The organism is Qipengyuania flava, from assembly GCF_019448255.1.
GTDB classification, from domain to species: Bacteria; Pseudomonadota; Alphaproteobacteria; order Sphingomonadales; family Sphingomonadaceae; genus Qipengyuania; species Qipengyuania flava_A.
Genome location: NZ_CP080410.1, coordinates 1,790,230 through 1,845,846, shown reverse-complemented (window position 1 = coordinate 1,845,846; position 55,617 = coordinate 1,790,230). Strand labels below are relative to the sequence as shown.

Sequence of the window (55,617 nt, the reverse complement as noted above, 5' to 3'; positions counted from 1 at the left end):
ACCATTGCCGGGTCGGCCGGATGCTCGGGCGTGCGGACATGGAAGCGCCCTGCACGGATCGGGTCGACCCCCTTCTGGCTTTCGGTCACCCAGTCGGTGTCGGGTAGCTTGATCACCTCGAATTCGGGCGCTTTGCCTGCGAAGAGCGCAGCGACGCGTTTGACGTCGGCGGCCTTCGGCTTGCGGTCGAGATAGACTTCGAAGGTCCAGTCATCGGGCTGGTCGTCGGCCACTTCCATGCCGGTCACCACCCATTCGACCGGCCAGTCGATCGCTTCTTCGTGTGCGACAAGCGCGGCCTTGGCGACGTCCTTCGTGACCTCGGCATAGATCTTCCAGCTGTCAGCCACCGGCGGCCTCCTTGGCGAGGCGCTTGTCGAGGCGGGCTTCGACGGCATCCGCATATTGCGTGCAGGTCATTCCCCCCACCAGCGAGCCGGTCGCCGCGCGCTTGACCATGCCGCTGGCCGAAGGGTGCGGGGTGAGGAGTATGTCGCAGTCGATCTTGCGCAAGCGCGAGAGGCCATGGCGATAGTGCGCGAGATATTCCGGATGGTCGGAGAAGCGGTAGCTGTCGCTGCTCACCGGCGAGAGGCTGTCGGCATAGACGATGGTCTTGCAGTCGCCCGCCGTGTCGCAATCGGTCCATTGCCAGCTGAGCGCTCCGGGTGAATGGCCGGGGGTGGCGATTGCGGTGAGCTCCGCCGTTTCCGAGCGGACGGTCTGGCCGTCATGAACGATGACATCGACCTTGGCCGGTTTCATGGGCTCATGCATGCCGAATTGCGGATCTTCTGGATGGTCTTCGCCTGAGGAGAACACAGCCACCGCCTGCGGTGCGGAGACGATATGTGCGCCGCTCGCCTCCTGCACCAGCGCATGGCCGCCGACATGGTCGAAATGCTCGTGGCTGTAGAGGATGCTTGCGATCTCTTCGGGCCGGAAGCCGAGCTTGCCGATATTCTCAAGGACGACCTTCCCACCCGCTTCGGTGCCGGTGTCGATCAGCAAGTGGCCGCCTTCGCCTGCCACGAGGATGGCCGAGATGCCGCAAGTGCCGACGTAATAGGTCGATCCGTGGATCAGGTAGGGCGGTGCGGGTTTGTCCCACTCGTCCCATTGCGAGCAGCCCTCGGCCCACTGCTGGGGCGTCACCTGTTCGGCCACGGGGAGCGGCGCGAGGGTCTGGATCGGCGGGGCACAGGCAGCCAGACCCAATGAACTAGCGCAGACGGCAATCCTAGCGAACATAGCTGGCTCCGTTGGCGTCGAGCGTGGCGCCGGTAAGGCTTGCCGGAGCGTCGAGCGCGCAGAATTCGATGACTTTCGCGATTTCCTCCGGCTCGGCGACGCGCCCAAGCGGGATATCGGCGAGGAGGCCCGCGCCGCCCCGGCTTTCGAGGTAGTCGCCCGCCATCGCGGTATCGGTGAAGCCGGGCGTGATCGCAAAGCTCAGGATGCCCTCGGCTGCGTATTGCCGGGCGATGGTCTTGTGCATCGCCAGCATCCCGCCCTTGCTTGCGGCATAGTGCCAGTGCGCGGGCGAATCCCCGCGGTGCCCCGCGCGGCTGGCGACATGCACGATCCGCCCGCCCACGCCGCGTTCCTGCCAGTGCTTCACTGCAAAGCGCGACAGCTGCGCCGAGGCCGTGAGGTTGATGCGCATGGTGTCTTCCCACGCGTCGAGCCATTCGATGTCCGATCGCTCGATCGGGTTGGGATCGAACAGGCCTGCGTTGTTCACCAGCACGTCGATTTCGCCGCCCGCGCGGGCGAGGGCGGCTTCCCACAATTCATGCGGCGCGCCGGGCTCGCAAAAGTCGGCGGGAACGGTGTCGACCGCGGTGCTTTTGGTCGCCTGACCGATGACCTTTGCGCCGCGCTTCTCGAGCGCAGCCTTGGCCGCTGCGCCGATTCCGCGGCTCGAGCCGGTGAGGAGGATGCATGTCATGCAAAGGCTCTTCGAAAAATTTGCGCAACTTGTCGAGGCCGCGCGCCTTGTCACACACGGTCATATCGCTAAGGGAGGCGTTCCAATTTCTTCAATCCGGACGAAACGCATGGCCAACCGCCCGATCGCACCGCACCTTCAGATATGGAAATGGGGCCCGCACATGGCGGTCTCCATCCTGCACCGCATCACCGGCGATGGTCTCGCCTTTGTCGGCCTCGGCGTGCTGCTGTGGTGGCTGGGCGCGATGGCTGCCGGGCCCGAAGCGTACGCGACCTTCGAAATGGTCATGGGCTCGCCGCTCGGCATGGTCGTGCTGGTGGGCCTGTCCTGGGCCTTCTTCACCCACATGATGAGCGGGCTTCGCCACTTCGTCCTCGACATCGGTGCCGGTTACGAGCTCGACACGAACAAGACCTGGTCGATCCTGTCGCCGGTCATCGGCATCCTCCTGACTGCGGGCTTCTGGGCCCTCATCCTGCTTCGCTAAAAGGGCATACCCATGGGTAACGGAACCTCCATCGGACGCGTGCGCGGGCTCGGCTCGGCGCATGAGGGCGCGCATCACTGGCTGGTGCAGCGCTTCACCGCGATCGGCAACCTTGTCCTCGCGCTGTTCCTCGCGGTCAGCCTCGCGCTGCTGCCGAACTATTCCTACGCCACCGTCGCCGGCTGGGCTTCGCAGACGCTGCCCGCGACCGCGCTGGCGCTGCTGGTGATCTCCGTCTTCTGGCATGCGCGCCTCGGCCTGCAGGTCCTGATCGAGGACTATGTCCACGACGCCGGCACCAAGTTCGGCACGCTTGCCCTTCTCAACCTTGCAACCATCGGCGGCGGCGCCTTCGGCATCGTTTCGATCGCCCGCCTGGCCCTTGGAGGAGCTGCCTGATGGCCCGCAACGAAACTTTCAGCATCAACGGCCGTGAATACCCGATCGTCGACCACACCTATGACGTGGTCGTCGTGGGCGCCGGCGGTTCGGGCCTGCGCGCCACCATGGGCGCCGCCGAAGCGGGCCTGAAGACCGCGAACATCTCCAAGGTCTTCCCGACGCGTTCGCACACCGTTGCCGCTCAGGGCGGTATCGCTGCCAGCCTCGGCAACAACACGCCCGACCACTGGTCGTGGCACATGTACGACACGGTGAAGGGCGCCGACTGGCTCGGCGACCAGGACGCGATCGAATATCTCGCGCGCGAAGCCCCGCAGGCGGTTTACGAGCTCGAGCACGCGGGCGTCCCCTTCAGCCGCAACGAAGACGGCACGATCTACCAGCGCCCCTTCGGCGGCCACATGCAGAACATGGGCGAAGGCCCGCCGGTGCAGCGCACCTGCGCCGCGGCCGACCGTACCGGCCACGCCATGCTCCACGCGCTCTACCAGCAGAGCCTGAAGTACGACGCGGACTTCTTCATCGAATATTTCGCGCTCGACCTGATCATGGCGGGCGAGGGCGCCAACAAGAAGTGCGTCGGCGTGATCGCCATGTGCCTCGACGATGGCACCATCCACCGCTTCCGTTCGCAGTCGGTCGTGCTCGCGACCGGCGGCTATGGCCGCTGCTACTTCACCGCGACCTCGGCGCACACCTGCACGGGTGACGGCGGCGGCATGGTGCTGCGCGCCGGCCTGCCGTTGCAGGACATGGAATTCGTCCAGTTCCACCCGACCGGCATTTACGGCGCAGGTGTGCTCATCACCGAAGGCGCGCGCGGCGAGGGTGGCTACCTCACCAACTCCGAAGGCGAGCGCTTCATGGAACGCTACGCGCCGTCGGCCAAGGACCTCGCCAGCCGCGACGTCGTCAGCCGCTCGATGGCGCTGGAAATGCGCGAAGGGCGCGGCGTGGGGCCGGAAGGCGACCACATCTTCCTGCATCTCGACCACATCGATCCCAAGGTGCTGGCCGAGCGCCTGCCGGGCATCACCGAAAGCGGCAAGATCTTTGCCGGCGTCGACCTGACCCGCGAACCGCTGCCGGTGACACCGACCGTCCACTACAACATGGGCGGCATCCCCTGTAACTACCACGGCCAGGTCGTGACGCTGGGCGAGGACGGAAATCCCGACCACGTGGTCCCGGGCCTCTACGCCGTGGGCGAAGCGGCCTGCGTCTCGGTCCACGGTGCGAACCGCCTCGGCTCGAACTCGCTGATCGACCTCGTGGTTTTCGGCCGCGCAACGGGTCTCCACCTCAAGGAGAACTTGACCGCCGGTGCGAGCCAGGCCGAACTGCCGGCCGACAGCGCCGACATGGCGCTCTCGCGTCTCGACCACTTCCGCTATGCGGATGGCAGCCAGACGACCGCCTCGATCCGCGCCGACATGCAGAAGACGATGCAGGCCCACGCCGCCGTGTTCCGCGACAGCAAGCTGATGGCCGAGGGCGTGGAAAAGCTCACCGGCATCAACAAGCAGATGGAGGACGTGAAGGTCCACGATCGCTCGCTGATCTGGAACAGCGACCTCATCGAAACGCTCGAACTCGACAATCTGATGGCGCAGTCGGTCGTGACCATGGCTTCGGCGGAAAACCGCAAGGAAAGCCGCGGCGCCCACGCGCACGAGGATTTCCCCGAGCGCGACGATGCGAACTGGATGAAGCACACCATCGCCTGGTTCGAAGGCTGGGGCGGCAAGGGCGGTGCAGTCAAGATCGACTATCGCCCGGTGCACGAATACACGCTCACCGACGACGCGGAATACATCAAGCCGAAGAAGCGGGTTTACTGACCGAATGGGCGACGAACGCGACGCTTTCGTCGCCCGGTATTCCCGTTGGCGTCTCTGTCTCCTGCTTCTCCTTTCGCTGGGCTTCGTCGTTGGCGGCCTCTGGATGCTCGAAGTATTTGGCGAACTCGGGGAGCCGTCGCCCAGAAGGCCGTTTGGGACCTTGCCTCGCGCCGCCTATCCGTATGTCGGTGCGCTGAACGTCGCTTTCTTCGGTTGGGCCGCGATCATCGCTCTCCGCAGGATTTTCCTGCGTCAGGATGCCGTGAGAATTAGCGCGTCGGGAATCTGGACTGGCCAGCACTACAGCCGCGCGTTCGCCTGGGACGAAGTCACGACCATCAATCCCGCACCTCCTATCATTCGGTTCGAGGTTACCGAAGGGGTTCGGAAGGGGTTGCCGGTGTGGTTAAGGGCTTATGGAGCGATCAACCGAAGCCTTATGGGATCGTCCTTTGCGATTTCCCTGGGGTCTCTTGATGCGAACAAAGACGAGATGATCGATGCGATTGTCCGTTACGCTCCGCCCCATCTGACCGGCCGGGAAGGTTGACTTCGCGCCGCTTCACCGGCCAATTCCCCTCATGCGTTTCCTGACCCCAGCGCTCCTGTGCGCCGCCGCATTTGCCAGCCCCGTCGCTGCGCAGCTTTCCGCGCCCGAGCAGGCGATTGTCGAGACCGTCGAAAGCCGGTTCGAGCGCGATGTGGCGCTGCTCGAGACGATCACGCTCGTCAATTCGGGCACGCACAACCACGCCGGTGTGAAGGCGGTGGCCGAGCTACTCGTGCCCGAGTTCGAGGCGCTGGGCATGACGACCGAGTGGATCGACCAGTCGGCCAACGGGCGCGCGGGGCATCTCTTTGCGCGCACCAGCGGCACGCCCGGCACCACCAGGATCCTCCTGATCGGCCATATCGACACGGTGTTCGAGCCGGACTCGCCCTTCACCGGCTTCGTGCGGGATGGCGATACGGCGGTCGGGCCGGGCGTGGTCGACAACAAGGGCGGGATCATCGTCATCCTTGCGGCCCTGCGCGCCATGAAGGAAGCGGGCACGCTCGACGATGCGAATATCGTGGTGGCGCTGACCGGCGATGAAGAGCATGCGGGCGAACCCCTGGACGCCGCGCGCGAGCACCTGATCGAGGCGGGCAAGTGGGCCGATGTCGCGCTCGGCTTCGAAGGCTTGTCGATCCTCGACGGCAAGGACGCGGGCGTCATCGCGCGCCGGTCTTCGGGAAGCTGGACGCTGACCGCGCGGGCGAAGAGCGGGCACAGCTCGGGCATCTTTTCCGACCATGCGGGCTACGGCGCGATCTACGAGATCGTCGATATCCTCGACACCTTCCGCCGCGAACTGCCGGAAGACAACCTCACCTTCAACGTCGGCCTCATCGCCGGGGGCACGCCCGCCGAACTGTCCGAAGACGGGCTGTCGGCAACCGCCAGCGGCAAGACCAACATCATCCCCAGCGTCGCCGTGGCGCGCGGCGATCTGCGCGCGCTGACGCAGGAGCAGAACGAGCGCGTTGCCGAGCAGATGCGGACCATCGTTGCGGACAACCTGCCCGGCGCCGAGGCGAAGATCACCATCGAATTCCGCTATCCCCCGATGGCCCCGACCGATGGCAACCGCGCGTTGCTGGACCGGCTTAACGCGATCAATGCGGACCTCGGCCGCGAGCCGATGGAACCCTATCCGCCCTCGCGCCGCGGGGCCGCCGATATCAGCTTCGTTGCGCCTTATACCGATGGGCTTGCCGGCATGGGTCCGGCGGGCAGCGGCAGCCATGCCGAAGGCGAAACGATCGACCTGCGCTCCATCGTGCGCCAGGCCCAGCGGGCGGCCATCCTGATGAGTCGCCTGTCGCAGGGCCCCTACGCGAAATAGGCTCCGCCCGGTGCGCGTGCTTGCCAGTCTTGCCGGGGCCGCGCTGCTGGCCGCTTGCGCCACCACGGCAGGCGCGCCGCCCGTACGGCTATCCGCCGATCCGTTCTACACGAAGCATGTCGCGGCCGAGGGGATAGCGATCCTCTCCTCCGAGCGTGTGCCCGACGAAGCGCTGTTCGCCGCGCGCGACATGGTGCGCGGGATGCTGGCCCACCGGCCCGAGCTTGCCGTGTGGCTGGTCGAAAACGACTACCGCGTTGCCATCATCGCGCGCGACGAGGCGCTGCTCGACCTGCCGGAGAACCGCGGCTGGACCAAACCGGCCAAGGACGATCCGCGCCTGACTCGCTGCGAGCGCAAGCATTACGAGGCGCGCATCGGATCGAAGACCGCGCGGCAATATTGGGACGAGCGCGCCCGCGGCATCGGCGGCCCGCGCCTGGTCGGATCGGAAGAGGATGTGCTGGGCCTCCCCGTCAGCCGCTATTGGGGCGAGACCATCTTTGTCCACGAGTTCGCGCACAATGTCCTCTTCGCGATCGAGGGGACCGATCCGGCGCTCTACGCGCGGGTCGAGGCGGCCTATGCGAACGCGCTGGCGAACAGGCTCTGGTTCGAGGAATACACGACCACGACGGTGCACGAATATTGGGCCGAAGGGACGCAGTTCTGGTTCAATTCGAACCGCCTGCAGGCCTTCGACGGGCGGCAGATCCTGAACCACACCGACCTGTTGGACTACGATCCGCAGCTCTATTCCGTGCTGTCCGAAGCCTATGGCGAGCGGCACGAACTCAAATCAGACCCGTTCCACATGCACCCCGCGCGCGTCCCGCCCGGGCCGCCGCCGGAAAACACCGCCGAGGTCTGTTAGTCAGCTTCGGCTGCGGGCAGGGCGTCCAACCGCCGCATGTCCACGATCTCGACCGGATCGGCCAGCAGCTGGCCCTTCATCCAGCCTTCGCCCTTGTCGGGATCGGGCGGCAGGGCGTGGATTGCGTGGACCACATCCATCCCGTCCACGACATAACCGAAAACCGCGAAGCCGACCTTGAGGCTGGGATCGGGCGAGGCGGGGTTCGCGTCGAGGCCCTTCTGGTCCTTGATCATGATCGAAAAGTCGCCCGTCGCCGTGCCGGGATCGTAACGCGCCATCGACAGCGCGCCGTTGGTGTGGCTGAGCCCGGTCTCGGTGGTCGGCTCATGCGCGATCGGGTCGAGCACGCGGTCGGGATGCATCTGCGTGCCGCCCTGCAGCAGCCCGTTGGGCGGTTCGCCCCAGTCGAGATGCATCGCGCGGTAGAACTTTGTGCCGTCGAAGCGATCCTCGTCGACATAGCGCAGGAAATTCGCCGCGGTGATCGGCGCGCGCTCGGTCTCCAGCTCGACCGTGATGTCGCCCATCGTGGTCTCGATAACGACCAGCTGGGTTTGATACTCAGGTTCCGGCGCCGGCGGCGACTCTTGCGACAGGGCGGGCGAGGCAATCAGGGCGAGAGGGGCGAGAAGCGCAGCGAAACGTGTCATTGATCCAGAGTGATATGTCGTTGGTCGAGAAGCAAGCGCCTTTCATCGGCGTTCATCCACGCTTCAGATTTACAGCCGTAGTCGAAATGGCTACAGACGTAATCGTAAATTTACGCATTGCACTTCAGGAGTAGGGAATGGCCAAGCGCAACCAGGCACGTGGCGAACGGATCAGCGAAGCCGAGCACGCGGTGATGGAAGTGCTGTGGGACAAGAACCCCATTTCCGCCGCCGAAGTGTGCGACGCGGTCTGCGCCCAACGCGACTGGTCGATCCCCACGGTAAAAACCCTGCTCAGCCGCCTCGTCCAGAAGGACGTGGTCGCTACCGAGCCCCAGGGTCGCAAGTTCCTGTACCGCCCGCTGATCGAACGCGCGGACTATGTCGGGGGCGAAAGCCGCCGCCTGGTCGACCGCCTCTTCGGTGGCCGCGCTGCACCGCTTTTCGCGCAGCTTGCGGAAAGCGAGGCGCTGACCGACGATGATCTCTCCGAGATCGAAGCGCTCTTGAGGGAGATGCGCAAATGACCGAGCTTATCCGCGAATATTGGGACTGGTTCCTGCTCGACACGCTGCTGTGGACCGGCGTCCTGATCGGCATCGCGCTGCTGCTGCGTCGCCCGGTCTCCAAATACCTTGGCGCGGGCGCGGCCTATGCCCTGTGGTTCCTGCCGCTGGCGCGCCTGCTGTTCCCGCCGGTGACCTTGCCGGCGTGGATGCAGTTCAGCCTGTTCGCATCCGAGCCGGTGGCCGAGCCCGTGCTGGCTGAGCCGATGCCCCTGGAGGCGAGCGAAACCGCCTTTTCCTATGCCGACATCGTTGCCCCGGTCGCTCCGACGACCTTCGAATCGCCGATCGACCTTGTGACGCCGCTCGTCATCCTGTGGCTGCTGGGCGCGGCGATCTTCATGGGCCGCCGTTTCTGGCTTTACGGCCAGCTCCGCAAGGAACTGCTCGAAGACGCCAAGCCGGTGGGCGAGGTGGACAACATCCGCCTGATCGAAACCACCGCTATTTCAGGCCCCATGGCCTTCGGTGTCTTCGACAAGGTCATCGCGCTGCCCGATGGTTTCATGATCAGCCGCGAACGCCAGGTCCGCGACCTCGCCATTGCGCATGAGCTTGCGCACCACCGCGGCCACGACATCCTCGTCAACGTGCTGATCCAGCCGCTGTTTGCAGTGCACTGGTTCAACCCGCTGGGCTGGATGGGCTGGACCGCCATGCGCCGCGACCAGGAAGCGGCCTGCGATGCCCGCGTGGTCGCCAGCCGCAGCCGCGACGAGCGCGCCGCCTACGCCGCGATCATTGCCGATTTCGCCCGCCGCCCGCAAATCGCCCCGCGGCCTGCGCTGGCCGCTCCGATGGCGTGTCCCGTCCTCGGCGACAAGTCGATCATCCACCGTCTGAGGAGCCTCCCCATGAGCGATGATTCCCGCCGCCGCCGCTTTGCCGCGCGCGGAGCCGTGGCCGCTGCCGTGCTCGCCCTGCCGATGACCGCGAGCATCTGCTACGTCGGGGCTGCTCCGGCCCAGGCCAGTGCGCTCCCGGTCGTGGCGCCGGAGATGACCGAAGTCGTGGCCCCGATCCCGGCTCCCGGCGAACTTGCCAAGCCCGTCGCGCCGGAGCTTGTCTTCCTTGACGAGGATGGCCTCATCGAAGTCGCGCTGGAGCGCCGCGAACTGGCGGACAAACGGCGCGAGCAAGCCGAAGAGCGCCGCGAACGCGCCGAGGAACGCCGCAAACGCGCCTGGGAAGCGGAACGCGAACGCCAGTGGGAACGCGCCCGCACCAGCTACGCCCAGGGCCGCCAGCAGTGGGCCGCCGGACGCGTGGAATACGCGCGCGGTCGCCAGCAGTGGGCCGACGGCCGCCTGCAGTGGGCGGAAAGCCGGGTTGAGCACTCGAAGGACAAGGCCAAGCGCAAGGAAGCCATGGCCCTCGCATCGGCTGGCTGGGGCGAGGAAATGGGTGAAGCCATCGCCCATTCGGTCTCCACGGCGGTCAGCCATGTGCCCGAAGTGATCAACGATTGCCGCTATCCGGAAACGCCGGTTCAGGTGGTCGAGAAGGAATCGGGCAAGATCACCATGTTCGTCTGCGAAAGCGCCGGTGATCGCATCGCGCTCAAGGCGCTGATCTCGGCGCGGGCAGAGATGGCTGCGGACGAAGAGATGCCGGCCAATTTCCGCGAAGAAATCCTCCGCGACCTCGATCGCGAGATCAAGAAGCTGAAAAAGGAACTGCGGAGCGCGGCGTAACCCCCGGCTCCCGTAGCGCTGAGCCCCTGCAGCGCAAACCCGAAGGGCGCGGTCGGTGGGACCGCGCCCTTTCAGTTGGTGCTTAGTCCTTGAACCCTCTTCTTAGCGTAGCGCGGTAATCCGGTCGCAGGCGCGGTCGTCGCCCTGGAGACCCAGGCGCAAGGCATCGCTGCGCTGCTTGCTGGTGCCGTGGGTGAAGTTCTCCGAAGAGACCCGCCCGCCCGTCAGGCGATCGTCGCCGATGGCGGCGGCGGCGTTCATGCCTTCCTCGATATCGCCCGGCTCGATGAGGTTGCGGTTCTTGCCTGCCCATACGCCGGCGTAGCAATCCGCCTGCAGCTCCATCAGCACGCTCAGCTGGTTGGCCCGCGAGGGGTTTTGCTGCTGGGCGCTGCGGATCTGGCCGGATATGCCGGTGATCGTCTGGATGTGGTGGCCGTACTCGTGCGCGAGGACATAGTAGCGCGCGAAATCGCCGCCCGCTCCGAGCCGCTTCTCCAGCGTGTCGTAAAAGCTGGTGTCGATATAGATCGTCTGGTCGCCCGGACAGTAGAACGGGCCCATGGACGAGCTGCCGTTGCCGCAGGCGGTGCGCACGCCGCCCCCGCCATAAAGGTCGAGCGTGGGCTGCTGGAACTGGTCGCCAAAACCCTGTTCCTCGAAAGCGCGCGCCCAGGTCTGGTTCAGTGACTGGAGGCCGTTGCACGCCTCGCGCGCGTATTCGCTGCTGGTGCAGATTTCCTGTTCGTTGGTGTTGGCGGGCCCCGAGGCCACCTGGCCCTGCTGCACGCTTTCCACCATCCCGGCGGTCTGCATCGGATCAAGGCCGAAGACGAAATAGCCGATCGCCGCGATGACGATCGTGCCGCAACCCAGGCCGCCGGCCTTTCCGCCCGGCATCCCGCCTCCGCTCGAGCGCACGTTGATATTGCCGGTGTTGAACGGATTCAGTTTCATGCGCATCCCCTGTGTGCTGGCCGCTTTACAGCGCATCCCATGTGCGCGATGGCCTGTCTCGATTGTCATTACAACGCCCGGAGGCCCAAATGTTTCTCGAAGGTAAGCGCGCACTCGTCACCGGATCGACCAGCGGCATCGGCCTTGCCATCGCCCGGGCGCTGCATGGGGAGGGGGCGCAGGTCATCCTCAACGGCTTCGGCGATGAAGGCGAAATCGAGACGCTGCGCGAGGAACTGGGCGGAGCCGCGCATTTCGGCGCAGACCTGACCGATGTCGCCGCAGTAGAGGCGATGATGGCCGAGGCAGGCGAGATCGACATCCTCGTCAACAACGCGGGCGTCCAGCATGTCTCGCCGGTGGAGGATTTCCCGGTCGACAAGTGGAACCTGATCCTTGCGCTCAACCTCACGGCCGCCTTCCACACCACGCGGCTTGCCGTCCCGGGCATGAAGGCCAAGGGCTGGGGCCGCATCATCAACACCGCCAGCGCGCACTCCCTCGTCGCGAGCCCCTTCAAGAGCGCCTACAACGCATCGAAGCACGGCATCGCGGGCTTCACCAAGACCATCGCGCTCGAACTGGCCGAACACGGCGTGACCGCCAATTGCATCAGCCCCGGCTATGTCTGGACCCCGCTGATAGAGGGCCAGATCCCCGACACGATGAAGGCCCGCGGCATGACCCGCGAACAGGTCATCAACGATGTGCTGCTGGTGAAACAGGCGACCAAGAAATTCGTCCAGCCCGAAGAAGTAGGCGCGCTCGCCGCCTTCCTCTGCCGCGACGAGGCGCAGAACGTGAACGGCGCGAACTGGAGCGTCGACGGCGGCTGGACGGCGGAATAGGGAGTTAAGGCCATCCCCGTGGCGATGTTCCTCGCGGCCTGTGCTCTTTCGCTGGCAATCAGCCTTGCTGCGCTGGTGCTTGCTTATCGCGAACCGGGACTTTCGTGGAAGCCCATTTGGGTCTTTATGGCCCCTTTCGGTTTGGGAGGGGCCGCCATGGTGTGGTCGGCTCCTGAAACCCTCTACTGGTTTTTCGGCGTGGCGGTGCCCACCGCCTCGTTCATCGCCTCGGACGAGGCCTTTCGCCCGGCTGTTGTGCGGTGCCTGTTCCCTGCCGGCGCGGCATTGGTCTTCGTCCGGGTGTATTGGCACCGCCGAAATCGCGTAAATCCGCCCAAGCACCGCTCTGCCACTAGCTAGATTCTGAAACCGTCGTTACATGGGCCGCCACATTCCTCCCGGCAGGCGATTCTCCACGTGGCACATCTCGACATTCCCCTCGGTCTTACCTTTGACGACGTTCTCCTCGTTCCGGCGGAGAGCGACATCCTTCCGTCGATGGCCAAGACCGCCACGCAGCTGACGCGCGAGATCGGGCTCAACATTCCCGTCATCTCAAGCGCGATGGACACGGTGACCGAGGCCGACATGGCCATCGCCATGGCCCAGCTGGGCGGCATCGGCGTGCTGCACCGCAATCTCGAGGTCGACGAACAGGCCGCCGCCGTTCGTGCCGTGAAGCGCTATGAAAGCGGCATGGTGGTGAACCCCATCACCATCCACCCGGACGCGATGCTGGGCGAGGCGCAGGAGATCATGGCGAAGAACCGCATCAGCGGCATCCCCGTGACCGATCGCAACGGCAAGCTGTGCGGTATATTGACCAACCGCGACGTGCGCTTTGCGGAAAATCCGCGCCAGCCCGTCAGCGAGCTGATGACGACCGAGAACCTTGCCACCGTGCCGCTCGGCACCGGCCAGGAAGAGGCGCGTCGCCTGCTACACCAGCGCCGCATCGAAAAGCTGCTGGTCGTCGATGAGAGCGGCCGCTGCGTCGGTCTCATCACGGTCAAGGACATCGAGAAGGCCGTCGCCTATCCTGAAGCGACCAAGGACGAGCAGGGCCGCCTGCGCGTCGCCGCTGCCACCACCGTGGGCGACAAGGGTTTCGAGCGCACCGAAGCGCTGATCGATGCGGGCGTCGACGTGGTCGTGATCGACACCGCGCATGGCCACAACAAGGACGTCGCGCGTTCGGTAGAGCGGGTGAAGAAACTGTCGAACAGCGTGCAGGTCATCGCCGGAAACATCGCTACGGGTGAAGCGGCCAAGGTGCTTGCAGGCGCGGGCGCGGATGCGGTCAAGGTCGGCATCGGCCCGGGTTCGATCTGCACCACGCGCGTGGTCGCAGGGGTCGGCGTGCCGCAGCTGACCGCAATCATGGACTGCGTCGAGGAAGCCGAGAAGCTGGGCGTGCCCGCAATAGCCGACGGCGGCCTTCGCACGAGCGGCGATGCGGCCAAGGCGCTGGCGGCGGGTGCCTCCTCAATCATGGTCGGCTCGATGCTGGCCGGCACCGAGGAAGCGCCGGGCGAAACCTTCATCTACCAGGGCCGCAGCTACAAGAGCTATCGCGGCATGGGCAGCGTGGGCGCGATGGCCCGCGGCAGTGCCGACCGCTATTTCCAGGCGGACGTCAGCCAGCAGAAGCTGGTGCCCGAAGGCATTGAAGGCCAGGTGCCCTACAAGGGCCCGGCCAGCGCCGTGATCCACCAGCTCGTCGGCGGCATCAAGGCGGCGATGGGCTACACCGGCAGCGCGACGATCGAGGACCTGCGCAAGAACGCGAGCTTCGTGCGCATTACCAATGCGGGCCTCACCGAAAGCCACGTCCACGATGTGTCGATCACGCGCGAAGCGCCGAACTATCCGACGCGCTAAGCCATGACGCCCGCCGCACGGGTCCAGACTTCGATCAAGTTGCTCGATGCGATCATCGCAGGCGCGCGCGGAAAGGGCGCGCCGGCCGACCGCATCCTTGCCGACTGGTTCCGCTCCAACCGATTTGCCGGGTCCAAGGATCGCCGCGCAATCCGCGAGCTGGTTTACGCCGCCATTCGCGCCTGCGGCCCTGTGCCTGCAAATGGCCGCGCGGCCATGCTGCGGCTGGCCGAGACCGACGAAAGCATCGCGCCGCTGTTCGATGGATCGAATTACGGCCCGCCCCCCATCACTGAGGGCGAGGTTCCGGCCGAGGGCGGCGTCGCCCCGGTCTGGCTGGCCGAACGCCTGCGCGATTCGGGCGTGGAGGGCGAGGAGGCTCTGGCACTGCTGGACCGTGCGCCGCTCGATCTAAGGGTCAACACGCTCAAGGCGGAACGCGCGACGTTGGAGTTGCCGGTAGAGACCGCCGCGACAGCCGCGCCCAATGGCCTGCGCGTCCTTCCCGGCACGCCGGTCGACCAGTGGCCAGCGTATCGCGAGGGGCTAATCGAGGTGCAGGACACCGGCTCGCAGCTTGCCTGCCTCGCGGTGGAGGCGAAGCCGGGTGAGACCGTGATCGACCTTTGCGCAGGCGGCGGCGGCAAGACACTCGCGCTCGCGGCCACGATGGACAATCTCGGCACGCTGATTGCCTCGGACACCGACCGCGGCCGCCTGTCGCGCCTTGCGCCGCGCGCGGAGCGTGCGGGGGCGACGAATATCGAGAGCATCCTGCTCAATCCCAAGGCCGAACTGGAAGCCCTGGCTGCCTACGCGGGGCAGGCCGATGCGGTGCTGATCGATGCGCCTTGTTCGGGCACCGGCACCTGGCGCCGCAATCCCGAGGCGCGCTGGCGGCTCGACGACAAGGAGCTCGGCCGGCTCACCGCGATCCAGGCGCACCTGCTCGATCTGGCGACAAACCTGGTCAAACCGGGCGGGCGGATCGCCTACGTCACCTGCTCGCTGCTGGACGAGGAAGGGGCCGGACAATTCGATGCCTTCCTCGCGCGGCATCCGCAGTTCACCGCGCAGCCGCTCGCTCTCCCGCTTGGCCGCGAACGTGGGAAAGGTATGCGCTTGTCGCCGTATCACGACGGCACGGACGGATTTTTCATCGCCTGTGCATCTTAAGCATGATAGCCATTGCGATTATGGCTGACACGCCACATTCTTCCTCGTCCACGTTAACGGAGACGATTATGCGTTTCGCACCCGCCGCTGCAGCCCTTTCGCTGGCTCTCGTCGTGACGTCGAGCGTGGGATGGGCAGGCCAGAAAGCTCCTTCGCCGCGCGCTGCCGTGTTGATCGCAGAAGGCCAGTCGGCGCTTGCGGCAGGCGATACGCAGGGCGCGATTGACGCCTTCGAAGCCGCGCTTGCAGTGGACCCGGCGCATACGCCGATCTTCCTGCGCCTGGCCGAAGCGGCCCGTGCCGACCAGCTGCAGGGCAAGGCGATCACCTATTACCGCGAAGCGCTCAACCGCGACCCGCGCAACCTCGCCGCAATTGCCGGCGAAGGCGAAGCGCTGGTGGAGAAGGGCGCTGTCGAGAAGGCCAAGGGCAATCTCGCCAAGCTGGAATCGCTGTGCGGGGCGAGCTGCCCGGAAACGCAGGTCCTCTCGGCGCGCATTGCAGCCGGTCCGCCCGTGCGCATCCAGACCGCCGAAGCGACGATGCCCGACACGAGCGTGACCCAGTCGAATTGATCGGATGAGCTACACTCGCGCGGCGCTGGGTGCGATTGGCTGGAGCTTCTTCTTTTCGCTGCTTCTGATCTCGCGAGTAGGTCTGCTCGGAACAGGCTCGTGGGAGCTTCCTGTCGAATTTGCGGATATTCCCGGTACCATAGCGGAGCTAATTCTCGCCTGGGCGCTATCCTCGGTTCTTATCGGATCTATGCTTTTGATTTTTAGCGTTCTGCCGGCCGCGATCCTGTCCCTAGCTTTTGAGCGCGCGCAGTCGAAGTGGATTTGGCTAGCTTGCGGAGTGCTTGCCGCACAGCCCGCTGCAAAGCTCTTCGACTTCACGGACAGTGAAGGTCCCGGCTTATCGGCAGCGAGTTACCTAGCAATCGTTGCGTATTTCGCGCTGGGGAATCTGGCCGCTTGGTATTTCGCCAGCTCGCAGCAAGAAGCAGGCGCCTAGACCAGCTCGCGAAACGCCTCGACCACCGCGCGGTAGACGCGCTTCTTGAAGGGTACGATCAGCTCGGGAAGCTGCTCGGCCTCGACCCATTTCCAGTCGCAGAATTCGGCCGGATCGTGGGCTTCGAGGTCGATATCGCTGTCCGCGCCTGAAAAGCGGGCGAGGAACCAGATCTGCTCCTGCCCGCGATATTTGCCGCCCCACAGCTTGCCGATCAGCTCTTCGGGCAGATCGTAGCGGATGGGCTCGCGAGTCCGGTCGATCAGCGTCACATGGTCGGCCCTGGCGCCGGTTTCCTCGGCCAGTTCGCGCAGGGCCGCCGCCTCGAGGTCCTCGCCCTCGTCGACGCCGCCCTGCGGCATTTGCCACCAGTCGCCTTCCTTGTTGTCTATCCGCCGGCCGACAAAGACCTTTCCGTCTTCGTTCACCAGCATCACGCCCACGCAGGGACGGTAACCGAGCTCGTCGCTCACCTGTATCGCTCCACCATCAGTTTCGTAGCATCGAGGAAGGCCTCAAGGTCCCTCTGGCCGCTCGGTATCGCTTTTCTGAGCGTCGTAAAGCCATGAATGATGCCGGGAAACTCGAGATAGACCACTTCCGTGCCGAGCTGCACCAGATGCGCGGCGTATTCCCGGCCGGAATCGCGCAAGGGGTCGAGCCCGGCGGTGCACACCACGGTTGGCGGGGTGTTCGAGCAGTCGCCCACCATGGGCGTGTGGCGCGGATCGCTGGCGTCGCCGCCATACTGGTCGGTGAACCACGCCATCGCGGCGCCGGTCAGCAGGAAGCCTTCGGCAAACATGGCGAGGCTCTGGTGCTGCGAGGTGTCGCTCGCCACCGGATAGATCGGGGCCTGCACGATGACCGGCGCGTCGGCGGGTTCGTTCATCAGCTGGTTCGTGGTGACGATGGTCAGGTTCCCGCCCGCGCTGTCGCCGGTGATGACAAGGCCGGTGATCTCCCGGTCGAGCTCGGCCGGGGAGGAGGCGACCCAGCGCGCCGCCGCTTCGCAATCGTCGGGTGCGGCAGGGAAGGGGTGTTCGGGCGCAAGGCGATAATCGACCGAGACCACCGGCAGGTCGAGATGGTGTGAAATCTCGGTGCACAGCGCGTTGTAGACCTCGAGGTCACCGATCACGAAGCCGCCGCCGTGGATGAAGATCACGCAAGGGCTGGGGCCGCGTGTCGCCTTCACGTCGTAGAAGCGAATGGGGATCGGACCTGCAGGGCCGGGGCACGTGAGGTCCTTCTGCACGCCCATGGTGCGCGGCTCGGCTTCGGCGACGGCACCCATGGCGCGCATCTGCTCGCGGCCTTCCACGGCGCCCACTTCTTCCACGCCCTTGCCGCCCATGGCTTCGAGCATCTGGAGGAAACCGCGCACATCGTCGCGCACATAATGTTCGGTATCGGCCATCGAATTCTCTCCCAATTCGTTGCTTTTCGATACCTAGCGTGTTCGCAGCGCTTTTCCACGCTGGTTTTTTGTCCTAGCAGAGAAACTTCATTGCGAGAGGATGGGGCGCGTCCTAGGTGGCGCCTCCCTGAGAGAAACGGCGCTGCAACGCGCGGCGCAGACAAGGAAGATCCCGGATGGCAACAGCCGCCAGCCTGCCGCAGGACGGCCTCCCCGCAACTCCCGAAAGCGTCGTGGTGCGCTTCGCCGGCGACTCCGGCGATGGCATGCAGCTGACCGGCGGGCAGTTCACGCTGTCGACCGCGCTTGCCGGAAACGACCTGGCGACCTTCCCCGATTTCCCCGCGGAAATCCGCGCGCCGCAGGGCACGCTGTTCGGTGTATCGGCCTTCCAGATCAATTTCGGTAGTCGCGAGATCAACACCGCGGGCGACGCGCCCGACGTGCTGGTCGCGATGAACCCGGCGGCGCTCAAGGTGAACCTTGCCGCGTTGAAGCCCGGCGGGTTGATCATCGCCGACACGGGTGCCTTCACGAAGCGCAACCTCGACAAGGCGAAATACGACACCAATCCGCTCGAAGACGACAGCCTCGCCAAGTTCGACGTGCTGGCCTTCGACATCAGCGAAAAGACGATCGAGGCGGTCAAGCCCTTCGGCCTTGGCAACAAGGACGCGCTGCGTTCGAAGAACATGTGGACGCTGGGCCTCGCGCTGTGGATGTTCGACCGTCCGCGCGAACCGATCCACGATTGGCTGAAGGGCAAGTTCAAGTCGAAGCCCGAAATCGCCGACGCCAACATCGCCGCGCTCGACGCGGGCCATGCCTATGGCGAGACGGCGGAACTCGCCGGGCCGCTCAAGCAGGTCCATGTCGATCCGGTGCCTAGCGATCCCGGCCTCTACCGCACCGTCACCGGCGCGGAAGCGGTCAGCCTCGGCCTCGTCGCGGGCGCGCAGCTGGCCGAGCTGCCGATGTTCTTCGGCGGCTATCCGATCACGCCGGCTTCCGCGATCCTGCACCACCTGGCGCGATTGAAGGAATTCGACGTCACCACCTTCCAAGCGGAAGACGAGATTGCCGCGATCTGCGCCGCCATCGGCGCGAGCTATGCGGGCAGCCTCGGCGTTACCTCCTCCTCCGGCCCTGGCATCGCGCTGAAGACCGAAGCCATCGGCCTTGGCATCATGACCGAGCTGCCGCTGGTGATCGTGAACTCGCAGCGTGGCGGCCCTTCCACGGGTCTTCCGACCAAGACCGAGCAGAGCGACCTCTATCAGGCGGTCTATGGCCGCAACGGCGATGCGCCCATGCCGGTGGTTGCCGCCAGCAGCCCGGGCGATGCCTTCGAAGTCGCGATCGAGGCCTGCCGCATCGCGGTCGAGTACATGACGCCCGTCATGCTGCTGACCGACGGTTACATCGCCAACGCGGCCGAACCGTGGAAGGTGCCCGATCCTTCGACCTTCACCCCGTTCCCGGCGAAGTTCCTCGACCAGCCCAACGATGGCGACAACTTCCTGCCCTACAAGCGCGACGAGAAGGGTGCGCGTCCCTGGGTGAAGCCCGGCACGCCCGGCCTGATGCACCGCATCGGCGGGATCGAAAAGCACGAGCTGACCGGCAATATCGACTATTCGCCCGACAACCACCAGCGCATGACCGACCTGCGCAAGGGCAAGGTCGAAGGCATCGCGGTGCCCGATCAGGAGGTTTGCCTCGGCGAGACCTCGGGCAAGCTTGCGGTTGTCGGCTGGGGTTCGACCTTCGGCCCGATCCACCGCGCGGTCGACAACTGCCGACGCGCCGGCCTCGACGTAAGCCACATCCACGTGCGCCACATCTGGCCGCTACCCGCCAACCTCGGTGAGCTGCTCAAGAGCTTCGACCACGTGCTGGTTCCGGAAATGAACACCGGCCAATTCAAGACCGTGCTGCGCGACCAGTTCCTCGTCGACGCCGAGCCGCTCACCAAGACCAGCGGCCAGCCCTTCCAGATCGCCGAGCTCGAAGCGGCGATCGGCAAGTTTTTCGATGGCATCGAAGGCAACGAAGGCGGTCAGGTCCCGGCTAACGACCAGCAGCTTCCGAGCACGGAGGCGTAACCGGTGGTGGGAAACACCTTCCTTCTTTTTGTGATGCTGGTCGGAGGTATTCTGGCCGCATCCACCATCGGACAGTGGGTTGGTAATCCGTTCGTGACCTTCGGTCTCGCACTCGTAATCGGCCTACTGGTTGCCCGTACTCGAGCGATCTTTGCTCTCTTGGAGCATAATCGCGCGCTGTTTTCCCGGATGCTGGGTTCCGGATCGTTCGACGCGTTGGGGCTTCTTGGCAGCCTGGTGGGATTTGCCATGGTTCTGGTTATCGCGTTTGCGATGCTCGCCCGTGCGAGCGACGGGCTCCGTCATTTTGAGTTAGGCATTGTAGGCCTGATTCTGCCCCTCATGCTCCGTCAGATCATGTATTTCATGGCTGCCAAAAAAGGGAACGTCACGAGATGAACGCTCCGGTAAAGATCGAAACCACCCTCAAGGACTGGGAAACCGACCAGGAGGTCCGCTGGTGCCCGGGTTGCGGGGATTATGCGATCCTCAAGGCCGTGCAGCGCACGCTGCCGCAGCTGGGCGCGGACCCGAAGAACACGGTGTTCATTTCGGGCATCGGCTGTTCGAGCCGTTTTCCCTATTACGTCGAGAGCTACGGCTTCCACACGATCCACGGCCGCGCGCCCGCCTTCGCGACGGGCGCAAAGCTGGCCAATCCCGATCTCGATATCTGGCTGGTGACCGGTGACGGCGACGGATTGTCGATTGGCGGCAATCATTTGATGCATGTTCTTCGCAGGAACGTGAACATGCAGATCATGCTGTTCAACAATGAGATCTACGGCCTCACCAAGGGCCAGGCCTCGCCAACCAGTCGCGAGGGGACCAAGTCGCCCTCGACCCCGATCGGCAGCTACGACCATCCGGCACGCCCCGCCGCTTTCGCACTGGGAGCCGGCGCGCGCTTCATCGGGCGCGGGTTCGATGTGTCGAAGCACCTGCCCGATGTGCTCAAGGCCGCGCACGCCCACCAGGGCGCCGCCTTCATCGAGATTTTCCAGAACTGCATCGTCTACAATAAGGACGTCTTCAACGACTTCGCCGCTCCCAAGGGTGCGGAGGACCAGCAGCTCTGGCTCGAAAACGGCAAGCCGATGCTGTTCGCGAACGACAGCAAGGGCATCGCGCTCAATCGCGAGAAGCTGTGCCTCGAAGTGGTCGATGTGGTCGATGGTGATTGGGAGAGCGCGGGCGTGATCGTCCACGATGTCACCAACCGTTCGGTCGCGCATATGCTGATCGAAATGCCCTTTGGCCCGTTCCCGATGGCTTTGGGGGTTCTCTATGACGATCCGCGCCCGACCTTCGAAGCCGCCGCGCTGGCCGAAAAGGCGAAGGCGAGCGAGGGCAAGGAAGCGAACCTCGCCAAGCTGCTCGGCAAGGGCCAGACCTGGACGGTGGACGACACGGCCGGCCATCCGGCCTAGTCCGAGTTAGCCCGGTCGCATGGATAACCTCACGCACAGCCTCGTCGGCGCGCTGATCGGACAGGCGGGGCTCAAGAAGAAGACCGGGCTGGCCATGCCCGCGCTGATCATCGGGGCGAACCTGCCCGATGTCGATGCGGCGTGCTTCTTCTGGCTGGAGGGCACCGAACATCTCGGCTTCCGGCGGGGCATCACGCACGGGCCGCCCGCGCTGGTGCTGCTGCCGCTGATCCTTGCGGGATTGCTCTACGGGTTCGACCGCTGGCAGGCGAAGCGCGGGAAACGGCCCGAGGACCGGCTTCCGGTGAGCTTCAAATGGCTCTTCGCGCTCAGCTTTCTCGGCTGCCTGACACACCCGGCGCTCGACTGGCTCAACGTCTACGGCATCCGCTTCCTCGAACCCTTTTCCAGCCAGTGGTTCTACGGCGATACGCTGTTCATCATCGATATCTGGCTGTGGCTGCTGATGGGCGTTGCGACCTGGTTCTCGCTGCGACGGGAGAAGCGGGGCGGGGATTGGATGCGGCCGGCGCGAGTGGCGATAGCGGTGGCGCTGGCGTATATCGGGGTGAATGGAGCGATTAGTTGGAAGGCTGCAAATGATGTCTCGACGGCCTTCCACGACGGTGACCATGGTGCACCTGCGATCGCAAGCCCGTTGCCACTGGCGTTTTGGGATCGCGAGGTCATTAGAACGGAGCTTACTACTGGCCCTTCGGTCATCTACAATTTCCATCTCTGGCGCGCCGGACAAGGCGTGTTGGAGAATTCTCAATGGCCTGCCGAACCATGCCCTCTAAGCTCGTGGGGACAATCTTTCGACAGCGCCGACAGTCAGGTAAAAGCCTTCCTCTTTTGGTCCCGCGCACCATTCGCGGAACGCGCACCTGATGGCTCCGTCCTTCTACGAGACGCTCGCTTCTACGATCCGCGTGCGCGCGACCGGTTCACCGTCGCGCTGCCCGAGGTGAAATGCGAGGAACTTCCCGCGCGCTAGACCCGTTTGCCTCGCAAAGGGGATCCCATGAGCTCACCACAGATCGTCTGGCTGCGGCGCGATTTGCGCATGGCCGACCAGCCCGCACTCCACGCCGCCGCGCAGGCGGGACCCGTCATCCCGGTCTTTGTCCTCGACCAGGACCGCGCGGGCGACCACGCCTATGGCGGGGCCTCGCTCGTTTGGCTGCACCATTCGCTCGAGGATCTGGGCAAGAGCTACGGCAGCCGCAGTTCGCGGATCGTGCTGCGCAAGGGTGATGCGCCGCAGATCCTCGCCGCCATTGCCGACGAGGTGGGCGCGACCTGCATCCACGCCATGCGCCATTACGAGCCGTGGTGGAAGGAGGCCGAGGACGAGCTGAAGGACGCTCTGGGCGAGGATCGCAAGCTCTGCCTCTACGATGGCAATTACCTGCTCCCGCCCGGCAGCGTCACCACCGGCTCGGGCGATCCCTACAAGATCTACACGCCGTTCTCGAAAGCGATGCTCGAGCGCATGCCGCCGCGCGATCCGCTGCCCGCGCCCGAAACCATCCATTCGCCGGGTAGCTGGCCCGAAAGCGACGAGCTGGCCGATTGGGACCTGCTCCCGAGCAAGCCCGACTGGGCCGGCGGCATCCGCGATTTCTGGGAGTTCGGCGAAGAGGCCGCTCACGACCGGCTCGACTGGTGGACCGACCGCGTCGCCGAATACGACGAGGGCCGCAACCTGCCGTCCGAGGACATCACCTCGCGCCTCTCGCCGCATCTCCACTGGGGCGAAATCAGCCCGGCGCAGGTGTGGCACGCGCTCAAGGACAAGCGCTCCGACGGGTGGAAGACCTACGCCAAGGAGATCATCTGGCGCGACTACGCCCAGAACGTGATCGACCAGTTCCCGGATTATCCGAAGGAAAGCTACCGCGACTACGACGAGCGCACCTTGTGGCGGAACCCGAACGCCGGTCACCTGATCCAGCAGGATCTTGAATGCTGGCAACGCGGCATGACGGGCTATCCGGTGGTCGATGCCGGCATGCGCCAGCTGTGGCAGACCGGCTGGATGCACAACCGCGTGCGAATGATCTGCGCCAGCTTCCTCGTGAAGCACCTGCTGATCGACTGGCGCTTCGGCGAACAGTGGTACTGGGATACGCTGGTCGACGCCGATTATGGCAACAACGGCGTCAACTGGCAGTGGATTTCGGGCACCGGCGTCGACAGCAACATGTTCGTGCGGATCATGGCCCCGCTCACCCAGAGCGAGAAGTTCGACGCCGCCGGCTACATCCGCGAGTATGTCCCCGAATTGGCGAAGCTTTCCGACAGCGAGATCCACGATCCGCCTGATCACAAGCGCGGCAAATACCCGAAGAAGATGATCGGCCACAAAGAAGCGCGCGAGCGGGCACTGGAAGCGTATAAAGCCAGCAAGGACTAGCTTGCCTCCGCCGCGCCCGCGCGCAATAGCGGCGGGCAATGGACATGCAGACCACACCCCGCGGCCGCGCCCTCATTTCCGGATCGCAGCGCTTTGCGCGCAAGCCCGGCTGGTTTGCCCGCATGACCTCGCCCGCCATGGGCAAGATCATCAAGCGGATCGATGCTTCGCTGACCTCGGGGACCATTCACGGGGTGCTGCCCGACGGCACTCGCACGACGCTGGGCGGGCGCGCGCCGGGCTTCGAATGCGAAGTGCAGCTGCGCAGCTGGAACGCTCTGGTGCGGCTTGCCAGCAACGGTTCGGTCGGCTGGTACCAGGCGTGGGAAGCGGGCGAGTGGTGGAGCCCCGATCCCGTGCCGCTGTTCGCTTTGTTCATGCAGCACGCCGCGCGTCTCGGCGATACGGCGCGCGCCAAGGGCCCGTTCCGCCATGCGCTGAAGCTGGCGCATGTGTTCAACCGCAACACGCACGAAGGCGCGCGCAAGAACATCAGCGCGCATTACGACCTCGGCAACGATTTCTACGAACCCTGGCTCGATGCGACGATGAGCTACTCCTCCGCGCTCGACGTCGGGCGCGACGGGCTGGAAGAGGCGCAGCGGCGCAAGTGGGACGCGCTGGCGTCACGCATTGGCGAGGCACCGACGGTGCTGGAGATCGGCTGCGGCTGGGGCGCGCTCGCCGGCTTTCTTGCGTCGCGGGGCAGTGACGTCACAGCGATCAGCCTGTCCGACGAACAGCTGGCCTGGGCGCGGGCGCGGTACGAGGGGCCGCAGTTCCTCAAGCAGGATTACCGCGACACGGCGGGACAGTTTGACGCCATCGTGTCGGTCGAGATGGTCGAGGCGCTTGGCCGCGAATACTGGCCGACCTTCATGGACTGCATCGCGCGCAACCTGAAGCCGGGCGGGCGCGCGGCGATCCAGTATATCTCGATCCGCGACGATCTCTTCGATTCCTACGCCAAGAGCGCGGATTTCATCCAGGCCTATATCTTCCCCGGCGGCCTGCTGATCCGCACCAGCGAGTTTCGCGAACTGGCCGAACAACGCGGTCTTGCCTGGCAAGACCAGCGCGACTTCGGGCTCGACTACGCCGAGACATTGAAAGCCTGGCGTCGCAGCTTCGATGCGGCGGAGGCCGATGGCCAGTTGCCGCCCGGGTTCGACGCCCAGTTTTGCGACCTCTGGCGCTTTTACCTAATGTATTGCGAAGGCGGTTTCCGTGGAGGCGGGATCGACGTGCACCAGGTCACGCTGGTGAAAGAGGGAGAGAAATGATGCGAGCTCTGTGGATTTCGAGCGCTGCGCTGGTGCTGTCGGCCTGTTCGGCCAGCTACGGCGGGGCGGATACGCCGCCGGTCGCAAGCGCGCCCGCTCCGGCACCGGTCGCGGCACCTGCTTCGATCCCGGCTGTCACCCAGTCGATGCCCGAACAGATGGCGAGCATGGACCCTTCCGATTCGCTGTTGTTCTGGAGCGACGAGCGCCGTTCGGCCGCCTTCCGCGACATGGAAAGCCTCTTCCCGGGACTGGAGGTTGCTCCGGCAAGCTCGCCGCGGATGCTCCCGCGCTCGGCGCAGACCCTTCCGGCTGGCGTGCAGCAGGCGATCCGTGCGTATATGGACCAAACCAGCGCTGCGGGCGTGATGGTCCTGAAAGGTGGCGAGATCGTCGCCGAGGAATATGGCCTTGGTCTTGGCCCGACCGACCGCTGGACCAGCTTCTCGGTCGCCAAGAGCTTCACCTCGACCCTGCTCGGCGCGGCAATCGCCGATGACAGCATTGCCAGCATCGACACCCCGGTGACCGATATCATCCCGGCGCTGGCGGGTACGGCCTATGAAGGCGTCACCGTCGGCCAGATTGCCAGCATGACCTCGGGCGTCGCCTGGAACGAGGATTACACCGATCCGGACAGTGATGTCGCTAAGATGCTCGCCATTGCGCCGGTCGCGGGGGAATCGCAGGCAGTGACCTATGCGCGCACCTTGAAGCGCGAAGCGCCGGCGGGTGAGAAATGGGTCTACAAGACGCTCGAGACGAACCTCCTCGGTCTCATCGTCGAAGAGGCGACCGGCAAGCCGCTTGCCGCCTACGCTGCCGAGAAGATCGTCGAGCCGGCCGGCTTTGAAGGCGGGCTGTTCTGGATGCAGGACCTCACCGGCGGCAATATCGGCGGGTGCTGCCTGTCGCTGCGCCTCGTCGATTATGCCCGCATGGGACAATTCGCGCTCGAAGGGGGCAAGGGCATGGTGCCCGGCGGCTGGTTCGAGACTGCCGGCTCTCCGCTGGTCGATTTCGGCGCCGCGGCTCCGGGCTTTGGCTATGGCTACCAGTGGTGGACCTATCCCGGCGATACCTACGGCGCGCAGGGCATTTTCGGCCAGGCCATCACCATCGTCCCGGAAGAGGACCTTGTCGTGGCGATCGTCAGCAACTGGAAGACCGCGACGAGCAACGCGCATCGCGACGGATTCCGCACGCTCGTCGGCCAGATTGCCCAAGCGCTGGACGACTGACCGCACGAAACGAGTGGTGACGGTGGCCGGGGAAACGGCGCACCGCCACCGACGGCGATCCGGACGAAGGTTCAGGCCAGCGCCCAGAGGTCGCCGCCAAGAGGGTCGGATGCCGCCTAGGGCGTCATCAGTAGGGGCGGTAGGCGCCTTCGCCGCTGTAGCGGGCGAGGATGCTGTCATGCACGATCGGGCTCAGGAGCTCGCTGAAGGCGCAGCCGACCATGCAGTTTTCCCACCACACGACCTGTGCCTGCAGGCTTTCGAGGCCGGGCAGGGTGAGCCAGCACAGCTGGCCTTCGTGCATGCGGTTGAGGGCGGCGGCCGAGAAGCCCGAGATCGACAGGTCGTGGACGACGGTCTGGAAGGCGCGGCCACCGCTGGCGCGCAGCTGGCCCGGAATGGTCAGCTTGGTGCGCGGCGCGCAGCGGTCTTCCTGTGCTGCCAGCTGGTAGCGGTCTTGCGACTGGTGGATCATGGCGTACGCCCTTCCTCGAAAATTCCGGCTCAATCTTAACGCGCGCGTAGGCGGCGTGTTTGCTGGAATCTCTCGCATCAGGGTTGCGGCTTCGTCACCGCAATTGGTTAACTCATCCTTCCACGCGCTCTCGGTGGAAACCCTCGAAATCGTTAACAAGCAGCTCGACGAGGCGATTTGCGACCACTTCTGGGTCTTTCACCGTCTTCGGGTCTTCGCCGGGGTAGGCTTTTGCGCGCATATCGGTGCGAGTCGCGCCCGGATCGATCAGCGCGGTGCGGACCTTGGAGACCTTCTCGACCTCCTGTCCGTAGCTTTCGATGAGGTTGTCGAAGGCGGCCTTGGTCGCGCCATAGGCAGACCAGTAGGCGCGCGGCGTCGCGCCCACGCTGCTGGTGAGGCCGATGACCCGGCCAGCGTCCGCCCGCTTGAGCAGCGGATCGAAATTGGCGAGCAGCGCCTGGGTGGCGAGGAAATTGACCGTCAGCGCCTGGCTCAATTGCTTGCCGTCGATCTGCGTAACCGGTGTGAGGGTCGGCAGGTAAGCACCCGAAATTACGAGATAATCGAGCTTGTCCCAGCGCCCCGCGATCGCGGATGCAAGGCGGGCGATGCCATCGCTTTCGCCAAGGTCCACCGGCGCAATGGTGGAGGCCCCGCCGGCCTCATGGATGGCGTCCTCGACCGCTTCGAGCGCGCGCACATCACGCGCGGTCAGGACGACATGGGCGCCGGCCGCAGCAAGAGCCTTGGCGGTTGCAGCGCCGATCCCCTTGCTCGCCCCGGTAACGAGGGCAAGGCGGCCTTCGAGCGGCTTGGTGCTCATTCGGCGGCCTCGACCGGCAGAACCAGTTCGCCCTGCTTTTCCTCACGCCGGCCCATGTCGGTCAGCGAGGTGGGATAGTCGCCGGTGAAGCAGGCGTCGCAGAATTGCGGGCAGCTCGAATTGCGGGGCTTCTCTCCAACAGCGCGGTAGAGGCCGTCGATCGAGACGAAGGCAAGGCTGTCGGCGCGGATGAATTCGCGCATCGGTTCCACGTCCATGCGCGCGGCGAGCAGCTTGGATCGTTCGGGCGTGTCGACACCATAGAAGCAGCTGTGCGCGGTCGGCGGGCTGGCTACGCGGAAATGGACTTCGACAGCGCCGGCATCGCGCATCATCTCGACGATCTGCATCGAGGTGGTGCCGCGTACGATGCTGTCGTCGATCAGCACGATGCGCTTGCCTTCGACCAGCGCGCGGTTGGCGTTGTGCTTGCGCTTCACGCCCGCGTGGCGTGCGCCGTCGCTCGGCTGGATGAAGGTGCGCCCGACATAATGCGAGCGGATGATCCCGAGTTCGAAGGGAATGCCCGACTCCTGCGCGTAACCAATGGCCGCGGGCACGCCGCTGTCGGGCACGGGAATGACAAGGTCCGCCTCGACCGGCTTTTCGCGGGCAAGCTCGGCCCCGATGGCCTTGCGCGCTTCGTAGATGCTGCGCCCGTCGAAGACCGAATCCGGTCGGCTGAAATAGACGTGCTCGAAGATGCAGGGGCGCGGCGAGTGGTTGCCGAAGGGGTGGAGCGAATCGACATTGCCGTCGAAGTCGACCTTGATCACTTCGCCCGGCTCGACCTGGCGCACGAACTGCGCGCCAACAACGTCGAGCGCCACGGTTTCGGAGGCGAAGACTGTGGCATCGCCGATCCGGCCCATCTGCAACGGACGGATGCCGAGCGGGTCGCGGCAGGCGATCATGCCTTCAGGCGTCATCACGATCAGCGCGTAGGCGCCTTCGAGGAGGCGCAGCGCGTCGATCAGCCGGTCCATGATCGTGGGATAGCGGCTGGTGGCGACGAGGTGGATGATCACCTCGGTGTCGCTGGTCGACTGGAAGATCGAGCCGCGCCGCACCAGGTCGTCGCGCAGCATGCCGGCGTTGGAGATATTGCCGTTATGGGCGACCGCGAAGCCGCCGCTGGCAAGATCGGCATAGAGCGGCTGGACGTTCCTGAGGCCAGCACCCCCGGTGGTCGAATAGCGCACATGGCCGGCCGCCATATTGCCCGGCAGCTCGGCAATCGCTTCCTGGGTGGAGAAATTTTCCGCGACATGGCCAAGCCCGCGACGGGTGAAGAACTCGGCCCCGTCGAAACTGGTGATGCCGGCCGCTTCCTGGCCGCGGTGCTGGAGGGCGTGGAGGCCGAGCGCCGTAGCAGCCGCCGCGTCGGTCGCGTTGATCGCGCCGAACACGCCGCACTCTTCGCGCAGCTTGTCGCCATCCTCGTCGAAAAACGGGTGGGTGAGGTTCATCGAAAAGGCCTGTCTGCCGCGGCTAATCGGGATGCGCGCCCCAATGGCGATGTTACGGCCCGATTACAAGGGTAGAGCGACGAATGCCCACGACCGCGTTGCACGATTTCATTGCACGGCAAGCTTCGCCTGCCTACACGCCTTGGGACCTATCGGCATAGAAACACAGGCAAAGGGCCGCCTTGCTCCTCTCACCCTTCGAATGGATGATCGCCAAACGCTATTTGCTTCCGGGCAAGGGCGAAGCGTTCATTGCGCTGGTGGCGAGCATCTCCATCGGTGTCGTCATGCTCTCGGTTGCCATGCTCGTCGTGGTGATGAGCGTGATGAACGGTTTCCGCGCCGAACTGCTCGACAAGATCGTGGGGCTGAACGGCCACGCCATCGTGCAGGCCTATGGCGGCAGGCTGGATGACTGGGAGAATGTTCTCCAGCGCGTGGAAGAAACGCCCGGCGTTGTCGATGCCTCCCCGCTGATCGAGCAGCCGCTCCTCACCAGCTTCAATGGCCGCGTCGAGGCGATCCTGGTGCGCGGCAACACCGCGGAAGATATCGCCGAGCTTTCGGCAAAGGCCGTGGCCGGCAATTTCGCGGCGCTCCAGCCCGGTGCCAGCAAGGTCGCAATCGGTGTGCGCCTTGCGGAAAACATCGGCGCGCGGGTGGGCGATACGATCACCATCATCAACCCGCAGGGCCGCTCGACCCCCTTCGGCACGGTGCCGCGCCAGGTCGGCTACGAAGTCGCCGCGATCTTCGAGGTCGGGGTTTACGACTATGACGGGGCCTTCGTCGTCATGCCGATGCAGGACGCGCAGACATTGCTGCTGATCGGTGAGACGGTCGGCATGATCGAGGTGACCGTTGAGGACGCCGATGCCGTGGGCGAAATCCTCGAACCGGTGCAACGCGCGGTCGCGGGCAGGGCGGTCGTGTCCGACTGGAAGACGATCAACTCCACCCTGTTCGAAGCCCTGCAGGTGGAACGCGCAGCCATGGCCTTCGCGCTCAGCTTCATGGTCCTTGTGGCTGCCTTCAATATCCTGTCGAGCCTGGTGATGCTGGTGCGCGCAAAAACGCGCGACATCGCCATCATGCGGACAATGGGCGCGACAAGGGCGAGCCTGATGAAGATCTTCGTGACGACCGGCTTCACGGTTGGTGCGATCGGCACGGTCGCGGGCCTCATCCTCGGCTTCGTGATCCTGACCTTCCGCCAGCAGATCACGGCCTTTATCGGCTGGCTGACCGGCGTGGAGCTGTGGGATCCGCAAGTGCGCTTCCTCACCACGCTTCCGTCCAAGACCGACCCGGTCGAGGTCGCCATGATCGTCGTCCTTGCGCTGGTGCTCAGCTTCCTCGCCACGCTCTACCCGGCCTGGAAGGCGGCGAGCACGGATCCGGTACAGGTGCTGCGCTATGAGTAGTCCGGTCGTCGAACTGAAGAAGCTGACCCGCAGCTTCGAACAGGGCGGGGTGCGCATCGACGTTCTTCGCGGCGTGGACCTCACTATCCAGCCGGGCGAGATCGTCGCGCTGCTCGGCCCATCGGGCTCGGGCAAGTCGACTCTGCTGCAGGCGGTGGGTCTGCTCGAAGGCGGGTTCGGCGGCGAGATCGTGATTGCGGGCCACTCGGCCGAAAAGTCGGATTCGCGCGCCCGGACCGAGCTGCGCCGCAACCATCTCGGCTTCGTCTACCAGTTCCATCACCTGTTGCCCGATTTCGATGCGCGCGAGAATGTCGTGCTGCCCCAGCTTGTCGCCGGGGGATCGCGCGAGGAGGCCACTTCGCGCGCCGAGAAGCTGCTCGTGGCGCTCGGCCTCGAGCATCGCCTCGACCACCGGCCGAGCCAGCTTTCGGGCGGCGAGCAGCAGCGCGTCGCCGTGGCGCGCGGTCTTGCGAACAAGCCCGATCTGGTGCTGGCGGACGAACCCACTGGCAATCTCGACGAGGCGACCAGCGACAAGGTCCTTGCCCAGTTCCTTGACCTCGTCCGGGGCGAGGGGAGCGCCGCGCTGATCGCGACCCACAACGAACGGCTCGCGCAGAAGATGGACCGCATCGTGCGTCTGCACGAAGGCGTGCTGGAATAGCGGACCCACTAGCCGTCTTATCCGTTGGTTGGTCGAAGGAGACCCTCCATGACCGACCATCCCAGCACATTCAAAGCTGCCAATACGCACCGCAAGGGCATCGATTGGGACGACCGCGCCAGCCTTCACCGGGTTGGTGATGGCGACGGCGTGCTCGACGGTGCGAAGGGCCTGCGTTCGGGCACGTTTGCCGATCTGATCAAGCACATGATGCTGATGCCCGAAGACGAGCGGAAGGATTTCTACATCCAGAAAGCCGGCGACCGCGAATACCATGCCGACGAGGTCACCGGCCTTGCCGAGCATCCCGATTTTCCGCGCTCGTAGGGTGCAGTTCGCTCCCCGTCGATAGGTCCTCGCGCGGTTGCGGCGCGGCGCGCATGAGGGCGGGATCAGGGGAGAACAATCATGCTGACCGCCGCATTCGCGCTCGTTCTTGCGCAAGCCGCCACACCGAGCGCACCCGCTCAGGCCACGCCGCCGCCTCCGCCCTCGTGTACGGGCGAGAAGTACGACGCCTTCGACTTCTGGATCGGCGAGTGGAACGTTTTTCCCAACGGCAGCGACCAGCAGGTTGCCGACAGCCGTATCGAGGAACTGGGCGCTGGCTGCGCCATTCGCGAAACCTGGATGCCGTTCCAGGGGCGCGGCGGGACCAGCATCAGCACCTATGATCCGGTCACCGGCGGGTGGCACCAGCTGTGGGTCGGTGGGCAGCCGGGCCGCGTGTTCTTCGACGGCGGCCCCGTCGATGGCGCAATGGTGCTCACCGGTTACTGGGGCAAGGACGCACAAGGAAATCCTATGCTGGTGCGAATGACCTATACGCTTGAAGCGGACGGCAGCGTGCGCCAGTACGGCCAGGCGAGCGCCGACCATGGACGAAGCTGGTCGGACGCCTTCGATTACATCTACCGCCGCAAGGAATAGCGCCGCCATGACCACGATTGCCGATTTCACCGTCGCCACCAACAAGGGCGAGGAACTCGATCTCAAGGAGAAACTCGGCAAGGTGCTGCTGGTGGTGAACACCGCCAGCAAATGCGGTTTCACGCCGCAGTACGACGGGCTGGAAGAGCTGTTCCAGGATTACAAGGACAAGGATTTCGAAGTCCTCGCCTTCCCGTGCAACCAGTTCGGCAACCAGGAACCGGGCGATGCGGGCGAGATTGCGGAATTCTGCAAGGTCAATTTCGGCCTCACTTTCCCGCTGATGGCCAAGGTCGATGTGAACGGCGACAACGCCAGCCCGCTGTTCGACTGGATGAAGGCGGAAAAGCCGGGCCTGATGGGGTCGAAGGCGATCAAGTGGAACTTCACCAAGTTCCTGATCGATCGCGAGGGCAATGTGGTGAAGCGCTACGGCCCGGCCGATGCGCCTAAGACCATCGCCAAGGACATCGAAAAGCTCCTCTAAATCCGCCCACAGCCTGTGGAGAATTGGGCGGGCCGCCCACTGGAGAATCGCGCTCGCAATCCGCATATTGGGGCCATGCCGTTCAAGCCCTTCGTCCCTTTTCGTATTCTGTCCGCCTACACCATGCTGGAAGGCGCGATCGATCCCAAGGCGATGGCGAAGCTGGCAAAGGAACGCGGCTTTCCCGCGATGGCGATTGCCGACCGCAACGGGCTCTATGGCGCGGTCATGTTCGCCAACGCCTGCAAGGCGGAAGGCATCCAGCCGATTATCGGCACCTTGCTGGGCGTTGCACGCGACAAGGAAGGCAAGCTGGTCGACTACCTGCCGCTCTACGCGCAGGACGAGGCGGGCTATGACAACCTCTGCCACCTGGTCTCCAAGGCCCACCTCGACCGCCCGCTCGAATTCGAACCGCATGTGCGCATGTCCGATTTCGAAGGGCATACCGACGGGCTGATCGCTTTCACCGGCGCCAGCGAAGGCGGGCTGACGCGCCTCCTTGCAGAAGGTCAAAAGGACCACGCCGAAGCGCTGCTCGATCGGCTGCAGGGCTTCTTCCCGGATCGGCTCTACATCGAGCTTGCCCGGCGCGGGAATGAGGTCGAGGAGCGCGCGGAAGACGCTCTGATCGACCTTGCCTATGCGCGCGACCTGCCGCTGGTGGCCACCAACCCTGCAAACTTCGCCGAACCGCATATGCACAAGGCGCATGACGCCATGCTGTGCATTGCCGGGTCGACCCATGTCGAAGCCGAGGAACGCGCCCGGTCGAACCCGGAAAGCTATGTGAAGACCTTCCACATGATGGACGAGGCCTTCGCCGACCTGCCCGAAGCGATGCAGAACACGCTCGTTGTCGCGCAGCGCTGCGCCTACGCGCCGCCCTATCGCAAGCCGATCCTTCCGAGCCTTGCCGGCGACCTCGAAGGCGAGGCGCGGATGCTGGAGGAAGACGCGCGCAAGGGCCTTGAAGCCCGCCTCGAACCCTATGGCGAGATGAGCGAGGAAGACCGCAAGGTCTATTTCGACCGACTGAAATTCGAAGTCGACATCATCAACCAGATGGGCTTTCCGGGCTACTTCCTGATCGTTGCCGACTTCATCAAATGGGCGAAGGACCACGATATTCCGGTTGGGCCGGGCCGTGGTTCGGGTGCGGGCAGCCTCGTCGCTTGGGCGCTGACGATTACCGATCTCGACCCGATCCAGCTGGGCCTGCTGTTCGAACGCTTCCTCAACCCGGAACGCGTTTCCATGCCCGACTTCGATATCGACTTCTGCGAAACGCGTCGCGGCGAGGTGATCCGCTACGTCCAGCAGAAGTACGGGCAGGACCACGTCGCCCAGATCATCACCTTCGGTAAGCTGAAGGCCCGCGCCGTGCTGCGCGATACGGGGCGCATCCTGCAGATGAGCTACGGCCACGTCGATCGCCTGTGCAAGATGGTGTCCAACCACCCGACCGACCCTTGGACGCTCCCGCGCGCCCTCAATGGCGCAGCCGATTTCAAGCGCGAATACGACAACGACAACGAGGTGAAGCGCCTCGTCGACCTTGCGATGCAGCTCGAAGGCTTCCCGCGCAACAGCTCGACCCACGCGGCGGGTGTGGTGATCGGCGACCGGCCGCTGGCAAAGCTCGTCCCGCTTTACCGTGACCCGCGTTCGGACATGCCCGTGACGCAGTACGACATGAAGAATGTCGAAAGCTCCGGCCTCGTCAAATTCGACTTCCTCGGATTGAAGACGCTCTCGGTGCTCAAGAAGGCGACCGATCTCCTCAAGAAGCGCGAGATCGACATCGATCTCTCGCAGCTCCCGCTCGACGATCCCAAGGTCTACGAGCTGATGAAGGCGGGTAACACGGTCGGCGTGTTCCAGCTGGAATCGGAAGGCATGCGGCGCACGCTGACCGCGGTGAAGCCGACCAATTTCGGCGACATCATCGCGCTCGTCTCGCTCTACCGTCCGGGTCCGATGGACAACATCCCGCTCTTCGGCAAGCGCAAGGCGGGCGAGGTGGCAATCGAATACCCGCACGCCAAGCTCGAAGGCATCCTCGCCGAGACCTATGGCATCTTCGTCTACCAGGAACAGGTCATGCAGGCCGCGCAGATCCTCGCCGGATACTCGCTTGGCGACGCCGACCTGCTGCGCCGCGCCATGGGCAAGAAGGTGCAGGCGGAAATGGACGCCCAGCGCCAGCGCTTTGTCGACGGGTGCAAGGAGGTTTCCGGCATCGAGAAGGCCGAGGCGAACGCGCTGTTCGACTTGATCGACAAGTTTGCCGGCTACGGCTTCAACAAGTCGCACGCCGCCGCCTACGCCCTGCTTGCGTACCAGACCGCATGGCTGAAGGCGCATTACCCGGAGGAATTCTACGCCGCGTCCATGTGCTTCGACATGCACCAGTCGGAGAAGCTGGCGGTCTTCGTCGACGATGCGCGGCGCAGCGGCATCCGGGTGCTGGCACCCTCGCTCAACCATTCGGAAGCCGAATACACGGTCGAGCAGACCGACGAGGGTTACGCCGTGCGCTACGCTCTGGCCGGCATTCGCAATGTCGGCGAACGCGCCATGGAAGCGATCGTGGGCGAACGCGAGGCGGCGGGTCCATTCGAAAGCCTCAAGGACCTGTTCGAACGCCTGCCAAAGGGTTCGATGAACTCGCGCCAGCTGGAAGCGCTCATCAGCGCCGGCGCGCTGGACGAATTCGAGCCCAACCGCGCCAAGCTGTTCGCCAACGCTGACATGCTGCTGGCGGTTGCCGATGCGGCCGAACGCGAACGCTCAAGCGGGCAGGGCGGTTTGTTCGGCGGGGAGGATTCCCCGGTCGAGGACACGCTGCGCCTCAAGGAGGCCGAACCCTGGCCGCGCGCCGACCAGATGGCGCGCGAGAAGGAGAACTTCGGTTTCTATTTCGCCGAGCACCCTGTCGAAGCCTGGCGCCAGGTGGCCAGCGCGCAAGGGGCGCGCAGCTACGCTTCGCTGATGGCCGGCGGCGCGCCTCCCGGCGGCCGCGCGGGCGCGGTCATGGCGGCGATGGTCGAGAAGGTCAGCAAGGGCACGACCAAGCGCGGCAAACCCTTCATCCGGGCCGATTTCTCCGACAGCTCCGGCCAGTTCAGCGCCGCCTGTTTCGAGGAAAGCCTGGTCGACCGATTCCTCGAATGGGCGGACAACCAGACCTGCGTGAAGCTCGATGTCGAACTCGACAGCCCGAGCCCCGACGAACCGCCGCGCATCACCGTGCGCGGGGCGGTGCCTCTGGAGGCGGTCAAGGGCAGCATGGCCATGCTGCTCACGCTGGAGGTCGAGACGGTCGAGGCGCTCACCCAGCTGGCGCTGGAGCTTGGCGATGACGGCGCGGGCGGCGATGAAGTGCTTGCCACGCTGCTCACCGGCGATGCGGCCCCACCCGTCATGCGGCTGGGCCGTAGCTTTTCTATCGATGGAGAGCTTGCGGAACGCTTGGCAAGCGTGCCCGGCCTTGCCAAGGTGCAGCTGACCGCGCGACGGGGGAAGGCAAATCTGCGCCTCGTCGCCTAGGCTAATTGGGCCTGATAGGTGAGAGGAGAGAATATGTCCCTTGGCGCGATGCAGGATTGGAGCATGCGGATTTCGCATGTGATCGACCACGCTGCCCGTGAAGCCCCGACCCGCGATATCGTCACCCGCTGGGCCGACGGCAGCGAAACCCGCACCACCTGGGCGGGCGTGCACCGCGATGCGAAGAAGATGAGCCAGGCGCTGCTCGCGCTCGGCCTCAAGAAGGGCGACAAGGTTGCCAGTCTCGCGATGAACCACGCGCGCCATCTCGTCAGCTGGTTCGGCGTCGCCGGGATGGGCGGCGTGCTGCACACCTGCAACCCGCGCCTGTTCGAGGACCAGCTCGAATACATCGTCAATCACGCCGAAGACAAAGTCATGCTCTACGATGCGGCCTTCCAGCCGATCATCGACAAGATGCGCGACAAGTGGCCGGGCGTGGAGCATTACATCTGCTTCGACAGCTCCGAGCACACGACCAGCTTCGAAGACTGGATCGGCGCGCAGGATGGCGAGTTCGAGTGGGTTGATGGCGACGAGCGCGATCCGTGCATGATCTGCTACACCAGCGGCACCACGGGCAATCCCAAGGGCGTGCAGTACGAACACCGCTCGACCATCCTGCACGCGGTATCCGGCCTCCAGCCGAGCACCTTCAACTTCAGCGCATCCAGCGTGATGCTGCCCGTCGTGCCGATGTTCCACGCCGCCAGTTGGGGCCTGCCCTACGCAGGCGCGATGGCGGGGATCAAATTCGTGTTCTCGGCCGTCAACGATCCGGCCGTGCTGCACGAAATGATGCTGAAGGAAGGCGTCACCGACAGCGCCGGCGTGCCGACCGTCTGGCTCGCCCATTTCCAGTATTGCGACAAGGAAGGCATCGACCTGCCGCCCCTGCGCGCCGCGACCATCGGCGGCTCGGCCGCGCCGCGCTTCATGATCGAGCGGCTGATGAAGAACGGCACCCGCGTCCAGCACGCCTGGGGCATGACCGAGACGTCTCCCATCGGCACCGTCGGCGGGCCGACGCACGATTGGGACCAGCTCAGTTTCGAGGAGAAGGTCGAAAAGACCATGAAGCAGGGCCGCCCGATCTTCGGCGTGGAACTGCGCATCGTCGACCTCGACGATCCGACCAAGGTCCTGCCGCGCGACGGCGAAAGCTCGGGCGCTCTGCAGATCCGCGGGCCCTGGGTGGTGAAGCGCTACTTCAAGGCCGAGCACGACGCGGTGACCGAGGACGGCTGGTTCGACACAGGCGATGTCGGCATCATCCATCCCGACGGCACGCTGCAGCTGACCGATCGCACCAAGGACGTGATCAAGTCGGGCGGCGAATGGATCAGCTCGGTCGAGCTCGAGAACGCCGCTGTCGGCCACCCCGCGGTCGCCGAGGCGGCCTGCATCGGGATGCCGCACCCAAAATGGGACGAGCGACCGGTGCTGTTCGTGGTGAAGAAGGAAGGCGAGGACGTGAGCGGCGAGGACATCACCGCATTCCTCGCCGACAAGATTGCCAAGTGGTGGTTGCCCGATGCGGTCGAGTTCGTCGACGACATCCCGCACACCGCCACCGGCAAGATCAGCAAGAAGGACCTGCGCTCCCGCTTTGCGGATTACACGCTTGGCTGACGCCATCGTCCGCACCGCCACCGCCGATGACGCGGCGGCGGTGCAGGCGATCTATGCCTTTCACGTCGAGCACGGCACCGCGACCTTCGACACCGTGCCGCCGGAAGAGAGCTTCTGGCGTGCGAAGATCGCCGACGTCCTTGAGCGCGGGTGGCCGTTCCTCGTGATCGAGCACGCGGGCGAGGTCGGCGGCTATGCCTACGCGACCCAGTTCCGCGACCGCCCGGCCTATGCGCACACTTGCGAGGACAGCATCTACATCGCCGAGAGGCACACAGGCGCGGGGCTGGGTACGGAGTTGCTCGGCGCGCTGGTGGAGGCGGCACGGGCGTGCGGCTTTGAACAGATGATCGCGGTTGCCGGCGGCGGGGAGCCTGCCTCTCTTGCCGTCCACGCAAAACTCGGCTTCCTCCAGGCGGGCCGGATGCGCAATGTGGGCTACAAGTTCGGCCGCAAACTCGATACCGTCTACATGCAACGCGATCTGACCGAGGCCAGGTAAAGGGTAAGGAGAGACCTCATGAGCGACACCTACATCGATCCCAGTCCCGCGAATTTCCAGTCCTTCAAGGATTTGCCGCGCGACGAGCCGATCCACATGCTCAACCTGCTGCAATACCGCGAGCTTGCAGAGTATCCCGAGGGGCACGAGCACCACGGCAACGGATGGAGCGGCCGGCGCGCCTATGAGGAATACGGCAAGACCAGCGGCCCGATCTTCCGCCGCGTAGGCGGCGAAATCGTCTGGCGCGGGGCGTTCCAGACGGTGGTGACCGGCCCGGAAGCGATGCAATGGCACGACGGCTTCGTCGCGCAATACCCCAATTCCGGTGCCTTCTTCGAAATGATCAAGGACCCCGACTACCAGCTGGCCGTGGTCAACCGCACCGCCGCGCTGGTGGACAGCCGGCTGGTGCGCTTCAAGCCGGGCAAAGCGGGCGAGGGGTTCGGGTGAGGCGGGTCTGTCCGACTTGAGTCGGCTGGCCTACCCGTCGGTGTAGATTGTTTCCCTCATCTTCTGCAGCATGCTGGAGTAGATGTTCACCTGTGCGCGAAGGTTGTCCATCGTGATGCCGCCGTCGGAAATCACGTAGTGCTGGACGTAGGCCCCCCCGTCGGACTTGGGGTATGCCTTGGCCGCCGACCAGGTCTCGTTGTAGTCATGCACCAGCTTGCTGGTTGCTTCGGACGTCTTGTCCGATGGCTTTGCGAAGCTCGCCAGGAAGTTCAGGCCCCGGCATCCGGAGGAGCTGCAGACCCGGAAGAACACCGATGAGGCGGTACCGTTGCTGAACTTGATCAGATAGCGGTCTTCCTCGTCCGACGATTGCTCCATCGTCGCATCCAGTTCCCCCAGCACAGCCCTCAGATCGTCCGGGCTGAAGTAGGAGATGACCCGGCTTGCCGAGTAGCTCTGGGCCGCCGCCGGAACCGGGCTGACGGCCAGGACCGCTGCACCCAGGAGTGCGCCCATGGCGCGCGTGCTCTTTCGCATAGATTTCCCCCCCGTTTCTGTTCTGAGGCGAGGCTAGCAGCGCCTTGCGGGCTATTTCAAGCCCGGCGATGGGATCGTGAAAAGCCCGCGGTAACCCTAAAGCAACCGCAGCTGGCCGCCCACTGCGGGCGGCCGGAACTGCGTGCAGTCGAGCTCGAATTTCGCTTTGCCTAGCCCAGCCCGCTTGCAGGCCACGCGGAAGCGGGCGCGGAAGAGGTCGGCCCAGACGCCGGTTGGTTTCATGCGGGTGAAGAAGTCCGGATCGTTATCCTTGCCGCCTCGGATCGAGCGGACGATGCTCATCACCTTGTCGCCGCGCTCGGGGAAGTGGACTGAAAGCCATTCGCGGAACAGCGGGGCGACTTCGTGCGGCAGCCGCAGCGGAATCCAGCCCACGCTTTGAACACCGATGGCCGCGACGCGCTGGACGATTTCTTCCATGAACTCGTCGGTGATGGCCGGGATGATGGGCGAAACCGAACAGTGCGTCGGCACGCCCGCTTCAACCAGTTTTTCCAGAGTTTGCAGACGTTTGGCTGGCACAGCTGCACGCGGCTCGAGCTTTCCCGAGAGCTTGGGGTCGAGGCTCGTCACCGATATCGCCACCGCCACCAGGCGCCGCTGGGCCAGTTCGGCAAGCAGGTCGAGATCGGCGAGAACACGGTCCGACTTGGTCGTGATCGTCACCGGATGGCGCGCGTCGAGGCAGACCTCCAGCAGGCTGCGCGTGATGCGGTAACGCGCCTCGATCGGCTGATAGGGATCGGTGTTCGTGCCCATGGCAAGCGGCTTGGGCCGATACTTCGGCTTGGCCCATGTCGCGCGCAGAAGTTCTGCCGCATTGGGCTTGGCGAAAAGCCGCGTTTCGAAATCGAGGCCGGGCGACAGGTCGTGATAGGCGTGGGTGGGGCGCGCAAAACAATAGACGCAGCCGTGCTCGCATCCGCGATAGGCGTTGACTGACCGGTCGAACGGGACATCGGGCGACTGGTTGAAGCTTAGGATGGTGCGCGGGTGTTCTTCCGTCACCGTGGTGCGCAGCTTCACGGGCGGGCCGTCAAGCTGCTCCATGTAATCGCGCCAGTCGCCATCGGTCTCGCGCGTGGCAAGGCCGAAGCGCGTAGGCACCTCGGCGCCTTGCGCACCGCGGCCGGAAACAGGGGGGGCGAGTCGGCGTTCCATGCATGAGAACATACACGGAACATGCAGCAGCGTCGACGGTTCAGCCGAGGCGGATTTGCATCGCCGCTCCGCCGAGCCAGAGGCCGATGAGCAGCACCGATTCCCAGCCGATGCCCGCCGGACCCTGCCGCTCCCGGCGCAGGAGGCCCATGAGCAGCACCGCCGTCATCAGGATGGCGAGTGCCATCCAGAACACGGTGCGCTCGCTGATTGCGTTGTAAATGCTGCCTTCGCGATAAGCGACGTCGCTTGCGGCAACGAACAGCGCGTCGAACATGTTTCCTCCGATGATCCCGCCCACCGCCAGCTGGAGCGCACCGCGCCGCACGGCGGCGATGGTGGTGACGAGCTCGGGCAGGGAGGTAACCACGGCAGTCCCCAATGCGCCGACGACGCCTTGCGATATGCCGAGCCGGCCTGACAGTTCCAGGCCCGTCGTGCCTACGAGCCAGCCGCACAGGCCGACCACGGCGACCATCCCGGCGAAGATCAGGCCGAGCAGCCAGATCGGCCTTTCATCGTCGCACTCGTCATCATCCTCGTCGCGCGTATCGCTGGTGTTCCGCGGCAGCCACATGGGCCTTTGCTTGATCCGGTGCGCGTTGTGGAGGCCGACGAGATAGGTCGCAACCAGCACCGGTGTCAGCAGGTTCACGCCCCAGATGACGATTGGCGGCGAGGACCACGCCATGATCGGCAGGATCAGCAGGATGATGAGCACCGCGGCCTGGCCGAGGTTGACCGGGCTTGCCGCCGCGTGTTCGAGATTGACCTTGCGATAGGCGACGTCGGCGATGGCGAGGAACATGGTCTGCGCGGCGATGCCCCCTACGGCATTGGACACCGCGAGATCTGGCGCGCCGCTGGCGGCTGTGCTGGCCGAGGTGACAATACCGGCAATGCTCGTGCCTGCGCCCAGAAGGACCGAGCCAACCAGCGCCTCTCCGAAGCCCGTGCGGTCCGCCAGCGTGTCGGCCAGGCCCGCCATGCGCGAGCCCACAAGCGCGATGACGAAGGCCGTTCCGGCGAAGATCAGCAGGAGGCTAGTGGTTGAAAGCAGAGCGAAATCGGGCAGGTCGCGGTTCCTCGGCAGCTTGCCGGAAGGACGCGCGAGAGGAGCGGTCGGTTCCTCAGCTTTCGCGCAGGCGCGGCATCAGCTCGACGAAATTGCAGGGCTTGTGGCGGCTGTCGAGCTGGTAGTGAAGGATCTGGTCCCACCCGTCTTTCACCGCGCCGTTCGAGCCGGGCAGGGCGAAGATATAGGTCCCGCGCGCCAGCACCGCGCAGGCGCGTGACTGAATTGTGCTCGTCCCGATGCTGGCGATACTGATGTAGCGGAAATACTCGCCGAAACCCGGGATATCCTTGCTCTTCACCCGGTCGAGCGCCTCGGGCGTCACGTCGCGCCCGGTAAGCCCCGTGCCGCCCGTGGTGATGACGCAGTCGATGCTCTCGTCGTCGATCCAGCGATGGAGGTGCGCGGCGATCTCCTCCACGCTGTCGCGGCTGATTTCGCGCGCGGCGAGTTCATGACCGGCCTCCGTGATACGAGCTTCGAGGATGTCGCCCGAGGTGTCGTCGGCCAGCGTGCGGGTGTCCGACACAGTCAGCAGCGCGATGCGAATGGGAATGAAGCGGCGGCTTTCGTCGATCGGCATGGCGTTACCTCACCCGCGGGAACATCGGCCAGTCGTTCTCGGCGAGATCGACGCGGCTCGGAGCGGCGGCATCCGCCTGGCGCAGGTACATCCAGTAGTTGCGCATCACGATGGCGACATAGCCGCGCGTCTCCCAATAGGGGATGCTTTCCATGTACAGCAGCGGATCGTCCTGGTCGCGGATCTCGCTTTCCCAGCGCGCCACCGGGGTCGGCCCGGCGTTGTAGGCGGCCATGATCTTGGGCAGGCGCCCCTGCGTGTAGCCCGAGGTGCTGAGCGCCTCCAGCGTGCGCTGACCGAAGGCGAAATTGACTGCCGGGTCCTTGAGGTCGGCCGAGGCACTCATGTTGATGGAGGAGGCGTATTCGCGCCGCGTGATGGGCATGATCTGCATCAGGCCGATGGCGCCGGCCGGGCTCACCACCCGTTCGCGGAAATTCGATTCCTGCAGGGCGTGAGCAAAGGCCAGCGCCGGGTCGACGCGCCACCCGCCCACCGGCGCGCGGAAGGTCACCGGATAGCGCAGGCTCGGGTGTGAGCCTTCGCCGCGCGGGGCGTTGTAGGCCATGTAGTTCTGCGCGCTGGTCAGGCCGAGCGCGCGGGCAAGGCGCGAAAGCGCGCCAAAATCGTCCGGGTCGCCCGTGCGCACCAGCCACAGGATATCGTTCTCCGCTTCCTCGCGGCGACCGATTTCCGCCAGCATCACCGCCTGCCGCGCGGCTTCGACATCGCGCAGGCGGCGCCAGTCGGCTTCGGTTAGGTCGGGCTGGGTGTGGGTTTCCGGAAGGTCGCGGCCGAGCTGTTCGTGGGCGAGCATGCCGTAGAGCGTTTCGGGGAAGCGCGCGGCGCCGCGCAGCTGTTCGGCTGCCTGCTCGGGCTCGCGGCAGCGGATCAGCGCGCGGCTCGCCCAGTAATGGGCGGCCGACCCGAGTTCGGGATTGACCGCGCCCGCAGCCGAGCGCTGGAAGGCTTCCGCCGCTCGCTCGCAATCGCCGAGGCGCCAGGCGGCAAGGCCAGCGGCCCAGTCGCCTTCCGCGACCCAGGCGCCGCTGCCGTTGTCGCGCACCCGGTCCGCCAGCGCCCAGGCCTGTGCGTCGCGGTTCTCGATGTAATAGCTCCACGCCACGCGGTAGCGCCATTCGGCCCGCGCCTCGCTCGAGAGCGTCGCGTCGACGCCGTCGAGGAGGATGCGCGCACCGTCAGGATCGTCGTTGGTGATCCGTTCAAGGATGGCGGAGCGGACATTGCCAGGCATGGTCCCGTCCTGCACCGAGCGGGGCCGGATACGCTTGGTCATGCCGGGCTGGCGCACCAGCTCACGCTCGCGGCGGACCGAGGGCGGGCTTTCAAGGCCGCGGGTCTCGCCAAGGCGGATGATCGCTTCGGCTTCGGGCAGGCTGGCATAGCGGCCGAGCCAGGCTTCGATCCGCGTCAGGTCGATGCGCGGGCTGTCGGGATGGAGGTAATAGCTCGCCAGCGCCGCGCCGTGCAGCGGTCCGCTGTCGCGGTTGGCCAGCATTACCTCGACCCGGTCCCAGTTGCGGTTGTCGATCGCCTCGAACAACGAGCCGTAATAGGCCCGGTCGTCGGTCGAAAGCAGCTGGGGCAGGGCGGCGGCGTGCGAGCGGGTGAAGTATTCGACGCTGCTGCCCTGTGCGAGCGCCGGTGTGGCAGTGGCCGCAAGAAGCGCCACGGCGAGGGTGCGGAGGGTCATCGGGTCCAGTCCAGCCAGCGGTTCCAGAAGGTTTCCCGCCGCGCCGCTGAACGGGCGAGATTGCGAAGGTCGGGGGCGGCAAGCACGGGGTAGGGCTTGCCCTTGCAGTCGATTGCGAGCGGATCGCGCGCGTCTTCGGGCGAGCGGCCGAGCAGGGTGAGCTGCGCGCGTCCGAACAGCACCACGCGCTGCGGCTCCGCAAGCGCGATATGGGCGGTCAGCACGGAACCGATCCCGCTTGCGGCAAGTTGCGCCCAGTCGGGCATCGCCATGGGCGCGGGCAGGGCGCTTGCGAAATAGGCTTCGTGCTCGGCCACGCCCAGGGCGGAGAGCATGGCTTTGACGAAAGGCGCTGCGCCGCCCGTCAACAGGCCCTCGCTATCGTCCTCGAAGGGCTGCGGGACGACCAGCATAAGCTTTGCCCCTGGAACGCCGCGCGGGCACACCCGCCGTTCCAGCGCGCCATCGGCCAGCGACGGCTCGCTCATCCACCATTCGCGAAATTTTTCGAGCGTGTCCGGAATGCCAGCCATCGCGACGGCTGGAGCGCCTGCAGCCTCAGGCTCGAGCGCGCGTTCGAGCGCGGTCTTGCGCGCTATCGGCGGCGGAACAGGTGGGGGCGGGGCCGCTACGTCTTGCTCGGCTTCGGGCTCTGCCAGCCAGCCGCTCGCCTCGTCGGAAAAATCGGCGTCGACGCCCGCTTCGCGCCACCAGTCGAGCGCGCCTTCTAGGGCCTTGGCAGCGCTGTAATCGCGCGAATTGGGGGGATCGGCGTGCATCATTCCTGTGGCGCAGGTCTTGACCTCTAAAGCGCCACCAATCAAGGCATTCGGAGCAGTTACGCGACGAAAAGAGAGAGACATGAGCGAACGCGAATCCATGCCCTGCGACGTCGTCATCATTGGCGGCGGTGTTGCCGGCCTCGGGGCGGCTATCCGGCTGAAGCAGATCAACGAGGAACTCGAGGTCGTCGTCCTCGAAAAGGGCAGCGAAATCGGCGCCCACATCCTCTCGGGCGCGGTGGTCGATCCGATCGCGCTGGACGAGCTGCTGCCCGAATGGCGCGACATGGATTGCCCGATGGCGGAAACGCCGGTTGGCGAGGACCTGTTCTACACGATCAGCGAAACCGGCGCCTCGGCCATGCCGCACATCATGTTCCCGCCGTTCATGTCGAATGAGGGGTGCTACACCGGCTCGCTCGGCAACCTCTGCCGCTGGCTCGCCGAACAGGCCGAGGGCCTCGGTGTCATGGTCTTCCCCGGCTTCCCGGCCGCCGAAGTCATGTTCGACGAGAACGGCGCGGTCTCGGGCGTCATCACGCAGGACATGGGCATCGCCGCCGATGGATCGCAGAAGGGCGAATACGAGCCCGGCATGGAAATCCACGCCAAGTACACGCTTTTTGCCGAAGGCGTGCGCGGCAACCTGACCAAGCAGATGAAGGCCAAGTTCGACCTCGAGGCCGATTGCGAGCCGCAGGTCTACGGCATCGGCATCAAGGAACTGTGGGATATCGACCCCGAGCTGCACGAGCCGGGCAAGATCGTCCACACGCAGGGTTGGCCGCTTAACGAAAGCGGCAGCAACGGCGGCGGCTTCCTCTACCACCAGGCGAACGGACAGGTTGCCTTGGGCCTCGTCACCTGGCTCGATTATTCGAACCCCTATGTCTCGCCCTACCAGGAATTCCAGCGCTGGAAGCACCACCCGCTGATCGCCGAGACGCTGAAGGGTGGCAAGCGCGTCGCCTATGGCGCGCGCGCGATCAACGATGGCGGCTGGCAGAGCGTGCCCAAGCTTGCCTTCCCGGGCGGCGCGCTGATCGGTTGTGCCGCCGGCTTCGTCAACGTGCCGCGCATCAAGGGCAGCCATACCGCGATGAAGAGCGGCATGCTGGCCGCCGAAAGCATTGCCGCTGCGATTGCCGCCGGTCACGAAAAGACCGAGCTTGCGGATTACGACGCGAACCTGCGTGACAGCTGGATCGCCAAGGAGCTGAAGCAGGTCCAGAACGCGCTTCCCGCGATCGAGAAATACGGGGCCGACATCGGCACCGTGCTCGGCGGGATCGACATGTGGATGCGCTATCTCAAGATCGGCCTTCCGATCTCGATGAAGCACCACCGCGACTGCGATGCGCTCAACCGCGCCGATCTCTACCAGCCGATCAACTATCCCAAGCCCGACGGCGTGCTGAGCTTCGACCGCCTGACGAACGTGGCCTTCAGCTACACCAACCACGCAGAAGACCAGCCGGTCCACTTGCAGGTGCAGGACCTGGAGCTGCAGCGCACGAGCGAGCTGGGCGTCTTCGCCGGTCCCTCGACCCGCTATTGCCCGGCCGGTGTCTACGAATGGCTGGTCGACGAGGAAACGGGCGAGCCCAAGTATCAGATCAACTCGCAGAACTGCGTCCACTGCAAGACCTGCGACATCAAGGACCCCAACCAGAACATCAACTGGACGACGCCCGAAGGCGGCGGCGGGCCGAACTATCCGAATATGTAATCGGCGATTTCCAGTCAGTCGTTCGGTAACGCGATGGGCGATATCACATTCGGATTTATCCTGATTTTGGTCGCCATCGGGGGACTTTTCGCGATGCGATGGAGCTTGCGTAGCGGAGAGAGTGTGACGCCCTGGCCAACCGGTCCGATCACTCGTGAAATGACGCCAGTCAGGTACTGGTTTGACCTGACCAGCTATGGCGCGATCGTTCTAGCTGGCCTTTACTCCGCCGCGCAGTTGCTTGCTTGACCATGCGCGAAACCGCCTACGCCAAGATCAACCTCGCGCTGCATGTCCGCAAGCGGCGCGAGGACGGGTATCACGAGCTCGAAACGCTGTTTGCCTTCGTCGATGCGGGCGATGTGCTGACCGCGAGTCCGGCCGCGCAGGACAGCGTGCAGGTGCTCGGCGAATTCTCGAGCGGGCTCGACGATCCCTTCGACAATCTCGTCGCCAAGGCGCTGGGCAAGCTGCCGCGCGCCGATGGGCTGGCCATCACGCTCGAAAAGAACCTGCCCGTCGCGGCGGGGCTGGGCGGGGGATCGGCCGATGCGGGCGCGGTCTTCAGGATCGTGAAGGAATGCTACGGCCTGCCCGAGGACTGGCATGCGCGCGCGACCGCGCTCGGCGCCGATGTCCCCGCCTGTGTCGAAAGCCGCACCTGCATCGGGCGCGGGACGGGGACCGAGTTGGAACCGGCCGACGACAGCCTTGCAGGTACGCCCGTCCTGCTCCTCAACCCGCGCGTTCCGCTCTCGACAGGGCCCGTGTTCAAGCACTGGGACGGCGAGGATCGCGGGCCGCTGCCGGAAGGCGATGCACGCACGGTCGCGCTGGAGGGTCGCAACGATCTCGAAGGCCCCGCCATATCGCTGTGTCCCCAGATTGCCGGCGTTCTCTCGGCTCTCGATGGAACTTCGCCGTTTCTGGCTCGTATGTCAGGCTCGGGGGCGACGTGTTTCGCGCTCTACGAAAGCGCGTCCGCTCGCGACGCGGCTGACCAGCAGATAGCAGAGCGGCACCCGGGATGGTGGCGCATGAAAGGTGCCTTGCGATGATGATCGACAACCTCCCCTACCGCCAGGTCGGCACGGAAGACCTGCGACCGGGAGGGCTGCTGTGCGTTGCCGATCACGCCTCCAACTACGTGCCCGAAGAAATCGAGCTCGGCATCGACCGCGCGCTGCTCGACCAGCACATTGCCGTTGATATCGGCGTGGAAGGCGTCGCCGACCGTTTGTCGCGCCGCCACAATATCCCTGCGCATATCGCCACCGTCAGCCGCCTGGTGTGCGACATGCACCGCAAGGAAGACGAGCCCGCCGTTGTCCCGACCGAGAGCGACGGCAAGCTCATTGCGGGCAATATCGGCGCCAATGTCGAAGCCCGGCTCGACCGCTTCCATCGCCCGTACCACAACGCGCTCGCCGACCTGATCGAGCAGGCCCAGCCCAAGATGATCGTCGCGCTGCACAGCTTCACGCCCAAGCTCGACACGAGCGACGAGGAACGTCCCTGGGAAGTCGCGCTGCTCTACAACCAGGACGACACCGCCGCGCGCCACGCCATCCGGCTGTTCGGCGAGCAGGGCCTGACCGTGGGCGACAACCAGCCCTATTCGGGCAAGCAGCTGAACGCGACGATGGACCGCCACGCGGAGGCCCATGGCATTCCCTATTGCACGGTCGAGATCCGGCAGGACCAGATTGACACCGAAGCGGGCCAGTCGCGCTGGGCAATGATGCTGGCCGATGTCATGGGGCGCGTCGCGCTCGAGGTCTAAAGCCGAGCTTGGCCCGCCTGCCAGCAAACTTCGATTAGCGCGCGCGTTTCTCTCTGCTAGGCTTGGGTCACCCCAGCCAGAGAGACACGTCATGCCTGCCTACCGTTCCCGCACCACCACTCACGGCCGCAACATGGCCGGCGCCCGCGGATTGTGGCGCGCGACGGGGATGAAGGACGGCGATTTCGGCAAGCCGATCATCGCCGTGGTCAACTCCTTCACCCAGTTCGTGCCGGGGCATGTGCACCTGAAAGACCTCGGCCAGCTGGTCGCGCGCCAGATCGAGGCGGCGGGCGGCGTGGCCAAGGAATTCAACACCATCGCGGTCGATGACGGCATTGCCATGGGCCACGACGGGATGCTCTATTCGCTCCCCAGCCGCGACCTTATCGCCGACAGCGTCGAATACATGGTCAACGCGCACTGCGCCGATGCGATGGTGTGCATTTCCAACTGCGACAAGATCACGCCCGGCATGCTGATGGCCGCCATGCGGCTCAACATCCCGGCGGTCTTCGTGTCCGGCGGTCCGATGGAAGCGGGTAAGGTCGTGGTGAAGGGCAAGGAGGTCGCGCTCGACCTCGTCGATGCGATGGTTGCCGCCGCCGACGAGGCCTATACCGACGAGGAAGTCACCGCCATCGAGCAGAACGCCTGTCCGACCTGCGGATCGTGCAGCGGCATGTTCACGGCCAATTCGATGAACTGCCTGACCGAGGCGCTCGGCCTTTCGCTGCCGGGCAACGGCTCGACGCTGGCGACCCACGCCGACCGCCAAAGCCTGTTCGAACGCGCCGGCCGGCTCGTGGTGACGCTCGCCAAGCGCTATTACGAGGAGGACGATGAAAGCGTCCTGCCGCGCTCCATCGCCAGCTTCGAGGCCTTCGAGAACGCGATGAGCCTCGATATCGCCATGGGCGGATCGACCAACACCGTGCTCCACCTGCTCGCCGCCGCGCACGAGGCGGGGGTCGATTTCACCATGGAAGATATCGACCGGCTGAGCCGCAAGGTGCCCTGCCTGTCCAAGGTCGCCCCGGCCAAGAGCGATGTACACATGGAGGACGTCCACCGCGCAGGCGGCATCATGTCGATCCTTGGCGAGCTGGAGAAGGCGGGCCTGCTGCACACCGCGCTGCCGACCGTCCACAGCCCGACCATGGGCGACGCGCTCGACGATTGGGACATCGGCCGTACGCAGAACAACAAGGTGCGGGAATTCTATGCCGCTGCGCCCGGCGGGGTGCCGACGCAGACCGCGTTCAGCCAGTCGCGCCGCTGGGAATCGCTCGACCTAGACCGGGAAAACGGAGTGATCCGCAGCGCCGAACACGCCTTCAGCCAGGATGGCGGCCTTGCGGTGCTCTACGGCAATATCGCGCGCGACGGGTGCATCGTGAAAACCGCCGGCGTGGACGAGAGCATCCTCACCTTCGCCGGGCCGGCCAAGGTCTACGAAAGCCAGGACGACGCCGTGACCGCGATCCTCACCGGCCAGGTGGTCGAAGGCGATGTGGTCGTCATCCGCTACGAAGGGCCGCGCGGGGGGCCGGGCATGCAGGAAATGCTCTATCCCACCAGCTACCTCAAATCGAAGGGGCTGGGCGCGGCCTGCGCGCTGCTGACCGATGGACGTTTCTCGGGCGGCACTTCGGGCCTGTCGATCGGCCATGTCTCGCCCGAAGCCGGTGAGGGCGGGGAAATCGCGCTGGTGGAGGAAGGCGACCGGATCGAGATCTCGATCCCCAACCGCACCATCCACCTCGCCGTATCGGACGAAGAGCTGGAGAAACGCCGAGCAGCGCAGGAAGCCAAGGGCTTTGCCCCGGCCGAGCCGCGCGAACGCCGCGTATCCCCCGCGCTGCAGGCCTACGCCGCGATGACCACCTCGGCCGCACGCGGCGCGATCCGGGACGTCTCGAAAGTCACCAAGCGCTGAGGCTTGCCGATTGCCCCGCCGCATGGCAGCGACGGGAGCGATGGCGCAAACCCTCTTCCGATACCTGGCCCTGGGCCTAGCCGGGATGCTGCTGGCATCCTGCGGCGGCGCTGTATCGCCCGAGGTTTCGGAGCTTGGCGACCAGCCGGTCGAATGCGCTCTGGCCGGGGCTGAGGACTTCGTGGCCGAATGCTATTTCGAGCCGGCCGACGATCCGGACGACACACGGCGCGTGATCCTGCATCCTGACGGCGGGTTCCGGGTGTTCGAGCAGGCAGAGACCTACAGCGGTTTTACGACCGGCGACGGCGCTTTGCCCGCCGTGGAAGAAGTTGTTGGCGATAAGGTCATCGTCTCCGTCGGTCCCGACCGTTACCGCTTCGACATGCCGGTGACCGGTGAGTGAGCCGGTCCTGACTGTCGCCGCGATGCGAGCGGCCGAGCGCGCGGTGATGGACGCAGGCACCAGCGAATGGGCCCTGATGCAGCGCGCCGGCGAGGGCGCGGCGCAATGGGTCATGCGCGCAGCGGCCGGGCGATCGGTGACCGTGCTCTGCGGTCCGGGCAACAACGGCGGCGATGGCTATGTGATTGCCGAGGCCTTGCGGCGAAAGGGCTACGCGGTGGACGTGGTCGCGCCGGTCGAGCCGAAGACCGAAACGGCGCGCACAGCGCGCTCCGCATACGCGGGCCCGGTTTCGAGCGAGGGTCCGTTGGACGGCGCGATCGTAGTGGACGCCCTGTTCGGCTACGGCTTGTCCCGAAGGGTCGAAGGTGATTTTGCGAGACTGCTTGAAGAGGTGAGCTCAAGTGCATCATATAAAATAGCAATTGATGTTCCGAGCGCTGTCGAAAGCGATACGGGCGCAGCCCTCGGTCCCCTGCCGCAATACGACCTCACCCTTGCGCTCGGCGCGTGGAAGCAGGCGCATGTAATGATGCCCACGATGGTCTCGATGGGCGAGCTGAAGTGCGTTCCGATCGGGCTCGACCTTGGCTCGGCCACCTCTTTCCTCAGCCATCCTCCGCGGCTTCAATCGCCCGGGGCCGACGCGCACAAATACCGCCGCGGTCTTCTGGCGATCGTAGCGGGCGCCATGCCCGGCGCTCCGCTTCTCGCAGCCGTGGCGGCCATGCGGGCAGGGGCGGGCTATGTGAAGCTGCTGAGCGCGCATTCGCATCCCGACGCACCGGCGGACCTTGTGATCGAGGGCGGATCTGCGGCGCTCGAGGACAAGCGCTTGTCGGCGGTCCTCGTAGGCCCGGGACTGGGGCGCGACGACAGCGCCTGCGAACACCTCGCCAGCGTGTTGGCTCGCCGCCAGCCCGCCGTGCTCGATGCCGACGCCTTGCACCTGCTCGATGCTGACGTGATCCAGCAGGCCGACGTCACGGCCCTGTGCCTGACCCCGCATGAAGGCGAACTGGCGGCGCTCTGCCAGGCCTTTGACGTCACGGCGCACAGCAAGCTCGACCGCGCCCGCGGGCTTCACGAACAGACCGGCCTGACGGTGCTGGCGAAGGGCCCCGATACGATCCTCGTGGGGGCAAAGGGGACACGTTTCTTCCCGCGCGCTTCCAGCTGGTTGTCGATTGCCGGCACCGGGGATGTGCTCGCCGGCATCACGGCATCCCGGCTTGCCGTGCATGGCGATCCGATGCGTGCGGCAGAGGAAGGCGCCTGGCTCCACCACGAAGCCGCACGGATTGCATCCCCGGCCTTTTCGGCCTCCGACCTTGCCCAGGCGGTCAAACCGGCCATGGCGTCCTTCCTATGAGCGAAAGCGAATCCATCCTCCGTATCGCCGCGCGCGGCGATGGCGTCACGGCTTCTGGCCGGCATGTGGCGGGCGCTGTTCCCGGTGACGTCGTGGCCGCTGACGGCACTGTGACGCCGGGACCGCACCACGCCGATCCGGCGTGTCCGCATTTCAGCGCCTGCGGTGGCTGCCAGCTCCAGCATGCCGACGAAGAAGCGCTGCGCCAGTTCGTGACCGACCGCGTGCTGAACGCCGCCGAAGGGCAGGGGCTGGAAGTGGGTGAAGCCCTGCCGACCCATCTTTCCCCCGCGAATTCCCGCCGCCGCGCCACACTGCACGCGCTACGCACCGCCAAGGGCGCGGTCCTGGGCTTTCGGGAAGGCGGCGCGAACCGCATCGTCGACATGCGCGAATGCCCGATCCTCGCACCGGAGCTGTTCGCGCTGACTGGCCCCTTGAGGGTTCTTGTTGCCCAGCACGCGGAGCGCAAGCCTGTCGATATCGAGCTGGCGCTGGTCGACCAGGGTATCGATTGCACGCTCAAGGGCATCGAGGCCGAGGGGCTTGCGGCGACCGAGGCGCTGCTCGACTTCGCCCGCGACAACGCGATTGCGCGCCTCTCGCTCGATCGTGGCTATGGGCCGGAAACCGTGTGGGAGCCCGAACCGCTCACCGTGACGCTGGCAGACGTGCCGGTGCCGTTCCCGCACGGCAGCTTCCTCCAGCCCACGCGCGATGGCGAACAGGTGCTATCGCAGGACGCACAGGCGTTCCTGGAAGGGGCATCGACCGTCGCGGATCTCTTCTCCGGTCTCGGGACTTTCGCCTTTGCGCTCGCCGGTCCGCGCAAGGTCCTCGCTGTCGAGGCGGCGTGCGATGCCCATCTTGCCTGCAAGACGGCGGCTAACGCCCGGCAGATTCCGGTCCTCACGCTCCACCGAGACCTGTTTCGCAATCCGCTGCAGGCGGATGAGGCGGGACGGTTCGGCGCGCTGCTGCTGGATCCTCCGCGAGCCGGCGCGCGCGAGCAGGTGGCACAGATTGCCGCCAGCACGGCCAGCCGCGTCGCCTATATAAGCTGCAATCCGGCCAGCTGGGCGCGCGATGCCAAGGTTCTGGTAGAGGCGGGCTTCCGGCTCGAAAAGCTACGCCCGGTGGGCCAGTTTCGCTGGTCGACCCATGTCGAGCTGACCAGCTACTTCACCCGCTAGCCGCGCAGCGCCTCGAGCAGCCGTTTGCGGAGCCAGTCCTGCGCGTCGGGCTGCGAATAGGCGTGGTCGGCGCCCGAGCAGCGTGCGAGGCGGTCATCGCCGCTGTCCCAGCGCTCGAGGAAGACCTGCGCCGTGCGGTCGTCCTCGGCGATCAGGAAGCGCACCGGACCAGCGAACTCGGCAATCCCGCCGCGCATCTCGTCTGCCAGAGAGGAGGGCGCAGCCTTCGCCTTCGAGGCCTGCATCAGCCCGCGCGCGAGCTTGCGCAGGTCGACACCGCCCGAAAGCAGGCGGAGCACTTCGCGTGGGTTTTTGAGCTTTTCGGCATAGCGCGAACGGACGGCGGACGGGGGCGGGGTATCGTCCTCCTCGTCCTCGATGGTCCACGGATTGCTCAGCACCAGCGCATCGCACTCGGCGCCGCCGGCAAGCATCAGCGCGCTGGCCGCGTCGCAATTGCCGAAGCCGACGACGCGCTCGACCTGCGGAGCCAGCGCGCGGAAAGCCTGAAGGGCAGCGGCGATATCCTTGCGCGACTTGCGGAAGCCTCGGTTCTCGCCTTCGCTGTCGCCGATCCCGCGCCGATCGAAGCGGAACACGGGAAAGCCCGCACGTGCAATCTCGGCGGCGAGGCGGCTTTGCGAATTGAAGGCGCCGGCGCGGATTTCGTTGCCTCCGCTCACAAGCAGCAGGCCGGTGGTCCCCGGCGCGCTGTCGATGGTCGCTCCGCAGCGCCTGCCCTGGCATTCGAAGGAAAGGGCGAGCCGGCTCATTGCTCCGCCCCTTGTCCTGCGATCAACGCGACCAGCGCCTGCGCCTGGTCGGCATCGTGATCATTCTCCGCGCGCAGCCACAGCGGTTTCCCGCCGACAGCGGTCTGTTCGATGGTCGAGTAGCCCGGCGGTGTGACCGCTTCGGCGGTTTCGAGTTCCTGCAGGAGGTCCGCGCCCAGCGCCCATCCGGCAAGGGTAAGTCCCTCGGTGCGCCCGCGCTCCATCAGCGTATCCGCAGTCTCTTCCTTGCCGGCTTCGCGCGCCGCGAGGACGCGGGCCCGGATCATCGAGCGCAGCACCTGCTTGGGCTTGGCGGGGGCATAGAGCCAGCCTTCCATCCCGTCCGGGACCAGCCAGCAGCCGGACCGCACGGCGAAGACGTGGGTCGCGCCGAAATGCGCGGCTGCGGCGGCAACGCTCGCGCGCCAGTGACCGAGCGTTTGCGCAGGGAAGGGCGCAAGGCTCTCGTTGCAGCCCGGCAGGTCGGGCAGGACGGAATCGATACCTGCTTCGTCAAGAAGGCGCATTATTTCATAGAGTTGGTGGCGCAACTTGTTCGATTCGTCGAACAGCGGAGCGACCAGCAGGACACGCTTGGATCGCTGCTGGTCGAAGACGAGCGCAATCTCCTCGCCCGTGCTGCCATCGGGCATCGGGCAAGGCCAGGGGGTGTACATGCTGGGGGCTTAGCCCTCGGCGACCTTGGCTTCGGCAAAGGCCAAAAGGCCGCCGTAGCTTTCCAGCATCTCGCCATCGACGTCTTCGTCTTCGATGACGATGTCGAGGCGGTCTTCCATTTCGGTGAGAAGGCCGGCGACGGCCATGGAGTCGAGCTCGGGCAGGTGGCCGAAGAGGCCGGTGTCGTTGTCGAAGCCTTCGACCTGCGTTTCCTCAAGCCCGAGGACGTCGCGCAGGATCCCGCGCAGCGTCTGGTCGATAGCGCTGCGGCTCGGCCCGGTCGGCTCGGCGTGTGCGGTTTCGGCGGTCATGGCTGCGGCGTTTCCCTGTCATTGCCCCGTTTCGAAGGCGTTGCCCTTAGCTGGCGCGATTGTGCGGTGCAAGGCGGCGCACCAGCATCTTGGCCAGAGCAGGCCAGGCGCGGGGCTGGCGCCAGTCAAGCGCGGTCAGGCGGTAGCGGGGGCGGTTCACTTCCATCCAGTCGCGTTTGTAGGCGTCCGAACCGGTCCCGAAATCGACCAGATCGACCCCGTCCGCATCGATCACATGCTCGAACAGCGCTGCGCTGAGGGTGGTGCCTGCCGACAGCGGCTTGGCCGCTTCAATGTGCGCGAGCTTGTGGATGTAGGCGGTGGCATTCTCGACCGTCCAGAATTGTGCGGCGACCGGGACACCCCCGGCGCGGGCGATGCCGAGGCGGATGCGGCCCGCTTGGCCCTCGGCTCGGGCAAAGGCTTCGAGGATGTCGGAGCGTTCCTCCTCAGGCTTCCAGCTTTCCGCGTAGATCGCCTGGTAGTCGGCCCAGGCGGCCTCGTCGAAGCGTGTCAGGATCTCGACCTCGACCTTCTTTGCCTTGCGCTTGAGCGTTGTGCGCATCTTGCCCGGGCGCTGGGCCCAGTATTCGGAGAAGCTCCGGCCGCCCACGGGCAGGACGTGGTTCTCGTCGCACGGTTCGCGCGATACAATCCAGCCTGCGCTGCGCAGGGCTTGCTCTAACTGGGTGGCGCTGCCGTCTTCATCGGGCAGGGGAGCGAGGGTGAGCGCGTGGGTTTTTCCGCGCAGATCGGCCGCCAGAGTTTCGAGCAATTCCGGATCGTCGCCCCGCGGGCGCCAAGTGAAGCTGAAGAAGTAGGTGAGGCTCTCAAGCCCCTCATCGCTGCGCTGCAAGGGCAGCATCACGACCTCATCGCTACGCTGCGCCACGGCGAAAAGCGGGCTTTCGAGCAGGGCGAACCAGTCGAGCCTGTCGAAAGGCCCCTGCGCGGACCGATCAAGCCCTTGCAGTTTGGTAACCGTCTCGTGATAGCTGACCGCGAT

Annotated in this window: 57 protein-coding genes (2 of these 57 cut by a window edge); 37 read left to right on the top strand and 20 right to left on the bottom strand. The window is 65.4% G+C overall.

The window, feature by feature from the left end; genetic code table 11:
* The 3 genes in view from KUV82_RS09110 to KUV82_RS09100 are tightly spaced (each overlapping or abutting the next) and all read right to left on the bottom strand, a layout consistent with a single transcriptional unit that may run on beyond the window.
* Positions 1–350 carry the 5' portion of a 50S ribosomal protein L11 methyltransferase gene (locus KUV82_RS09110; RefSeq protein WP_258319701.1) on the bottom strand. Its footprint begins 556 nt before the window's first position, so 350 of the gene's 906 nt are visible here — the first part of the coding sequence; it begins with the start codon at positions 348–350; the stop codon falls past the left edge of the window.
* On the bottom strand, positions 343–1,251 hold the full coding sequence (bla, locus tag KUV82_RS09105; RefSeq protein WP_219953981.1) for a subclass B3 metallo-beta-lactamase: 909 nt from the start codon (positions 1,249–1,251) through the stop codon (positions 343–345). Before bla ends, KUV82_RS09110 begins: the two co-directional genes overlap by 8 nt.
* Positions 1,241–1,951 carry an SDR family NAD(P)-dependent oxidoreductase gene (locus KUV82_RS09100; protein WP_219953980.1) on the bottom strand — a complete coding sequence of 237 codons (711 nt, stop codon included), beginning with the start codon at positions 1,949–1,951 and terminating at the stop codon, positions 1,241–1,243. The genes bla and KUV82_RS09100 overlap by 11 nt, the downstream gene beginning before the upstream one ends.
* 163 nt (positions 1,952–2,114) lie before the next feature.
* Here KUV82_RS09100 and sdhC point away from each other — a divergent pair, with 163 nt between their 5' ends.
* From sdhC to KUV82_RS09070, 6 genes are read left to right on the top strand one after another with little or no spacing between them, the layout of a single operon-like run.
* Positions 2,115–2,441, top strand: coding sequence for a succinate dehydrogenase, cytochrome b556 subunit (sdhC, locus tag KUV82_RS09095; protein WP_375541200.1), 327 nt, complete (start codon positions 2,115–2,117; stop codon positions 2,439–2,441).
* Between the two features lie 12 nt (positions 2,442–2,453).
* The gene (gene sdhD, locus KUV82_RS09090) at positions 2,454–2,840 is read left to right on the top strand and encodes a succinate dehydrogenase, hydrophobic membrane anchor protein (RefSeq protein WP_219953978.1); all 387 of its coding nucleotides are present in this window, start codon (positions 2,454–2,456) and stop codon (positions 2,838–2,840) included.
* Entirely contained in the window at positions 2,840–4,684 is a 1,845-nt protein-coding gene (gene sdhA, locus KUV82_RS09085) for a succinate dehydrogenase flavoprotein subunit (protein ID WP_219953977.1), read from the top strand. The genes sdhD and sdhA overlap by 1 nt, the downstream gene beginning before the upstream one ends.
* Before the next feature lie 4 nt (positions 4,685–4,688).
* On the top strand, positions 4,689–5,234 hold the full coding sequence (locus tag KUV82_RS09080) for an STM3941 family protein (protein WP_219953976.1): 546 nt from the start codon (positions 4,689–4,691) through the stop codon (positions 5,232–5,234).
* Positions 5,235–5,265: 31 nt separating this feature from the next.
* Positions 5,266–6,573: a M20/M25/M40 family metallo-hydrolase gene (locus KUV82_RS09075; RefSeq protein ID WP_219953975.1), complete on the top strand. Its 1,308-nt coding sequence runs from the start codon at positions 5,266–5,268 to the stop codon at positions 6,571–6,573.
* A gap of 10 nt (positions 6,574–6,583) precedes the next feature.
* Positions 6,584–7,447, top strand: a complete 864-nt coding sequence (locus KUV82_RS09070) for a glycoside hydrolase (protein WP_258319700.1) — start codon at positions 6,584–6,586, stop codon at positions 7,445–7,447.
* Here KUV82_RS09070 and KUV82_RS09065 read toward each other — a convergent pair.
* Positions 7,444–8,100: a peptidylprolyl isomerase gene (locus KUV82_RS09065; RefSeq protein WP_219953974.1), complete on the bottom strand. Its 657-nt coding sequence runs from the start codon at positions 8,098–8,100 to the stop codon at positions 7,444–7,446. The two genes, KUV82_RS09070 and KUV82_RS09065, sit on opposite strands and share 4 nt — an antisense overlap.
* A gap of 137 nt (positions 8,101–8,237) precedes the next feature.
* On the opposite strand from KUV82_RS09065, the gene KUV82_RS09060 reads away from it, so the two are divergent.
* Positions 8,238–8,627, top strand: a complete 390-nt coding sequence (locus KUV82_RS09060; RefSeq protein WP_219953973.1) for a BlaI/MecI/CopY family transcriptional regulator — start codon at positions 8,238–8,240, stop codon at positions 8,625–8,627.
* Positions 8,624–10,360 carry a M56 family metallopeptidase gene (locus tag KUV82_RS09055; protein ID WP_219953972.1) on the top strand — a complete coding sequence of 579 codons (1,737 nt, stop codon included), beginning with the start codon at positions 8,624–8,626 and terminating at the stop codon, positions 10,358–10,360. Before KUV82_RS09060 ends, KUV82_RS09055 begins: the two co-directional genes overlap by 4 nt.
* A gap of 102 nt (positions 10,361–10,462) precedes the next feature.
* On the opposite strand, the gene ypfJ is transcribed toward KUV82_RS09055, so the two are convergent.
* Complete coding sequence (gene ypfJ, locus KUV82_RS09050; protein ID WP_219953971.1) at positions 10,463–11,317, bottom strand: KPN_02809 family neutral zinc metallopeptidase; 855 nt, start codon at positions 11,315–11,317, stop codon at positions 10,463–10,465.
* 89 nt (positions 11,318–11,406) lie between these two features.
* Between ypfJ and KUV82_RS09045 the strand changes: the two genes are divergently transcribed.
* The 6 genes from KUV82_RS09045 (at position 11,407) to KUV82_RS09020 (ending at position 16,236) form a co-directional block, all read left to right on the top strand.
* Positions 11,407–12,165 carry a 3-hydroxybutyrate dehydrogenase gene (locus KUV82_RS09045; RefSeq protein ID WP_219953970.1) on the top strand — a complete coding sequence of 253 codons (759 nt, stop codon included), beginning with the start codon at positions 11,407–11,409 and terminating at the stop codon, positions 12,163–12,165.
* Positions 12,166–12,183: 18 nt separating this feature from the next.
* Positions 12,184–12,525: a hypothetical protein gene (locus KUV82_RS09040; RefSeq protein WP_219953969.1), complete on the top strand. Its 342-nt coding sequence runs from the start codon at positions 12,184–12,186 to the stop codon at positions 12,523–12,525.
* Positions 12,526–12,582: 57 nt separating this feature from the next.
* Positions 12,583–14,046: an IMP dehydrogenase gene (gene guaB, locus KUV82_RS09035; protein WP_219953968.1), complete on the top strand. Its 1,464-nt coding sequence runs from the start codon at positions 12,583–12,585 to the stop codon at positions 14,044–14,046.
* 3 nt (positions 14,047–14,049) lie between these two features.
* Positions 14,050–15,222: an RsmB/NOP family class I SAM-dependent RNA methyltransferase gene (locus tag KUV82_RS09030; RefSeq protein ID WP_219953967.1), complete on the top strand. Its 1,173-nt coding sequence runs from the start codon at positions 14,050–14,052 to the stop codon at positions 15,220–15,222.
* Positions 15,223–15,290: 68 nt separating this feature from the next.
* On the top strand, positions 15,291–15,797 hold the full coding sequence (locus tag KUV82_RS09025) for a tetratricopeptide repeat protein (RefSeq protein WP_219953966.1): 507 nt from the start codon (positions 15,291–15,293) through the stop codon (positions 15,795–15,797).
* A gap of 4 nt (positions 15,798–15,801) precedes the next feature.
* The gene (locus KUV82_RS09020) at positions 15,802–16,236 is read left to right on the top strand and encodes a hypothetical protein (protein WP_219953965.1); all 435 of its coding nucleotides are present in this window, start codon (positions 15,802–15,804) and stop codon (positions 16,234–16,236) included.
* Here the strand turns inward: KUV82_RS09020 and KUV82_RS09015 are convergent.
* Positions 16,233–16,670 carry an RNA pyrophosphohydrolase gene (locus KUV82_RS09015; protein ID WP_219956273.1) on the bottom strand — a complete coding sequence of 146 codons (438 nt, stop codon included), beginning with the start codon at positions 16,668–16,670 and terminating at the stop codon, positions 16,233–16,235. The two genes, KUV82_RS09020 and KUV82_RS09015, sit on opposite strands and share 4 nt — an antisense overlap.
* A gap of 35 nt (positions 16,671–16,705) precedes the next feature.
* Positions 16,706–17,656, bottom strand: a complete 951-nt coding sequence (locus KUV82_RS09010; protein WP_219953964.1) for an alpha/beta hydrolase — start codon at positions 17,654–17,656, stop codon at positions 16,706–16,708.
* 176 nt (positions 17,657–17,832) lie between these two features.
* Between KUV82_RS09010 and KUV82_RS09005 the strand changes: the two genes are divergently transcribed.
* From KUV82_RS09005 to KUV82_RS08975, 7 genes are read left to right on the top strand one after another with little or no spacing between them, the layout of a single operon-like run.
* Entirely contained in the window at positions 17,833–19,761 is a 1,929-nt protein-coding gene (locus tag KUV82_RS09005; protein WP_219953963.1) for a 2-oxoacid:acceptor oxidoreductase subunit alpha, read from the top strand.
* A gap of 6 nt (positions 19,762–19,767) precedes the next feature.
* Entirely contained in the window at positions 19,768–20,160 is a 393-nt protein-coding gene (locus tag KUV82_RS09000; RefSeq protein WP_219953962.1) for a hypothetical protein, read from the top strand.
* A complete protein-coding gene (locus tag KUV82_RS08995; protein ID WP_219953961.1) occupies positions 20,157–21,191 on the top strand; it encodes a 2-oxoacid:ferredoxin oxidoreductase subunit beta in 1,035 nt (344 codons plus the stop codon). The genes KUV82_RS09000 and KUV82_RS08995 overlap by 4 nt, the downstream gene beginning before the upstream one ends.
* Positions 21,192–21,210: 19 nt before the next feature.
* Positions 21,211–22,188, top strand: coding sequence for a metal-dependent hydrolase (locus tag KUV82_RS08990; RefSeq protein ID WP_219953960.1), 978 nt, complete (start codon positions 21,211–21,213; stop codon positions 22,186–22,188).
* A gap of 27 nt (positions 22,189–22,215) precedes the next feature.
* On the top strand, positions 22,216–23,610 hold the full coding sequence (locus KUV82_RS08985) for a cryptochrome/photolyase family protein (protein WP_219953959.1): 1,395 nt from the start codon (positions 22,216–22,218) through the stop codon (positions 23,608–23,610).
* Positions 23,611–23,648: 38 nt separating this feature from the next.
* Positions 23,649–24,893, top strand: coding sequence for an SAM-dependent methyltransferase (locus KUV82_RS08980; protein WP_219953958.1), 1,245 nt, complete (start codon positions 23,649–23,651; stop codon positions 24,891–24,893).
* On the top strand, positions 24,890–26,134 hold the full coding sequence (locus tag KUV82_RS08975) for a serine hydrolase domain-containing protein (RefSeq protein ID WP_309148071.1): 1,245 nt from the start codon (positions 24,890–24,892) through the stop codon (positions 26,132–26,134). The genes KUV82_RS08980 and KUV82_RS08975 overlap by 4 nt, the downstream gene beginning before the upstream one ends.
* A gap of 127 nt (positions 26,135–26,261) precedes the next feature.
* On the opposite strand, the gene KUV82_RS08970 is transcribed toward KUV82_RS08975, so the two are convergent.
* The 3 genes from KUV82_RS08970 to purF all read right to left on the bottom strand — a co-directional run bounded on the left by KUV82_RS08970 (position 26,262) and on the right by purF (position 28,904).
* Positions 26,262–26,609, bottom strand: a complete 348-nt coding sequence (locus KUV82_RS08970) for a PilZ domain-containing protein (protein ID WP_219953957.1) — start codon at positions 26,607–26,609, stop codon at positions 26,262–26,264.
* Positions 26,610–26,721: 112 nt separating this feature from the next.
* Positions 26,722–27,435: an SDR family NAD(P)-dependent oxidoreductase gene (locus KUV82_RS08965; protein WP_219953956.1), complete on the bottom strand. Its 714-nt coding sequence runs from the start codon at positions 27,433–27,435 to the stop codon at positions 26,722–26,724.
* Positions 27,432–28,904: an amidophosphoribosyltransferase gene (purF, locus tag KUV82_RS08960; protein ID WP_219953955.1), complete on the bottom strand. Its 1,473-nt coding sequence runs from the start codon at positions 28,902–28,904 to the stop codon at positions 27,432–27,434. The genes KUV82_RS08965 and purF overlap by 4 nt, the downstream gene beginning before the upstream one ends.
* A gap of 182 nt (positions 28,905–29,086) precedes the next feature.
* On the opposite strand from purF, the gene KUV82_RS08955 reads away from it, so the two are divergent.
* The 9 genes from KUV82_RS08955 to KUV82_RS08915 all read left to right on the top strand — a co-directional run bounded on the left by KUV82_RS08955 (position 29,087) and on the right by KUV82_RS08915 (position 38,551).
* A complete protein-coding gene (locus tag KUV82_RS08955; RefSeq protein WP_219953954.1) occupies positions 29,087–30,328 on the top strand; it encodes a lipoprotein-releasing ABC transporter permease subunit in 1,242 nt (413 codons plus the stop codon).
* Positions 30,321–30,995: an ABC transporter ATP-binding protein gene (locus tag KUV82_RS08950; protein ID WP_219953953.1), complete on the top strand. Its 675-nt coding sequence runs from the start codon at positions 30,321–30,323 to the stop codon at positions 30,993–30,995. The genes KUV82_RS08955 and KUV82_RS08950 overlap by 8 nt, the downstream gene beginning before the upstream one ends.
* Before the next feature lie 48 nt (positions 30,996–31,043).
* Entirely contained in the window at positions 31,044–31,322 is a 279-nt protein-coding gene (locus KUV82_RS08945) for a hypothetical protein (RefSeq protein WP_219953952.1), read from the top strand.
* An 81-nt stretch (positions 31,323–31,403) separates the two neighbouring features.
* Positions 31,404–31,925: a hypothetical protein gene (locus KUV82_RS08940; protein ID WP_219953951.1), complete on the top strand. Its 522-nt coding sequence runs from the start codon at positions 31,404–31,406 to the stop codon at positions 31,923–31,925.
* Between the two features lie 7 nt (positions 31,926–31,932).
* Positions 31,933–32,412 carry a glutathione peroxidase gene (locus tag KUV82_RS08935; protein ID WP_219953950.1) on the top strand — a complete coding sequence of 160 codons (480 nt, stop codon included), beginning with the start codon at positions 31,933–31,935 and terminating at the stop codon, positions 32,410–32,412.
* A gap of 75 nt (positions 32,413–32,487) precedes the next feature.
* Complete coding sequence (dnaE, locus tag KUV82_RS08930) at positions 32,488–35,964, top strand: DNA polymerase III subunit alpha (RefSeq protein WP_219953949.1); 3,477 nt, start codon at positions 32,488–32,490, stop codon at positions 35,962–35,964.
* 63 nt (positions 35,965–36,027) lie between these two features.
* Complete coding sequence (locus tag KUV82_RS08925; RefSeq protein WP_258319699.1) at positions 36,028–37,596, top strand: long-chain fatty acid--CoA ligase; 1,569 nt, start codon at positions 36,028–36,030, stop codon at positions 37,594–37,596.
* Positions 37,580–38,098 carry a GNAT family N-acetyltransferase gene (locus KUV82_RS08920; RefSeq protein ID WP_375541242.1) on the top strand — a complete coding sequence of 173 codons (519 nt, stop codon included), beginning with the start codon at positions 37,580–37,582 and terminating at the stop codon, positions 38,096–38,098. Before KUV82_RS08925 ends, KUV82_RS08920 begins: the two co-directional genes overlap by 17 nt.
* An 18-nt stretch (positions 38,099–38,116) precedes the next feature.
* Positions 38,117–38,551 (top strand): DUF1330 domain-containing protein, encoded by a 435-nt coding sequence (locus KUV82_RS08915; RefSeq protein WP_219953947.1) that lies wholly within the window; start codon positions 38,117–38,119, stop codon positions 38,549–38,551.
* A 30-nt stretch (positions 38,552–38,581) separates the two neighbouring features.
* Here KUV82_RS08915 and KUV82_RS08910 read toward each other — a convergent pair whose 3' ends face one another.
* The 6 genes from KUV82_RS08910 to KUV82_RS08885 all read right to left on the bottom strand — a co-directional run bounded on the left by KUV82_RS08910 (position 38,582) and on the right by KUV82_RS08885 (position 44,427).
* Positions 38,582–39,091 carry a YbjN domain-containing protein gene (locus KUV82_RS08910; protein ID WP_219953946.1) on the bottom strand — a complete coding sequence of 170 codons (510 nt, stop codon included), beginning with the start codon at positions 39,089–39,091 and terminating at the stop codon, positions 38,582–38,584.
* A gap of 96 nt (positions 39,092–39,187) precedes the next feature.
* The gene (locus KUV82_RS08905) at positions 39,188–40,285 is read right to left on the bottom strand and encodes a PA0069 family radical SAM protein (RefSeq protein ID WP_375541199.1); all 1,098 of its coding nucleotides are present in this window, start codon (positions 40,283–40,285) and stop codon (positions 39,188–39,190) included.
* 28 nt (positions 40,286–40,313) lie between these two features.
* Positions 40,314–41,261, bottom strand: coding sequence for a sodium:calcium antiporter (locus tag KUV82_RS08900; protein ID WP_258319697.1), 948 nt, complete (start codon positions 41,259–41,261; stop codon positions 40,314–40,316).
* A 142-nt stretch (positions 41,262–41,403) separates the two neighbouring features.
* Positions 41,404–41,931, bottom strand: a complete 528-nt coding sequence (gene moaB / locus KUV82_RS08895; RefSeq protein WP_219953944.1) for a molybdenum cofactor biosynthesis protein B — start codon at positions 41,929–41,931, stop codon at positions 41,404–41,406.
* Positions 41,932–41,935: 4 nt separating this feature from the next.
* On the bottom strand, positions 41,936–43,645 hold the full coding sequence (locus KUV82_RS08890) for a lytic transglycosylase domain-containing protein (RefSeq protein WP_219953943.1): 1,710 nt from the start codon (positions 43,643–43,645) through the stop codon (positions 41,936–41,938).
* The gene (locus KUV82_RS08885) at positions 43,642–44,427 is read right to left on the bottom strand and encodes a hypothetical protein (RefSeq protein WP_219953942.1); all 786 of its coding nucleotides are present in this window, start codon (positions 44,425–44,427) and stop codon (positions 43,642–43,644) included. The genes KUV82_RS08890 and KUV82_RS08885 overlap by 4 nt, the downstream gene beginning before the upstream one ends.
* Positions 44,428–44,506: 79 nt before the next feature.
* On the opposite strand from KUV82_RS08885, the gene KUV82_RS08880 reads away from it, so the two are divergent.
* The 7 genes from KUV82_RS08880 to KUV82_RS08850 all read left to right on the top strand — a co-directional run bounded on the left by KUV82_RS08880 (position 44,507) and on the right by KUV82_RS08850 (position 52,849).
* The gene (locus tag KUV82_RS08880) at positions 44,507–46,156 is read left to right on the top strand and encodes an electron transfer flavoprotein-ubiquinone oxidoreductase (protein ID WP_219953941.1); all 1,650 of its coding nucleotides are present in this window, start codon (positions 44,507–44,509) and stop codon (positions 46,154–46,156) included.
* Positions 46,157–46,407: 251 nt separating this feature from the next.
* Positions 46,408–47,214, top strand: coding sequence for a 4-(cytidine 5'-diphospho)-2-C-methyl-D-erythritol kinase (locus KUV82_RS08875; RefSeq protein WP_219953940.1), 807 nt, complete (start codon positions 46,408–46,410; stop codon positions 47,212–47,214).
* The gene (locus KUV82_RS08870) at positions 47,214–47,939 is read left to right on the top strand and encodes an N-formylglutamate amidohydrolase (RefSeq protein WP_219956269.1); all 726 of its coding nucleotides are present in this window, start codon (positions 47,214–47,216) and stop codon (positions 47,937–47,939) included. The genes KUV82_RS08875 and KUV82_RS08870 overlap by 1 nt, the downstream gene beginning before the upstream one ends.
* Positions 47,940–48,030: 91 nt before the next feature.
* Entirely contained in the window at positions 48,031–49,878 is a 1,848-nt protein-coding gene (ilvD, locus tag KUV82_RS08865; protein ID WP_219953939.1) for a dihydroxy-acid dehydratase, read from the top strand.
* A gap of 40 nt (positions 49,879–49,918) precedes the next feature.
* Positions 49,919–50,284, top strand: coding sequence for a hypothetical protein (locus KUV82_RS08860; protein WP_219953938.1), 366 nt, complete (start codon positions 49,919–49,921; stop codon positions 50,282–50,284).
* A complete protein-coding gene (locus KUV82_RS08855) occupies positions 50,277–51,656 on the top strand; it encodes an NAD(P)H-hydrate dehydratase (protein ID WP_258319696.1) in 1,380 nt (459 codons plus the stop codon). Before KUV82_RS08860 ends, KUV82_RS08855 begins: the two co-directional genes overlap by 8 nt.
* Positions 51,653–52,849: a class I SAM-dependent RNA methyltransferase gene (locus KUV82_RS08850; protein ID WP_219953937.1), complete on the top strand. Its 1,197-nt coding sequence runs from the start codon at positions 51,653–51,655 to the stop codon at positions 52,847–52,849. Before KUV82_RS08855 ends, KUV82_RS08850 begins: the two co-directional genes overlap by 4 nt.
* Here the strand turns inward: KUV82_RS08850 and KUV82_RS08845 are convergent.
* The 4 genes in view from KUV82_RS08845 to KUV82_RS08830 are tightly spaced (at most 46 nt apart) and all read right to left on the bottom strand, a layout consistent with a single transcriptional unit that may run on beyond the window.
* Entirely contained in the window at positions 52,846–53,622 is a 777-nt protein-coding gene (locus KUV82_RS08845) for a hydrolase 1, exosortase A system-associated (RefSeq protein WP_219953936.1), read from the bottom strand. The genes KUV82_RS08850 and KUV82_RS08845 overlap by 4 nt on opposite strands.
* The gene (locus KUV82_RS08840) at positions 53,619–54,275 is read right to left on the bottom strand and encodes a hypothetical protein (RefSeq protein ID WP_258319695.1); all 657 of its coding nucleotides are present in this window, start codon (positions 54,273–54,275) and stop codon (positions 53,619–53,621) included. The genes KUV82_RS08845 and KUV82_RS08840 overlap by 4 nt, the downstream gene beginning before the upstream one ends.
* A 33-nt stretch (positions 54,276–54,308) precedes the next feature.
* A complete protein-coding gene (locus tag KUV82_RS08835; protein WP_219953934.1) occupies positions 54,309–54,611 on the bottom strand; it encodes an acyl carrier protein in 303 nt (100 codons plus the stop codon).
* A gap of 46 nt (positions 54,612–54,657) precedes the next feature.
* Positions 54,658–55,617: the 3' portion of a GNAT family N-acetyltransferase gene (locus tag KUV82_RS08830; protein ID WP_258319694.1), read on the bottom strand. 6 nt of this gene lie beyond the right edge of the window; the window shows 960 of its 966 coding nt (coding positions 7–966); the start codon falls outside the window, past its right edge; its stop codon occupies positions 54,658–54,660.

Coding starts and splice junctions, on each gene's coding strand:
- bla (WP_219953981.1), bottom strand. CDS start 1,251: ATGTTCGCTAGGATTGCCGTCTGCGCTAGTTCATTGGGTCTGGCTGCC.
- KUV82_RS09100 (WP_219953980.1), bottom strand. CDS start 1,951: ATGACATGCATCCTCCTCACCGGCTCGAGCCGCGGAATCGGCGCAGCG.
- sdhC (WP_375541200.1), top strand. CDS start 2,115: ATGGCGGTCTCCATCCTGCACCGCATCACCGGCGATGGTCTCGCCTTT.
- sdhD (WP_219953978.1), top strand. CDS start 2,454: ATGGGTAACGGAACCTCCATCGGACGCGTGCGCGGGCTCGGCTCGGCG.
- sdhA (WP_219953977.1), top strand. CDS start 2,840: ATGGCCCGCAACGAAACTTTCAGCATCAACGGCCGTGAATACCCGATC.
- KUV82_RS09080 (WP_219953976.1), top strand. CDS start 4,689: ATGGGCGACGAACGCGACGCTTTCGTCGCCCGGTATTCCCGTTGGCGT.
- KUV82_RS09075 (WP_219953975.1), top strand. CDS start 5,266: ATGCGTTTCCTGACCCCAGCGCTCCTGTGCGCCGCCGCATTTGCCAGC.
- KUV82_RS09065 (WP_219953974.1), bottom strand. CDS start 8,100: ATGACACGTTTCGCTGCGCTTCTCGCCCCTCTCGCCCTGATTGCCTCG.
- KUV82_RS09060 (WP_219953973.1), top strand. CDS start 8,238: ATGGCCAAGCGCAACCAGGCACGTGGCGAACGGATCAGCGAAGCCGAG.
- KUV82_RS09055 (WP_219953972.1), top strand. CDS start 8,624: ATGACCGAGCTTATCCGCGAATATTGGGACTGGTTCCTGCTCGACACG.
- ypfJ (WP_219953971.1), bottom strand. CDS start 11,317: ATGAAACTGAATCCGTTCAACACCGGCAATATCAACGTGCGCTCGAGC.
- KUV82_RS09045 (WP_219953970.1), top strand. CDS start 11,407: ATGTTTCTCGAAGGTAAGCGCGCACTCGTCACCGGATCGACCAGCGGC.
- KUV82_RS09030 (WP_219953967.1), top strand. CDS start 14,050: ATGACGCCCGCCGCACGGGTCCAGACTTCGATCAAGTTGCTCGATGCG.
- KUV82_RS09025 (WP_219953966.1), top strand. CDS start 15,291: ATGCGTTTCGCACCCGCCGCTGCAGCCCTTTCGCTGGCTCTCGTCGTG.
- KUV82_RS09020 (WP_219953965.1), top strand. CDS start 15,802: ATGAGCTACACTCGCGCGGCGCTGGGTGCGATTGGCTGGAGCTTCTTC.
- KUV82_RS09015 (WP_219956273.1), bottom strand. CDS start 16,670: ATGCTGGTGAACGAAGACGGAAAGGTCTTTGTCGGCCGGCGGATAGAC.
- KUV82_RS09010 (WP_219953964.1), bottom strand. CDS start 17,656: ATGGCCGATACCGAACATTATGTGCGCGACGATGTGCGCGGTTTCCTC.
- KUV82_RS09005 (WP_219953963.1), top strand. CDS start 17,833: ATGGCAACAGCCGCCAGCCTGCCGCAGGACGGCCTCCCCGCAACTCCC.
- KUV82_RS08995 (WP_219953961.1), top strand. CDS start 20,157: ATGAACGCTCCGGTAAAGATCGAAACCACCCTCAAGGACTGGGAAACC.
- KUV82_RS08990 (WP_219953960.1), top strand. CDS start 21,211: ATGGATAACCTCACGCACAGCCTCGTCGGCGCGCTGATCGGACAGGCG.
- KUV82_RS08985 (WP_219953959.1), top strand. CDS start 22,216: ATGAGCTCACCACAGATCGTCTGGCTGCGGCGCGATTTGCGCATGGCC.
- KUV82_RS08980 (WP_219953958.1), top strand. CDS start 23,649: ATGGACATGCAGACCACACCCCGCGGCCGCGCCCTCATTTCCGGATCG.
- KUV82_RS08975 (WP_309148071.1), top strand. CDS start 24,890: ATGATGCGAGCTCTGTGGATTTCGAGCGCTGCGCTGGTGCTGTCGGCC.
- KUV82_RS08970 (WP_219953957.1), bottom strand. CDS start 26,609: ATGATCCACCAGTCGCAAGACCGCTACCAGCTGGCAGCACAGGAAGAC.
- KUV82_RS08965 (WP_219953956.1), bottom strand. CDS start 27,435: ATGAGCACCAAGCCGCTCGAAGGCCGCCTTGCCCTCGTTACCGGGGCG.
- purF (WP_219953955.1), bottom strand. CDS start 28,904: ATGAACCTCACCCACCCGTTTTTCGACGAGGATGGCGACAAGCTGCGC.
- KUV82_RS08950 (WP_219953953.1), top strand. CDS start 30,321: ATGAGTAGTCCGGTCGTCGAACTGAAGAAGCTGACCCGCAGCTTCGAA.
- KUV82_RS08945 (WP_219953952.1), top strand. CDS start 31,044: ATGACCGACCATCCCAGCACATTCAAAGCTGCCAATACGCACCGCAAG.
- KUV82_RS08940 (WP_219953951.1), top strand. CDS start 31,404: ATGCTGACCGCCGCATTCGCGCTCGTTCTTGCGCAAGCCGCCACACCG.
- KUV82_RS08935 (WP_219953950.1), top strand. CDS start 31,933: ATGACCACGATTGCCGATTTCACCGTCGCCACCAACAAGGGCGAGGAA.
- dnaE (WP_219953949.1), top strand. CDS start 32,488: ATGCCGTTCAAGCCCTTCGTCCCTTTTCGTATTCTGTCCGCCTACACC.
- KUV82_RS08925 (WP_258319699.1), top strand. CDS start 36,028: ATGCGGATTTCGCATGTGATCGACCACGCTGCCCGTGAAGCCCCGACC.
- KUV82_RS08915 (WP_219953947.1), top strand. CDS start 38,117: ATGAGCGACACCTACATCGATCCCAGTCCCGCGAATTTCCAGTCCTTC.
- KUV82_RS08910 (WP_219953946.1), bottom strand. CDS start 39,091: ATGCGAAAGAGCACGCGCGCCATGGGCGCACTCCTGGGTGCAGCGGTC.
- KUV82_RS08905 (WP_375541199.1), bottom strand. CDS start 40,285: ATGTTCTCATGCATGGAACGCCGACTCGCCCCCCCTGTTTCCGGCCGC.
- KUV82_RS08900 (WP_258319697.1), bottom strand. CDS start 41,261: ATGGCGGGCCTGGCCGACACGCTGGCGGACCGCACGGGCTTCGGAGAG.
- moaB (WP_219953944.1), bottom strand. CDS start 41,931: ATGCCGATCGACGAAAGCCGCCGCTTCATTCCCATTCGCATCGCGCTG.
- KUV82_RS08890 (WP_219953943.1), bottom strand. CDS start 43,645: ATGACCCTCCGCACCCTCGCCGTGGCGCTTCTTGCGGCCACTGCCACA.
- KUV82_RS08885 (WP_219953942.1), bottom strand. CDS start 44,427: ATGATGCACGCCGATCCCCCCAATTCGCGCGATTACAGCGCTGCCAAG.
- KUV82_RS08880 (WP_219953941.1), top strand. CDS start 44,507: ATGAGCGAACGCGAATCCATGCCCTGCGACGTCGTCATCATTGGCGGC.
- KUV82_RS08875 (WP_219953940.1), top strand. CDS start 46,408: ATGCGCGAAACCGCCTACGCCAAGATCAACCTCGCGCTGCATGTCCGC.
- KUV82_RS08870 (WP_219956269.1), top strand. CDS start 47,214: ATGATCGACAACCTCCCCTACCGCCAGGTCGGCACGGAAGACCTGCGA.
- ilvD (WP_219953939.1), top strand. CDS start 48,031: ATGCCTGCCTACCGTTCCCGCACCACCACTCACGGCCGCAACATGGCC.
- KUV82_RS08860 (WP_219953938.1), top strand. CDS start 49,919: ATGGCGCAAACCCTCTTCCGATACCTGGCCCTGGGCCTAGCCGGGATG.
- KUV82_RS08850 (WP_219953937.1), top strand. CDS start 51,653: ATGAGCGAAAGCGAATCCATCCTCCGTATCGCCGCGCGCGGCGATGGC.
- KUV82_RS08845 (WP_219953936.1), bottom strand. CDS start 53,622: ATGAGCCGGCTCGCCCTTTCCTTCGAATGCCAGGGCAGGCGCTGCGGA.
- KUV82_RS08840 (WP_258319695.1), bottom strand. CDS start 54,275: ATGCCCGATGGCAGCACGGGCGAGGAGATTGCGCTCGTCTTCGACCAG.
- KUV82_RS08835 (WP_219953934.1), bottom strand. CDS start 54,611: ATGACCGCCGAAACCGCACACGCCGAGCCGACCGGGCCGAGCCGCAGC.